A 56,395-nucleotide genomic window follows, 5' to 3' on the forward strand; every position below is an offset into this window, starting at 1 on the left:
CGAATCGACAATGGTGTCCCACAGTTCCAATGCTTCTTTATCCGATTTGAAGGCAGGGGGCGGTGGTTTACCGTTTTCATTGCTGCGTTCCAGTACCGCCAGTCCCGCAGTAAGATTGGGCTCGGTTAGCGATTCCTCCTTGCCTTGAACCTCCCACATGAAGGTATAGCCGCGCTGCCCCTTATCGCTTCCCGCAACCAGATACTCCTCTCCGGGAAGGCTCCCGACAGGATGCTTTCCTTTTCTTAATGTTTCCATACCTGCAAACGTGGAGAGCATGTTTTGCACGAAGCCGTCGACTCGCTCAAGAAGGCTGTTTAGCTCAGCTCCCGTGGAGGAGCGGAATTCAAAGCGCGCGCCGGGGTGCTCAGGGAAAGTGACTCCCACTCCAAACCTCTCCACTTGAAAACTATCCCCTGCAATATAAGCGTGGTCGATGCAAAAGCCCGGCTCGCTGGGGATTTCTTTTGGCGCGCGAGAACGTAGATTTCGAGCTAAAGCCCTAGATATCTCCACAGCATGTTGCTCTCTGTCTACCGAAACTTTCCCTTTCCAACGATAGACATGCCACGTAGGCTTAGATGTAACATAGGTATCCAATAAATAGGTTTTAGAGGCAACCTCTGAAGACCAAGACAATAAACCTACTGATTCATTGCCAAAGTCAATTTTACGAAGAAACATGTTACCTTTGGATTTATGTCTCTGAGTCCTCCACTCTTGTTCAAGACGATCAACCCTGGCTGCCAGTTCGGTAGGTTTATCATCTAAGTACTCAATTCTGTCTCCCCATAGGTAGTATCCGGCATTGATTACCGCGTCAGGTGGCAGATCAATCAGAAAGCGACCAAAGCAATGAGTAATCCATCCGGTCTTGTCCATGGAAGAGCTCCGAGAAGAAGAAAACGAAGTGCAACTGGTCATGCTGGTCAAGACCACCACTCCAAGTACAGCAAGCAACCGACGGGGATGCATCATGTCCCTCCTTTGTCATTAGGATGCCAATCCGCCAACTGGGTGATTTTGATCACCCCATATAGCGCTGCCCATTGAGCACGAGCATCGTTGTAACTCTCCTGGTGCTCATAGCCCCGTTTGGTATTGGCCTGTCCCTTGCCCTTGCTGCCATGCCGAAAGCTGGCCTTGACGCCCGCCAGGGCAGGCGCCTGGCCGGAGTCGGTCGGTACCGTTTCGTCACCTCCGCTACCGGAAGCGTCCAGAGGATTTCCCGTCTCCAGCGGACCCTGCACTATGGTGGGCAAGCCCCGGCGGAACCAACTGTTGTAAGTGCCGTTCTCATCGTCGTTGAGTGTGGCACCGGGGGTCTCCAGAGGGGTAGGGTCACCCTTCCAGATCAGGTCGCGCCAACTATGGCGGCTATCGTCAGCTCCGTAATGGGCATAGGTCTCTGAGTGATATCCTGCTGCTGATAATTCACCATGAAAATTAGCAATGCTATCTATCAAGTCTTCAAAGTTATCACGGGGGCCAACTCTTAAACCTTCTTTTTTGTCTGACATGTCCAGATATTGTGAATTTTGCTCAGGCACCAATCCATACCACGTAGTGTTCTTGTATATCTCTTCATAAGGGTCCTGATTCTGCGGATAAGCCCGAGGCTTTCCATCGATATCCTTGAGCACCTGCCCCTGCGCGTCGCATAGAAACAGCCAGGGACGCCCTTCCCGGTATTCCGCGCTAGGGGCCAATTCCAGCGCGCCGGCCGAATTGGCGACAATGGCTGTCACTTCACCGGCATTTCGCCCCAGCACGACCTGTGCGATACCTTCATAGCCACAGCGCATATGATGGTAGATGGTCGAGGAACCTGTCGCAGGTTGTACGCCATGCACCACCCCCAATACGCGCTCATAGCCGTGCAACTGCGTCAGGGCGCGAGCCACCAGCCCTCCCATCGAATGGGTGACCAGAATGACCTTCATACGTCTCATCTGCTCGGGATCGAGACCGCACTCCTTTTGGTAGAAAGGCAACACGGTATTCTCGATATAGTCGCGTACATCCAGCGCCGACTGCCGGTTGGACTGTAGCCAGTTATAGCCGGCGCACCAGACATCGAACTGGTATCGGCTGGCCCTGAGCAATTCCTCTTCATCGATCGGCCCAACCTTTCCCTGCTCCTCACCCTGATCTCCAGGAGGAGAGAGGGCTTCGTCATTCCACCATGCCTGGAGTTCCCGCCGGCTGACGATGTTATCCAGTCGCCTCTCCATTAATCCCATGACCGGGTTATACGCACTGCGCATGACCTTGCCCCAGCCGCGCAGGCGGGCAGCTTCTTCGGACAAACCAGATTGACCGACATCGATCGTACCCTGGTCATCGACTTCTACTTGCTCAGCCTTCAGGAGCTCCTGACGGGCCTTTGGACCCCTCCAGGCCCAAGTCCACAACGCACCGATGGAGGCAAACAGGTCATCCATGGGCCACAGACCATTCGGCGGCCTCCAGACCTCGCTTTTATCTGCCTTGTTGCGCAGGTTGGTTCCCATGATCCCCGGAATGAAGATCACCGGCAGGGGAGCGGTCTGCCGAATCAGTGCCACCTTTTCGCTCTGGTTGTCGGTACGGGTCAACTGCGCCTTGTAGACAGGCCGTCCCAGACTGTCGCGAGAGCGAGGGATGATCACATCCTGATTCGGCTCGAGCGGTTCGCTGCTCATGTGTTGGACTCCGTGTCGCTGTTGTGACTGCCCTTGCCCAGGATGCGTATCTGCACCGGGTCCATGGCCAGGTGTTGTTGCTTGGGTAAACGGCCCTGGCTGTCGGTCATCAGTTTCACCACACCACCATCGCCTCGTATCACTTCAACGGCGATATTGGGTAACGGCTCCAGCGTGGCTTCGTCGCGCAGGACATACCGGTCATCGAACGGTGTCGAATCCCAGGCGTTGAAGCTGGTCGATGCATGAGCGGGACCGACATGACTGTGCTTCGCCGCCTTGACCACGAAGTTGCCGGGCATGCCCAGCTCGATGTTGCCGCCCTTGAGGGTCAGGTAGGCGCCGCCGCACATCAGGGTGATGTGCTCCTTCGCGGTGACCAGCACGTGCTGCTGGCTGGCGCTGACCTCCACGCTCTGCTCGGCCTCCAGGCGGATGTCGTTCTTCTGCGCCTGCAGCAGCATCGGCCCCTGGTGGGTGATCTGGCGCAGCTCGCCGCCCTGGGCGAACAGGCCGATGTCGCTGCCGGCGTTGATCACCACCTTCTGCCCGGCGGTCACCTGCTGGTTCTGCCGGGCCACGCTGTCGACGTGCTCGCCGGCGGCCAGGGTCAGGCTCGCCGGCGTCGCCGCGGCGATCCCTGCCGGACCGCTCAAGGCGATCGCCGGCTTGCCCCCGTTGCTCTTGCCGGACTCGTCGTTGGCGCCGTGGCCGAGGTCGCGCACGGCTTCCTGGAGGGTTTGCTGCGGCGCCGCGTCGTGCCCCACGCCCTGGTGCTCCCCGGCGTAGTCGCCCAGCTCGCGGGCCAGCTTCAGCGCCGCCTCCAGCACCTGCACCACGACGCCTCGGTCGAGATGGCCGGCGCCGGCCCTGAGCTGCTCCTCGGTGCTCAGCAGCAGCCCCTTGGCCGCACGCACCGCGCCATGTTCGTCGGTGCGCAGTTCGAAGCCCTCGCCGCGCGGCTTGCCGCCTTCGGGCCGGGGATGGGTCAGGTAGCCCAGGTGCAGCGCGCTGGCACCGTGGTCGCTCATCAGCGCCGCACTGATCTGCGCCGTGGTGTCGTCGATGCGCAGCTCGTTGGCCCGACTGCCCTTGTACTCCTTGCTCTTGATGGTGCTGAGGATCTTGTGGTCGGGCAGCGCGTAGGGCGGTCGGTTGGTCGCCCGGTAGGTGCGCCCGGTGACGATCGGCTGGTCGCAGTCGCCGTCCAGGTAATCGACGATCACCTCCTGGCCAATCCGCGGGATCGCCATGTGCCCCCAATCGGCACCTGCCCAGTTCTGCGCGACCCGTATCCAGCAGGTACTGAATTCATCGTGACGTCCCTCGCGATCCCAGGGGAACTGGACTTTCACCCGTCCCCACTCGTCGCAATGGATCTCTTCCCCTGCCGGGCCGACTACCGTCGCGATCTGCGGACCATCGATACGTGGCCGAGGCAGCGGTGCGGGACGCCATTCGACGTCCTCGGGTACCAGTTCGGCGCGCAGGTCGTAGCTCACCCCCAGAGGGGCGTCGGCGGACTCTTCCTCCTGGCCGGCATACTGGGTGCCGCGATGGACCACCCGCACCGGCCGCCACCAGGCGTTGAAGTCGGCACGCGGATGACCTTCCAGGGCAAAGGCGTGGCCCGGGATCAGCCGCGGGTCGTCGCCGCTGACCGATGCCACCCGTGCATCGCGCCGATGTCCTCTGAGGCGGCTTTCGCTGAAAGGCCGGCCCGCGCCGCTCCGCTTGTAGCGACCGGGGTAGTCGTAGCGCTCGTAGGACGAGCCCTGATGCTCGAGCGCCTCGCCAGCGAGATGATGCTCCTGGTCGTAGGTCGGGCGCTTGAAGCTGTAGTCCCGCTGGGTCTGTCGAGCCGTACGAACATTTTCGCTGTAGCGGAAAGAATGAAGCACCGGCTGCGGGTTGTCGCCCTCCGGCTGGGCGCTGAACAGTACCGGGCCGCCGGCGATACGCTCCTGGACGTAGAGCCGGTCGCTGCAGACCAGGGTGTGGCGGTGTTCGTCGAAGCGGAAGTAGTAGACCAGGCCTTCCTCGAAAGCCAGCCGGTCGTGCAGGTAGTGATCGCTGTCGCCGGCCTGCACGCAGTATTCGCGCGGCAGGTGCTCATGGTAGATGCGCTGTTCGTAGTCGAGCACCCGGTGTTCCTTGAGCAGCGCCTGGAGAATCTCCGGAACACTCTTCTCCTGGAAGATCCGCCAGTTGCAGCACAGCTCCAGGCGCGCCAACTGCGGTTCCAGCAGCAGTTCGTAGCGGGTCCGGCGAAAACCCGAGCTGCCCTGGGTGAAGTGGCTGACGATGCCATGGACGTAGCGGGCCGGACGGCCGTCCTGCCAGAGGGTGAAGGTGCCCGGCTGGTCGAGTACCTGCCTGAAATCGATGGCGTTCTTGTCGCTGGCCAGCTTCAGGTTCAGGCGGAAAGGCTCGCAGAGCGCTTCTTCCAGTTCGAACTCGACGACATCGAACGCGAGTTTCCCTTCGCCGACGACGAAGGTGAATTTCAGGTCCCTTTGACGCATGGATCGTTCCTTGTTCCTGGCGGGCGGTTCCTCCCCCATCCGTTGGAGAAGCGAGCCCCACGTTACTCTTGCTCAGCCGCTGCCGAAAGTCTTGGCTCGGTGTCTATTTCGCGAAGTAGCGGACATTTTCGGCTCGACGGAGAACCGGCCGCACAGGTGTACGACCGGTGTGCCTGTCAACTCACCCTGCCACCGGCGAGCGCCAGTCGTCGGAGCCGGAGGTGCCGGAGACTTCGTGGGTCCAGGTGATCTTGCGGTAGGTGAAGTGCACGTCTTCCAGGTGGGTGAAGTGGGCGTTGCCCGGGTCCTGGCAGTTGTGCATGTAGTCCTTGATGTCGACGATGATCGCGTCTTCCAGGACGGTGGTGTAGTAGTGCTCCTGGGTGCCGGCGGCGGAGGTGCGGTACCACTGGATCTCGACCTTGGTCAGGCGCTCGCCGGAGGTCAGGGCGGCCAGCAGCAGGGGCGAGGCCTTGTCGAAGACCTTGGTGATGACCACCGGCTTGTGCACGCGCTGGCCGGTCGGCTGGCCGGACTGCGGGTCGCGCGGGATGATCACTTCGTGGTTGAAGCCCTGGACCATCACCTGGTCCTCGTGGCCTTCCTGGTAGGTGTTGCCGACCGAATCCTCGGTGAAGGCGCCGGCGGTGATCAGGCCCTGCTTGGTGCCGGTGATGGACATATAGGCGGGGGTTGCCATGGATACGTTCCTTGTCGTTGAAAGTGCCCAGGCGATATGCCGGGGGCATCGGTGCTAGACAAGAACCGTGCCACTAGTCTTGAAACTCTTTTCCATCAAGGCGTTATTGGGGGAAGCCAAAAATTCGCTGGCGATTCTCATGGGAAGAACACTGAAAATTGCGCAACTTTTTGCGCACCGCTTGCAAAAAGTTGCGCACTCTCTCGGAGCCCTTTGGGTATTTGTTCCCTAGCGTTCTATCCACAACGTTATCAACCAAAAAGTTGCACAGTTCTTCATTGGCAAGGTAGGCGAAGATAGCGCCGCACGGTTTCGTTCCATCGGCCCAGGGTGAAGGAAAGTGAGTTATCGGAGAGGTTGGGGGCTGAAAGATATGGCCAGTTATGGCCAAAAGCCCTCTATGGAGAGGGCTTTTGGGGTAGGGCCAGCAGGGTTGTTCTGCTGCGGGGAACCGGAGGTGCGGTTCTTAGCCTTTCGGCCAAGGCTCAGTTGATCTGTGCGCCCTTGGCGATCCAGCTGCCGATCAGGTTGCGTTCTTCCTGGGTCATCTGCGTGATGTTGCCCAGCGGCATGATCTGCGAGGCCACGGCCTGGGCCTGGATCTTCGGTGCCAGTTGCTGGATCTGCTGCGGGGTGTCGAGCATGATCCCGCCTGGCGCGGTGCTGAACAGCTGGCTGGTCGGTTTCGCCGAGTGGCAGACGGTGCAGCGCTCCTGAATCACGTGATGGACCTTGTCGAAGTCGGCTCCGCTCGCGGCCCCGGCATTGGAGGCCTGGGTCGCGGCGGGCGCGGCTGGTGCGTCGCCGCCGGTCGCCGGTTGTGCCGGTGCCGCCGCCGGGGTGCTGGCCAGCGGTGCGGAAGCCTGCTGGTAGTTCGGCGTGGTGACGAAGGCCAGGGCGATCATGCCCAGCGCGCCGGCGGGCAGTGCCCAGGCGAAGCGGTTGCTTTCGTGGCGGGTGTTGAAGTAGTGGCGTACCAGTACCGCGAGCACCGCGATGGCGGCCAGGATCAGCCAGTTGTACTGGCTGCCGTAGGTGCTCGGGAAGTGGTTGCTGATCATGATGAACAGCACCGGCAGGGTGAAGTAGTTGTTGTGCCGGGAGCGCAGCAGGCCCTTGGCCGGCAGCACCGGATCGGGCTCGCGGTTTTCTTCGATGGCTTTCACCAGCGCGCGCTGGGCCGGCATGATCACCCTGAACACGTTGCCGACCATGATGGTGCCGATGATCGCGCCGACGTGCAGGTAGGCGCCGCGGCCGCTGAACACCTGGGTCAGGCCGTAGGCGGCGGCGACCAGCAGGACGAACAGGACCAGGCCGAGCAGGGCAGGGGTCTTGCCCAGCGCCGAATCGCAGAGGATGGTGTAGACGAACCAGCCGCAGACCAGCGAACCGATACCGATGGCGATGGCCGCCGCCGGCGCCAGGTCGCTGCCGGGGGCGATCAGGTAGAGGGTCGGGTTCAGGTAGAACACGATGGTCAGCAACACCACCCCGGACATCCAGGTGGAGTAGGCCTCCCATTTGAACCAGTGCAGGTTCTCCGGCATTTTCGGCGGAGCCAGCTTGTACTTCTCCAGGTGGTAGATGCCGCCACCGTGGATTGCCCAGAGGTCTCCGGACAGGCCTTCACGCGGGTTGCTGCGGTTGAGGTTGTTCTCCAGCCAGACGAAATAGAACGAAGCGCCGATCCACGCGATCCCGACGATCATGTGAATCCAGCGCACCAGCAGGTTCAGCCATTCGATGAGATGTGCTTCCACAGTCTTGTACCTCTTGCCCTGGCCGGCGGACCGGCGGCAGGACCTCTCTTATTGGTTTGATTGGGGGTCGAGGAGGAGCTGTTCGTCCTCGGTGAAGAAATGCTCGTCGCAGTTGTTCCCGGAACCGCTGCGATCGACCACCAGGAAGTCATCCCGCTTTTCGATCGTCAGCACCGGATGGTGCCAGACGCCGCGGTGGTAATTGACGCCCTGCCTTCCGTTGGTCAGGAAGGCGCGGACGAGGCCCGGTACAGGTACATCGCCAAGTGGCGCGACCACGACCAGAAAGGGGTTGCCGAGCAGCGGGATGAAGGCCTGGCTGCCCAGCGGATGGCGTTCCAGCATGCGGATGCGCAACGGCATTTCCAGCTTCTCGGCGCTGAAGATGCTGATGATCGCGTTATCTTCCGGCTGCGCGGTCTCGACCGTGGCCAGCTTGTGATAACGGCGGGTGGAGCCGTTGTTGATCATGAAATAGTCGCTGCCGGCGGTTTCGATCACGTCACCGAACGGGGCGAAGGCTTCCTTGGTCAACGGCTCGATCTTGAGAGTGCGCATACTGATCCTGTCGATTCTGTTTGTTGTATTCCGGACGCACGCGGGGCCCGGGTCTCACGGTAATTGTGGCCTGCCGAACAGGCGCAGGCGGCTGACGCCGCCGTCGGGAAAGATGTTCAGGCGTACATGGGTGATCGGGCCGAGGGCGTTGAGGTGCCGCTCGAACCGATGTTCCTGGTGCATTTCCAGCTTCTGCGCTGGCAGCAGCTCGCGCCAGAAGAGGCTCTGCGCCTCGATCCGGGCCTCGTTCCCGCCTTCCACGAAGGCGGCCTGGATGCTGCAGCTTTCCGGATAGTTGCCCTTGAAGTGCAAGGTATCGACGACCGCCGCCTCGATGCTGCCGGGATGGCCGAGGGCGACGATCACCCAGTCGTGGCCCGGCGTGCGGCGGCGGCCGGTTTCCCAGCCGTCGCCCATGTTGATGGCACGTCCGGGGTTGAGCAGGTTGCCCATGCGTCCGAAATGCTGGTCGGAGCAGGCCAGCGCCCGGCCGCCGTTGACCGCTGCGGCCAGGTCGAGCGCCGTTCCCGGCGGCTGGTTGCTCCAGTCGCGGTAGGGCACGCCATAGAGGCGCAGGCGGGCGATACCTCCGTCCGGGTAGATGTTCAGGCGCAGGTGGGTCCAGGGACGTTCGTCGTCTATCGGGTGGTAGTGATGGCTATCGCCCTGCAGCCCCACCGCCGCCAGCACTTCGCTCCAGGACGTGCTGTCGTCCGGGTCGCCTTCGGCGCAGAAGCAGCCATCCAGGGAAGCCGCCGGCGGATGGTTGCCGGTGAAGAAGCGGGTGTCGATGTCGACGCCCTTCAGCACGCCCGGCACACCCAGGCGGATCACCGCCTGGTCATGGCCCTCGAAGCGCTTGCGGCGGGTTTCCCAGCCGTCCATCCACTTGCCGCTGTCGTCGAATACGCCTTCCTTCCACACCGGTTCGCCGGCCTGCAGCATGCGGCTGGCCGGGGCGAACCATTCGTCGCTGACGGCGACCACCTGGCTGCCCAGGCGTGCGTCGGCGAGGTCGAGGTAGTGGCGGAAGGGCGAGTGTTCGGCGTTCATGCTCGTATCCGCAGGCCTCAGAGCTGCTGCAGGCGGAACAGGGCGATCTTGTTGATCTCGGCCAGCGCGGTAGCGAACTCCTCGTCGGCGGAGTGCTGGATGCGTTCCTCGAAGGCCGCCAGGATCTGATGGCGGTTGCTGCCCTTCACCGCCTTGATGAAGGGGAAGCCGAACCTGGCCTTGTAGGCGTCGTTGAGTTCGGTGAAGCGGGCGAACTCCTCGGCGCTGCATTCGTGAATCCCGGCGCCGGCCTGCTCGGAGGTGCTGGAGGCGGTCAGTTCGCCACGGATCGCCGCCTTGCCGGCGAGGTCCGGGTGGGCGTTGATCAGCGCCAGCTGGGCCTCGCGGCTTGCCGACAGGAGAATGTCGGCCATGCGCTGGTGCAGGCCCTCGATATCGTTGAGGCTGTCGTCGATACCCAGGTCATAGGCCTTCTCGGCGACCCAGGGGGAGTGTTCGTAGATGTCGGCGAAGGCTTCGATGAAGGCCTCGCGGGACAGCGAGGCGGGGGTCAGGGTCTGGAAACGGCTCATGCCTCGGTCTCCTGGAAAGGATGCTCACGGTGCCAATGGCGGGCGATGTCTTCGCGGCGGGCGAACCAGACCTTGTCGTGGCTCTGCGCGTACTGGATGAAGCGCTCCAGGGCGGCCATCCGCGCCGGGCGACCGATCAACCGGCAATGCAGGCCGATGGAGAGCATCTTCGGCGCCGTTGCGCCTTCTTCGTAGAGCACGTCGAAGGCGTCCTTCAGGTACTGGAAGAACTGCTCGCCATTGTTGAAGCCCTGCACCTGGGTGAAGCGCATGTCGTTGGTGTCCAGGGTATAGGGAATCACCAGGTGCGGTTTCTCCGCGGTGCTGGCCGGGTCCCAGTAGGGCAGGTCGTCGTCGTAGGTGTCGGAGTCATAGAGGAAGCCGCCTTCCTCCATCACCAGGCGCCGGGTGTTCGGGCCGGTGCGTCCGGTGTACCAGCCCACCGGGCGCTGGCCGGTGAGTTCGGTGAGGATGCGGATGGCTTCGAGCATGTGCTCGCGCTCCTGGGCCTCGTCCATGTACTGGTAGTCGATCCAGCGGTAGCCGTGGCTGCAGATTTCGTGGCCGTCGGCGACCATCGCCCTGATCACCTCAGGGTTGCGCTGCGCCGCCATGGCCACGGCGAACACGGTGAGCGGCACGTTGCGTCGCTTGAACAGCTTGAGCAGGCGCCAGACCCCGGCGCGGCTGCCGTATTCGTAGAGCGATTCCATGCTCATGTGGCGCACGCCCTGCAAGGGCTGGGCAGCCACCATCTCGGAAAGGAACGCCTCGGACTCCTTGTCGCCATGCAGGACGCAGCGCTCGCCACCTTCTTCGTAATTGAGCACGAAGGACAGGGCGATGCGGGCATCGCCGGGCCAGTGAGGGTGGGGAGGGTTGTTGCCGTATCCGATCAGGTCGCGTGGGTAGTCAGCGCTCACAGCAGTGTTCCTTATTGTGGATGGGGCGGCGGGCCGGACGGGCCGGGGATGCCGTGATGGATTTATTGTATACAAGTTTGCCTGCGGTCTGTAAATACAATCCTGCTTGCCGATCCCTGCCATTCATCCAGCAAAAAACCTGCCCGACTGGTCAGTTAGCGAAGAATGAGGCCCTGCGGGGTGGGGCTTGTGGAAGGAATGCCCGATTTCGGGGCGGCTGCCGCATTTTCGGTTGTGGCGGTGTTTTTTGTATACAATTCATCGAAGGATAACTTATATTGCTTCGCAAGCGGCTCCCTGGCGGGCTGCAAGCGAGCGGCGCCGGGCAGGTCCCGGAGCGATCCCCATCGAACGAAGGCAAGAGGAGGAGTGGTGTCCGCCAGCGGGCGCCCGCAACCCATGGGACGTTTGACCACGCATGTACTGGATTCCGCACATGGCTGCCCCGGCCATGGCATCAAGATCGAGCTGTACCGGGTGGAAGGCCAGCAACTGGAACTGATCGCCACCACCCTGACCAACCACGACGGCCGCTGCGACCAGCCGGTGCTGCAAGGCGAGGACTTCCGTCCCGGGGTCTATCAACTGGTGTTCAACGCCGGCGACTACTATCGCGCCCGCGGCGTGCAATTGCCGGAGCCGGCCTTCCTCGACCAGGTGGTGCTGCGTTTCGGCATCGCCTCCGCCGACGATCACTACCACGTGCCGCTGCTGATCTCGCCCTACAGCTATTCGACCTATCGCGGCAGCTAGGTGCGTGCCACGAAACACTGACTCTCCGAGTCCTTTTCCCTGGCCCGCCATCGAGCGGGCTTTTTTTCGTTCGCGGGGAGTGCGCCGAGGGTTGCCGGTTATCCGCCACTCGTGGGCAGGAAGGGAAATGCGGCGCAGGGTACGAATGGGCGGGGGATGAAGCTGCGCGTCGCGAGCCCTGCGGGGCAACGACAGGTTCGAGGCGGATAGCCGCGTGCGGCCATCCGCCATCCGGGCGGGTCAGAGGAAGATGAACTTGGCGACGAAGATCACGAACAACGCATAGAGGCTGGCCGAGACTTCGCGGTGCTTGCCGGTGAGGACCTTCATCGCGACGTAGGTGATGAAGCCCAAGGCGATACCGTCGGCCACCGAGAAGGTCAGCGGCATCATGATCACCGTGACGATCGCCGGGATGGTCTCGGTGTGCTCGTCCCAGTCGATGTGCGCCATCCCGCCCATCATCAGCATGGCCACGTAGATCAGCGCGCCGGCGGTGGCGAAGGCGGGGATCATCCCGGCCAGCGGGGCGAAGAACATCGCGGCGACGAACAGCACGCCGACCACCACCGCGGTGAGCCCGGTACGTCCGCCGGCGGCCACGCCCGCGGCGCTCTCCACGTAACTGGTCACCGGCGGGACACCGAGCATGCCGCCGAACACGCTGGAGGCGCTGTCGGCCTTCATCGCCTTCGACAGGTTCTCGATACGTCCGTCCTCCTTCACCAGGTGCGCGCGCTGGGCGACGCCCATGAGAGTGCCGGCGGTATCGAACATGTGCACGAAGAGGAAGGCCAGGATCACGCTGATCATGGTGACGTTGAACGCGCCGGCGATGTCCATCGCCAGGAAGGTCGGCGCCAGGCTCGGCGGCGCCGAGAACACCCCGCCGTACTGCACCAGGCCGAGGGCCCAGCCGACCAGGGTGACGCTGAGGATGCTGATGAGGATGCCGCCGAACACCCGGCGGTACTCGAGCACGGCGATCATCAGGAAGCACAGTGCCGCCAGCAGCGGGCCGGGCGAGGTGAGGTGGCCGAGCTTGATCAGGGTCGCCGGGCTGGCCACCACGATGCCGGCGGTCTTCAGGCCGATCAGGCCGAGGAACAGGCCGACTCCCGCACCCATGGCGAACCTGAGGCTGCGGGGGATGCTGTTGAGCAGCCATTCGCGGACCCGGGAGAAGGTCAGCAGCATGAACATCACCCCGGAGATGAACACCGCGCCTAGGGCGATCTGCCAGCTGTAGCCCATGGTGCCGACCACGGTGTAGGTGAAGAAGGCGTTCAGTCCCATTCCCGGCGCCAGGCCCACCGGCCAGTTGGCGTACAGGCCCATCAGGAAGCAGCCGAGGGCGGCCGCCAGGCACGTGGCGACGAACGCCGCGCCGTGGTCGATGCCGGCGTCGGCCATGATGTTGGGATTGACGAAGATGATGTAGGCCATGGTGATGAAGGTGGTCAGCCCGGCCGCCAGCTCGGTCCTGACCGTCGTACCATGCTGGCGGAGCTTGAACAGGCGTTCGAGCAGGCCGGTGGCGGGCGGTGTCGCAGCGTAGATCCCTTGTTCTTCTTGTTTGGTGCTTTCCACAGCAGGTACTCCTCATCGCTCTTGTTGTTAGGTCCTGCGGGCCGGTTGGTTACCAGGTCCCTGACGCGGCTCGAAGGTGATGTGAGGGCACGATTTTCTGACCTCTGGGTCAAGAACTCGTGCGAGCGATTATGCCTTTGTATACAAAAAGGTCAAAGAATGTTTGAGGGTGTTTCGCCACATTTTTATCAGCTTTCCGTCACGCCCCCTTCCGGGCGGTGCCGCGCGCTCGGAACGAGGGGCGGAAAGGGGTGGTGCGTCGGATGCCGCTGCTTGTGTACACTATTTCGCTACCAGCCGCCGGCGTGCCTCACCCACGCCCGTGAGCGAGGATCAGCCCAGGCCACAAGCCGGACGCACAAGGTTCGAGACCGATGACCGATCAGTTGCAACACATCAGGAAGCCGCCGCGCACCGGCAAGGCTGCCCGCAGCGGTACCCAAGACGAGATCGTCTACGCCCACATCTTCGACGCCATCCTCGAACAACGCCTGGCCCCCGGCACCAAGCTGAGCGAGGAGGCGCTCGGCGAGATATTCGGTGTCAGCCGCACCATCATTCGCCGCGCCCTCTCGCGCCTGGCCCACGAGCAGGTGGTGCTGTTACGGCCGAACCGCGGCGCGGTGGTCGCCAGCCCGAGCATCGACGAGGCCCGGCAGATCCTTTTCGCCCGCCGCACAGTCGAGCGCGCCATCACCGAACTGGCCACCGACAACGCCACCGCCGAGCGTCTGGCCGAGTTGCGCGAGATGGTGGTGCAGGAACAATCCAGCTTCGCCCGTGGCGACCGGGGCGCCGGCATCCGCCTGTCCGGCGAGTTCCACCTGAAGCTCGCCGAGATGGCGCGCAACGCTCCTCTGGTGAGTTTCCAGCGCAGCCTGGTGTCGCAGACCTCGCTGATCATCGCCCAGTACGAAAGCGGCGGTCGCTCGCACTGCTCGTTCGACGAGCACAACGAGATCCTCGACGCCATCGAGAAGGGCGACAAGGAGCGCGCGGTGACCCTGATGATGCACCACATGGAGCATATCGACAGCAAGCTCAACCTGGAGAGCGACAACGCTTCCGGCGACCTGCACGCGGTGTTCTCGCACCTCCTCGGCGGCAAGAAGAAGCCACGCCGGGCCAAGGCCGACAGCGACTCGGCGGCCTGATCCGAAGCATGAAAAAGCCCCGCGATGCGGGGCTTTTTCGTTTCCGCCGGGAGTCAGTCGCGGCGATGCACCGAGCGACCGGCGGCGAAGGTTTCCTTCACCGTGCGGTCGTCGCCGAGGATGGTCAGCGCGAACAGCCGTTCGGCCAGGCTGCCGGCCTGGCTCAGGCGGTAGGAGAGCAGCGGGGTGGCGTGGTAGTCGAGGACCACGAAGTCCGCCTCGTTGCCGGTGGCGAAGCTGCCGATCCGGTCGTCCAGCTCCAGCGCACGGGCGCCGCCGAGGGTGGCGAGGTAGAGCGACTTGAACGGATCGAGGCGGGCGCCCTGCAACTGCATGACCTTGTACGCCTCGTTCAGGGACTGCAGCTGGGAGAAGCTGGTGCCGGCGCCGACATCGGTGCCGAGGCCGACCTTGACCTTGTAGCGCTCCAGCTTCGGCAGGTCGAACAGACCGCTGCCGAGGAACAGGTTGGAGGTCGGGCAGAACGCCACCGCCGAGCCAGTCTCCGCCAGGCGCTGGCATTCGCCGTCGCACAGGTGCACGCCATGGGCGAACACCGAGCGCGGCCCGAGCAGGCCGTGGTGGTCGTAGACGTCCAGGTAGCCGCTGCGCTCGGGGAACAGCTCCTTCACCCACTCGATTTCCTTGAGGTTCTCCGACAGATGGGTGTGCAGGTATACGCCGGGATGCTCGCGCAGCAGCCGCGCCGCCATGTCCAGCTGTTCCGCGGTGCTGGTCGGGGCGAAGCGCGGGGTCACCGCGTAGAGCAGACGGCCCTGGCCGTGCCAGCGCTCGATCAGCGCCTTGCTGTCGCGGTAGCTGCTCTCGGCGGTGTCGGTCAGGTAGTCCGGCGCGTTGCGGTCCATCATCACCTTGCCGGCGATCAGGCGCAGGTCCAGGCGCCGGGCGGCCTCGAACAGCGATTCCACCGATTGCCGGTGCACGCTGCCGAAGACCAGGGCGGTGGTGGTGCCGTTGCGCAGCAGTTCCTGCAGGAAGATCTCGGCGACCTGGTCGGCATGGGCCTGGTCGCCGAATTGGCGCTCGGTGGGGAAGGTATAGGTGTTCAGCCAGTCCAGCAGTTGTTCGCCGTAGGAGGCGATCATCCCGGTCTGCGGGAAATGGATGTGGGTATCGATGAAGCCGGGGGTGATCAGCGCGTCGCGGTACTCGAAGACCTCGACCTCGCCGATCTCGCCGAGCAGGGTTTCGGCGTCACCGAGGCGAGCGACCTTGCCGTCCTCCACCAGCAACAGGCCGTCCTCGAAGTATTCGTAGGAGCGTTCGACGCCGACCTCCGCGGGGTCGGCGATGCTGTGCAGGATGGCGGCGCGGTAGGCTTTGGCGTTGCGGGTCATGGCAGTCTCGAAAAAAGGTTCGTGGGAGGTCCGCCGCCTGGCGGCGGACGCGGGGGAGCGGGGGGCCGCTCAGGATTCGTGGGCGCGGCGCGACTCCGGGGTCAGCCGGGTGACGCTCGACGGCCCCTGCTTGCGTTCCAGGCCGAAGGCGGCGTTGTAGGTGGCGATCACCTCGCCGGCGATGGAGATGGCGATCTCCGCCGGCAGCTTGCCTTTCACCTGCTCCAGGCCCATCGGGCAGCGCATCCGTTGCAGGCGTTCGGCGTCGACGCCACGTTCGCGCAGGCGGTGCTCGAACTTGACGCGCTTGGTCTTCGAGCCGATCAGGCCGAAGTAGGCGAAGTCGTTGCGCGCCAGGATCGCCGCGGTAAGCTCCAGGTCCAGCGGGTGATTGTGGGTCATGACGATGAAGTGGCTGCCGGGCGGCATCCGCTCGACCTCGTCGAGCACTTCGTCGTTCACCACTTTCTCCACGCCGTCGGGCAGGAGCGCGGGAAATTCGTGTTCCCGCGAATCGATCCAGCGCACCCGGCAGGGCAGGCTGGCGAGCAAGGGTACCAGGGCGCGACCGACGTGGCCCGCGCCGAACACGGCGATGTGTGCCTGCGGCTGGCCCATCGGCTCGAACAGCAGCACCGTGGCGCCGCCGCAGCACTGGCCGAGACTGGCGCCCAGGCTGAAGCGCTCCAGGCGGGTGTCCTGGGTCCGCGCGGCGAGCATTTCCCGGGCAATGGCCTGGGCCCTGTATTCCAGGTGGCCGCCGCCGATGGTGTCGTAGAGCCGCTCGGCGCTGACCACCATCTTCGAGCCGGCGTTGCGCGGGGTCGAGCCGCGTTCCTCGATGATGGTCACCAGGACGCAAGGTTCGCCGCTACGCTGCAACTCGGCCAGGGCGCTGATCCAGTTCATCTCGTCATCCTCCCGATCGCGGCGGTTCAGGCCGGTTCGACCGCGGCGTCCGCCGCTTGCGCCTGGGCGGCCTTCAGCCGGCGCATCTGTTCCACGCCCCAGAGCACCCGCTCGGGCGTCGCCGGCGCGTCGATGGCGGGTTGCGCGCGGTAGTCGGCGAGGCTGGCCACGGCGTCCTTGATCGCGCACCAGACCGAGATGCCGAGCATGAACGGCGGCTCGCCCACGGCCTTGGAATGGAACACGGTCTGCTCCGGATTCTTGCGGTTCTCCAGCAGTTTCACCCGCAGGTCCAGCGGCATGTCGGCGACGGCGGGAATCTTGTAGCTGGCCGGGCCGCTGGTCATCAGCTTGCCCTTGGCGTTCCAGACCAGTTCCTCCATGGTCAGCCAGCCCATGCCCTGGACGAAGCCGCCTTCGACCTGGCCGATGTCGATGGCCGGGTTCAGCGAGTCGCCGACGTCATGCAGGATGTCGGTGCGCAGCATGCGGTATTCGCCGGTGAGGGTATCGACTATCACCTCCGAGCAGGCGGCGCCGTAGGCGAAATAATAGAAGGGCCGGCCACGGGCCTGCTCGCGGTCGTAGAAGATCTTCGGCGTGCGGTAGAAGCCGGTGCTGGACAACGAGACCTGGCCGAAGTAGGCCTGCTGGATCAGTTCCTCGAACGGCAGGATCAGCTCGCGGATACGCACCTGGTTGTTGCGGAACTCGATGTCTTCCTCGCTGACCTTCCAGTGCCGCGCGGCGAACTCCACCAGGCGCCGCTTGATGGTTTCGGCGGCATTCTGCGCGGCCTTGCCGTTCAGGTCGGTGCCCGAGGAGGCGGCGGTGGGCGAGGTATTGGGCACCTTGTCGGTATTGGTGGCGGTGATCTGGATGCGCTCCACGTCGACCTGGAAGACCTCGGCGACCACCTGGGCGACCTTGGTATTGAGGCCCTGGCCCATCTCGGTGCCGCCATGGTTCAGGTGGATGCTGCCGTCGGTATAGATGTGGATCAGCGCACCTGCCTGGTTGAGGAAGGTCGCGGTGAACGAAATGCCGAACTTCACCGGGGTCAGCGCCAGGCCTTTCTTCAGGACCGGGCTGGCGGCATTGAAGGCACGGATTTCCTCGCGGCGGCGGGCGTACTCGCTGCTCGCTTCCAGCTCGGCGGTCATCTCCGCCAACAGGTTGTGCTCGACGGTCTGGTGGTAATGGGTGACGTTGCGCTCGTCCTTGCCGTAGTAGTTGAGCTTGCGCACCTCCAGCGGATCCTTGCCCAGGCTGCGGGCCACGGCGTCCATGATCTCCTCGATGGCGACCATTCCCTGGGGCCCGCCGAAACCGCGGTAGGCGGTGTTCGAGGCGGTGTTGGTCTTGCAACGGTGGCCGTTGATGGTGGCGTTGCCGAGGAAGTAGGCGTTGTCCGAGTGGAACATGGCGCGGTCGACGATCGAGCCGGAGAGGTCCGGCGAATAGCCGCAGTTGCCGGCCAGGTCGATCTGGATGCCGTGCAGGCGGCCATCGTCGTCGAAGCCGACGTCGTATTCGACGTAGAACGGGTGACGCTTGCCGGTGATCTGCATGTCCTCCATGCGCGGCAGGCGCATCTTCGCCGGACGCCCGGTGTGGTAGGCGACCACCGCGCACAGGCAGGCCGGCGCCGCGGCCTGGGTTTCCTTGCCGCCGAAGCCGCCGCCCATGCGGCGCATGTCGATGACGATGCGGTTGAAGGAAACCCCGAGGACCTCGGCCACCAGCTTCTGCACTTCGGTGGGGTTCTGGGTCGAGCAATAGACGATCATGCCGCCGTCTTCGCTGGGCATTACCGAGGAAATCTGCGTCTCCAGGTAGAAATGCTCCTGGCCGCCGATGTGCAGCGTGCCTTGCAGGCGATGCGGCGCGCCGGCCAGCGCGGCGGCGGAGTCGCCGATGCGGTGCTGGTGGCTGTCGAGGACGAAATGGCGCTTGCGCAGGGCCTCGACCACGTCGAGCACCGGTTCCAGGTCTTCGTACTCGACGATCGCCGCCATGGCCGCCTTGCGCGCGGTTTCCAGGCTGTCGGCGGCGACCGCCAGGACCATCTGTCCGACATACTCCACCTTGCCATCGGCCAGCAGTGGGTCGCCGGCCACCACCGGGCCGATGTCGAGCTGGCCGGGAACGTCGGCGGCGGTGAGGGCGATGGCGACGCCGGGGAACTGGTAGCAGGGCGTCACGTCGAGGCGGGTGATGCGGGCGTGGGCGCGCTCGCTCAGGCGCGCATAGACGTGCAACTGGTTGGGAAACTCCAGGCGATCGTCGATGTAGATCGCCTCGCCGCTGACGTGCTTGGGGGCGCTTTCGTGCTTGACGCTGCGGCCGACTCCGGTGGTCAACTCGGCGCGGAACAGGTCGGCCAGCTCTTCCTGGCTCTTGTGCGGCTTGCGATGGTTAGACATAGGCGGTCACCCGGGTTTCGACGGCGGGAGCGTGCAGCTCCAGGAAGCATTTGCGCAGCAGGTTCTGCGCGGTCAGCAGGCGATATTCCTTGCTCGCGCGGAAGTCGCTGAGCGGGGTGAAGTCGTTCGCCAGGGCGGCCGCGGCGCGTTCGAAGCTGGCGGCTTCCAGGCGCGCGCCTTGCAGCGCCGCTTCGCAGGCGGCGGCGCGCTTGGGAATCGCCGCCATGCCGCCGAAGGCGACCCTGGCGCGGGCGATCCGGCCATCTTCCAGGTCGAGGCTGATGGCGGCGCAGACCGCGGAAATATCGTCGTCGATGCGCTTGGAGACCTTGTAGGCCTTGAACGCCTGGCTGGGCCGGGCACGCGGGACCAGGATCTTCTCGATGAACTCGCCTTCTTCGCGGGCGGTGACCTTGTAGTCGAGGAAGTACTCCTCCAGCGGCAGCTCGCGGCGCCGTTCGCCGCGGCGCAGGACGATCTTCGCGCCGAGGGCGATCAGCAGCGGCGGGGCGTCGCCGATCGGCGAGGCGTTGCCGATATTGCCGCCGAGAGTGCCCTGGTTGCGGATCTGCAGGGACGCGAAACGCTGCAGCAACTCGCCGAAGTCCGGGTAGTCCGCGGCCAGCGCCTGGTAGCAGTCGGTCAGCGGGGTGGCGGCGCCGATTTCCAGGCAGTTGGCGCCCACTTCGATGCGTTTCATTTCGCGGATGTGGCCGACATAGATCATCACCGGCAGTTCGCGATGGAACTGGGTGACCTCCAGCGCCAGGTCGGTGCCGCCGGCCAGCAGGCGTGCCTGCGGATTGGCGCCGTAGAGGTCGGCCAGGTCGGCGACGGTGAGCGGCAGCAGGCAGCGCCGGTCACCGCTGTTCAGCTCGGCGGTTTCGCGCGGAGCGATGGCGCGCAATTGCTCGATGGTGGCGGCTTCCCGGGCGTCGAACTGGTCTGCGCGCTTGTGGCAGCAGGCCTGCTCGGCGGCGTCGAGGATCGGCCGGTAGCCGGTGCAGCGGCAGAGGTTGCCGGCGAGCGCCTCGTGGGCCTTGGCCGGATCGGCGCCGGCGCTGTTCTTCTGCAGGGCGAACAGCGACATGACGAAACCCGGCGTGCAGAACCCGCACTGCGAGCCATGGCAGTCGACCATCGCCTGCTGCACGTCGTGCAGGCGGTCCTGGTGCTTGAGGTCCTCGACGGTGATCAATTGCTTGCCGTGAAGGGCGGAAACGAAGGTCAGGCAGGAGTTCAGGCTGCGATAGCGGATGCGTTCGGCACCATCCTCGCCGGTGACCAGTTCGCCGACCACCACGGTGCAGGCGCCGCAATCGCCGGAGGCGCAGCCTTCCTTGGTGCCGGTCTTGCCGAGGTGCCGGCGCAGGTAGTCGAGGACGGTGAGGTTGGGGTCCAGGCGTTCTTCGACGCGGATCTCCCGGTTGAGCAGGAACCTGATCAAGGCGTGCCTCCAGGCGGGTTCTTGTTATTGAATTCTAGGCCTTGCAGGAGAACCGGCCGGAGTGGGGCGGTTTCCGCACAGGGCTCCACGGTAGGAGCTATGGAGGCGAATCTAGAAAAAACTGACTTTTGAGTCAAATAATTTTTTGACCTGTAGGTCAGTCAGTTTGCCCATAAACGAAAACGGCACCCGAAGGTGCCGTTTCCCAGGGGCGGGACGCTCAGATGCGCTGGGTGTCGGTAAGCTGGTATTCCTCGCCGGCATAGTAGGCGCGCACCTTCGGGTCCATCACCGCGCGCCAGAGCGGTGGGAACAGGGCGAGGACGATCATCCCGGCATAGCCGTTGGGCAGTTGCGGGCTGCTGTCGTAGTGGCGCAGCACCTGGTAGCGGCGCTTGGCGTAGGCATGGTGGTCGGAATGGCGCTGCAGGTGGAAAAGGAACAGGTTGGTCAGGAGGAAATTGCTGTTCCACGAGTGTTCCGGCGTGGTGCGTTCGTAGCGGCCGTTGTCCAGGCGCCGCCGATGCAGGCCGTAGTGCTCGACGTAGTTGACGATCTCCAGCAGGGTGAAGGCCATCACCGACTGGCCGAGGAAGAAGATCGCTCCCAGCCAGCCGAAGGCCAGGCTGAAGCCGAGCAGGAAGAGGGCGCTGATGGCGTACCACCAGATCAGCTCGTTGCGCCAGTGCAGGGCCGGCAGGCCCTTGCGCTTCAGGCGCTCGGCCTCCAGGCGCCAGGCGTTGAGGAAGTTGTGCTTGTAGGCGTGCGGGAGGAACGAGTAGAGGCTCTGGCCGTAGCGCGAGGACGAGGCATCTTCCGGGGTCGAGACGTGTACATGGTGGCCGCGCACGTGTTCGACCTTGAAGCCGGCATAGCACACCGCCGCCAGCAGCAGGCCGCCGGCGTTCTGTTCCAGTTGCGGGTCCTTGTGGATCAGTTCGTGGGAGACGGTGATGCCGATGGCGCCCATCACGGTGCCCACCGACAGGATCCAGCCCAGTTGGCCGACCCAGTCCCAGCGGGTCTCGTGGGCGAGGATCCAGCCGGACCAGACGAGCATGCCCAGCAACAGCGGGACGGTGGCCAGGGACAGTACGCGGTAGTAGCCCTGTGCTTCCATCTCCGGCACTTCGCTGGCTTCCTCGGGGTTGGCCGGATCGCGGCCGACGATGGCATCGAGGATCGGGATCAGCCCGAACACCACGCTGATCACCAGCCAGGGCCAGGCGTTGGGGTAGTCGCTACCGAGCGACCACCAGTAGCTGAGCGGGATGCCGAGCACCGCGATCAGCCAGATCCAGTAGCCGTACTTTTTCAGACGCAGCATCCAGGCAGAGGAAAGCGAGGCAAACATGGGAAGTCCTCGTATTTATCTTGTTAGATTGTCTGACAATTGTCCTCCCTTGGCCGGCCTGCCCCATCCCAACCTTCGTTCTGTCCGCCGCTTCGCCGGGAAGCCGGCGGGGTAACGCCCTGTGTTACACTTCCCATCCATATACCCCCGGAAAACGCGCCCCTGGATAAAAGGATCACCATGACGTTCAAGGCCCCGGACAGCCTGGCAGAGCAGATCGCCCACCACCTCGCGGAACGCATCATCCGGGGAGAACTCAAGGAACGGGAACGTATCCAGGAGCAGAAGGTCACCCAGACCCTCAACGTCAGTCGCGGCTCGGTCCGCGAGGCGCTGCTGATTCTCGAACGCCGCCACCTGGTGAACATCCTGCCGCGCCGCGGCGCCCAGGTGTCCGAACTGTCCCCGCAACATGTGGAAAGCCTCTACGCGCTGATCGTTCAGCTCTACATCCTGCTGGCGGAAAGCGTCGCCCGGCGCTGGCGCAGCGAAGCCGAGCTGGCACCGTTCCTGGTCATCCAGCAGCGCCTGCTGAACAACCTGGCGCAAAGCGATATCGACGGCTTCGTCGAGGCCAGCTTCGACATCATGCGCGCGGCCTTTCCTTTCGCGAACAATCCCTACCTGCAGGAGACCGTCGAAAACCTGCTGCCGGCGGTGAGTCGCGCCTACCACCTGGCGCTGGAACGGCGCAAGGCGGAAATGAACCAGTTCCTCGGCAGTTTTGCTCAGCTCCTGCAAGCGGTGATCGCCCGTGACGAGGCGAGGATCCGCGAGGTCCTGCTGGAATACGGCCGCCACAACTGCCAGCTGGTGCTGGCCGCGCTCGCCGAACGCTGATGGCGACCCTGGCGGGAGCGCACGCATGCGCCTGAAGAGCATCAAGCTGGCGGGGTTCAAGTCCTTCGTCGATCCGACCACGGTGAACTTCCCCAGCAACATGGCGGCAGTGGTAGGGCCGAACGGCTGCGGCAAGTCGAACATCATCGACGCGGTGCGCTGGGTGATGGGCGAAAGCTCGGCGAAGAACCTGCGCGGCGAGTCGATGACCGATGTCATCTTCAACGGCTCGAATACCCGCAAGCCGGTGAGCCAGGCGAGCATCGAGCTGATCTTCGACAACGCCGAGACCACCCTGGTGGGCGAATACGCCCAGTACGCCGAGATATCCATTCGCCGGCGGGTCTCGCGGGATGGGCAGAACACCTATTTCCTCAACGGCACCAAGTGCCGGCGGCGCGACATCACCGACATCTTCCTCGGCACCGGCCTGGGGCCGCGCAGCTACTCGATCATCGAACAGGGCATGATCTCCAAGCTGATCGAGGCGCGTCCGGAAGACCTGCGCAACTTCATCGAGGAAGCCGCGGGCATTTCCAAGTACAAGGAGCGCCGCCGCGAAACCGAAAGCCGCATCCGTCGGACCCAGGAAAACCTGGCACGCCTCACCGACCTGCGCGAAGAGCTGGGGCGGCAACTGGAACGCCTGCACCGGCAGGCCCAGTCGGCGGAAAAATACCAGGAACACAAGGCCGAGGAGCGCCAGCTCAAGGCCCAGCTGGGTGCCGTGCGCTGGCGCGACCTGAACGAGCAGGTCGGTCAGCGCGAGCGGGTCATCGGCGACCAGGAGATCGCCTTCGAGGCCCTGGTGGCCGAGCAGCGTGGTGCCGATGCCGGCATCGAACGGCTGCGCGACGGCCATCACGAGTTGTCCGAACGCTTCAACCAGGTGCAGGCACGCTTCTATTCGGTCGGCGGCGACATCGCCCGGGTCGAGCAGAGCATCCAGCATGGCCAGCAGCGCCAGCGCCAGTTGCAGGACGACTTGCGCGAAGCCGAACGGACCCGCCAGGAAACCGAATCGCACCTCGGGCATGACCGTACCTTGCTCGCGACCCTGGCCGAGGAAATGGCCATGCTCGCACCGGAACAGGAACTCAGCGCGGCCGCCGCGGAAGAAGCGGGCATCGCCCTGGAACAGGCCGAGCAGGGCATGCAGGCCTGGCAGCAGCAGTGGGATGCCTTCAACCAGCAGAGCGCCGAACCCCGCCGCCAGGCCGAGGTGCAGCAGTCGCGCATCCAGCACCTGGAGCAGAGCCTGGAGCGCCTGCAGGATCGCGAGCGGCGCCTGCAGGAGGAGCGTGGCCAGTTGGCGGCCGACCCCGAGGACGCGGCGATCCTCGAACTCAACGAACAGGTGGCGATCGCCGAACTGGCCCTGGAAGAACTGCAATTGCAGGAGCAGGGCCAAGCCGAGCGACTCGAACAATTGCGCCAGGAATTGCAGCAGCTGGCCGCCGAACAGCACCAGGCGCAGGGCGAGTTGCAGCGCCTGAACGGGCGCATCGCTTCGCTGGAGGCCCTGCAGCAGGCCGCTCTCGATCCCGGACAGGGCGCCTTGGAGTGGTTGCGCGAGCAGGGCCTGGAACAACGTCCGCGCCTCGCCGAAGGCTTGCGTGTCGAGCCGGGTTGGGAGCTGGCGGTGGAGACCGTGCTCGGCGCGGATCTGCAGGCGGTCTTGCTGGACGGCTTCGACGGGCTCGCCCTGGCCGGCTTCGGCAAGGGCGAGCTGCGCCTGCTCAGCCCCGCTCGCGGAGCCGCGACGGCGGCCGGTTCGCTGCTGGACAAGGTCCGCGCCGACGCCGACCTGAGTCCCTGGTTGGCCCGGGTGAAACCGGTGGAGACCCTGGAACAGGCGCTCGCCCAGCGCGGCGCCCTGGACGACGGCGAGAGCCTGATCAGTCGCGATGGCTACTGGGTCGGCCGGCACTTCCTGCGGGTCCGGCGCAGCGACGAGGCCCAGGGCGGCATGCTCGCCCGCGCCCAGGAACTGGAGGCGTTGCAGGAGCGGCGGGAGGCCCTGGAAACCCGTGTCGCCGAAGGCGAGGAGCGTCTGGCTGCGGCCCGCGACGAGCAGCGCGAGCTGGAAGGCGCGCGGGAGCAGGTGCGGCGCCAGGTCCAGGAGGAGGGGCGCCGGCACGGCGAGCTGAAGGCGCAGTTGTCCGCGCAGCAGGCCAAGGTCGAGCAACTGGTACTGCGTCGCCGCCGTCTCGACGAAGAAGTGGCGGAACTGGCCGAGCAGCGCGCGCTGGAACAGGAGCAACTGAGCGAGGCGCGCCTGACCCTGCAGGAAGCGCTGGATAGCATGGCGCTGGACACCGAGCGCCGGGAATCCCTGCTGGCGGAGCGTGACGCCCTGCGCGAACGGCTCGACCGGATTCGCCAGGATGCCCGCACCCACAAGGACCATGCGCACCAGTTGGCGGTGCGGGTCGGCTCGCTGAAGGCGCAGCACAATTCCACCCAGCAGGCCCTGGAGCGCCTCGACCAGCAGTCGGCGCGCCTCAACGAGCGTTGCGAACAGCTCAACCTCAATCTGGAGGAGGGGGCGGCACCGCTGGAAGAGCTGCGCATGAAGCTCGAGGAGTTGCTGGAGCGGCGGATGGCCGTCGAGGACGAACTCAAGCAGGCGCGGCTGGCCCTGGAAGACGCCGATCGCGAACTGCGCGAGGTGGAGAAGCGCCGCGGCCAGGCCGAGCAGCAATCGCAACTGCTGCGTGGCCAGCTGGAGCAGCAGCGCCTGGAGTGGCAGGGGCTGGTGGTGCGGCGCAAAGCCTTGCAGGAGCAGCTCGCCGAAGACGGCTACGACCTGCATACGGTACTGGCCAACCTGCCCCTGGATGCCAGCGAACGCGATTGGGAGGAGCGTCTCGAGAGTCTCGCGGCGCGCATCCAGCGTCTGGGGCCGATCAACCTGGCGGCGATCGAGGAGTACCAGCAGCAGTCCGAGCGCAAGCGCTACCTGGACTCGCAGAACGACGACCTGGCCGAAGCGCTGGAGACGCTGGAAAACGTCATCCGCAAGATCGACCGGGAAACCCGCAATCGTTTCAAGGAAACCTTCGACCAGATCAATGCTGGCCTTCAGGCATTGTTCCCGAAGGTATTCGGCGGCGGTACGGCATATCTGGAACTTACCGGCGAAGATCTACTCGATACCGGTGTGGCGATCATGGCGCGCCCGCCGGGCAAGAAGAACAGCACCATCCACTTGTTGTCCGGCGGGGAAAAGGCGCTGACCGCGCTGGCGCTGGTATTCGCCATCTTCCAGTTGAACCCGGCGCCGTTCTGCATGCTCGACGAAGTCGATGCGCCATTGGACGATGCCAACGTCGGACGTTATGCGCGATTGGTGAAGGAGATGTCGGAAAAGGTGCAGTTCATCTATATCACCCACAACAAGATCGCCATGGAAATGGCCGATCAGTTGATGGGCGTGACCATGCATGAGCCGGGCTGTTCACGGCTTGTTGCAGTTGACGTGGAAGAGGCGGTCGCATTGGCTGAAGCCTGAGTGTCAGGCAGTGTAAACTTGTGCATGGGCATGTTAGTTTAATGGCCACTTTTTGTATCGCGTGGGAAAGTTCTGTCAGAACAAGGTTGGCTCCACGTTTCAAGGGACAGGACGTCCTTTTTTCATTTTTTATTCACCATTTTCACTAGGGGCTACGGAATTACATGGATATCGGTCTGCGCGAATGGCTTATCGTTATCGGGCTTATCGTGATCGCCGGCATTCTCTTCGACGGTTGGCGGCGGATGCGGGGCGGCAAGGGCAAGTTGAAGTTCAAGCTCGACCGCAGTTTCGCCAATCTGCCGGACGACGACGGCGACTCGGCTGAACTGCTGGGGCCGGCGCGCGTGGTCGAGCATCGCGAGCCATCCTTCGACGAACAGGACCTGCCCAGCGTCAGCGCCCGCGAAGCCAAGGAACGCAAGGGCGGCAAGCGCCAGGAAGAGCCGCGCCAGGGCGATCTGGACCTCGACGAGGGGCTGGCCCTGGAGGCGGACCCGAGCGATGCCGCCGAGACGGTGGAGCCGCGCAAGGGCAAGTCGAAGGGCCGCAAGGAGAAAGAGCGGGAGAAAGCCCCTGCGGTTGCTGCCGAACCTGCCCCGGTCGACGAGGTGCTGATCATCAACGTCATCGCCCGCGACGAGAGCGGCTTCAAGGGGCCGGCATTGTTGCAGAACATCCTCGAGAGCGGCCTGCGCTTCGGCGACATGGACATCTTCCATCGCCACGAAAGCATGGCCGGCAATGGCGAGATCCTGTTCTCCATGGCCAATGCGGTGAAACCGGGCACTTTCGACCTGGACGACATCGACAACTTCAGCACCCGCGCCGTGAGCTTCTTCCTCGGCCTGCCGGGGCCGCGCCATCCGAAGCAGGCCTTCGACGTGATGGTTGCCGCCGCGCGCAAGCTGGCCCACGAGCTGAACGGCGAGCTGAAGGACGAGCAGCGCAGCGTGTTGACCGCCCAGACCATCGAGCACTACCGCCAGCGCATCATCGACCATGAGCGTCGCAGCCTGATGCAGAAGCGCTGATCCGGCCACAGCCCCTTTCTTCGTACGGGAGGGGGCGAACTACTCTATAGAGCAGCCGAGGCTGCTCTTTTCGTTTCACGGACTCCCACCATGACCGACACCCAGGCTGCCGCCGAACGCATCGCGCAACTGCGAACCGAACTGGACACCCACAATTACCGTTACTACGTGCTCGACGAACCGAGCATTCCCGACGCCGAATACGATCGCCTGTTCCGCGAGTTGCAGGCGCTGGAGGCCGAGTACCCGCAACTGCTGACGCCCGACTCGCCGACCCAGCGGGTCAGCGGCACGCCGGCCTCGGCGTTCGGCGAAGTGCGCCATGAGATCCCCATGCTCAGCCTCGGCAACGCCTTCGAGGAGCAGGACCTGCTGGACTTCGACCGCCGCGTACGCGAAGGACTGGCCGACCTGTTGCCTGGCGGCGACCTGCTCGGCGGTGGCGCGGAGGTCGAGTACAGTTGCGAGCCGAAGCTGGACGGCCTGGCCGTCAGCCTGCTCTACGAACGCGGCCAACTGGTGCGCGGCGCCACCCGCGGCGATGGCAGCACCGGCGAGGACATCACCAGCAACGTACGCACCATTCGCAACGTACCGCTGAAGCTGCACGGCGAAGGCTGGCCGGAGACCCTCGAAGTGCGCGGCGAGGTGTTCATGTCCAAGGCCGGTTTCGAGGCGCTCAACGCCAAGGCCGTGGAAACCGGCGGCAAGACCTTCGCCAACCCGCGCAACGCGGCGGCCGGCAGCCTGCGCCAGCTGGATTCGAAGATCACCGCCAGTCGCCCGCTGGAGTTCTGTGCCTACGGCTTCGGCCAGGTCAGCGGGACGCTGCCGGACACCCAGGTGGGCATCCTCGAGGCGTTCCGCGGCTGGGGTATCCCCATCAGTCGCGAGCTGCGCCTGGTCAAGGGCGCCCAGGCCTGCCGCGACTACTACGACGACATCGGTCGCCGACGCGATGCGCTGGCCTACGAGATCGACGGCGTGGTGTTCAAGGTCAACCGCATCGCCTTCCAGCGCGAACTGGGCTTCCGCGCGCGCGAGCCGCGTTGGGCGATCGCCCACAAGTTCCCCGCGCGCGAGGAGTTGACCGAGCTGCTGGGTGTCGAGTTCCAGGTCGGCCGCACCGGCGCCGTGACCCCGGTGGCACGCCTCAAGCCGGTGCAGGTGGCCGGCGTCACGGTGTCCAATGCGACCCTGCACAACATGGATGAAGTCGCCCGCCTGGGCCTGCGCATCGGCGATACGGTGGTGATCCGCCGTGCTGGCGATGTGATTCCGCAGGTCATGCAGGTGGTGCTCGAGCGCCGCCCGGCGGATGCGCAGGCTATCGAGGTGCCCGAGCATTGCCCGGTCTGCGGCTCGGCCGTGGAGCGGACCCAGTTGGTCAAGCGCAGCAAGGGCAAGGAGTCGATCAGCGAGGGCGCCATCTATCGCTGCGTCGGCCGCCTCTCCTGTCAGGCGCAGTTGAAGCAGGCGATCATCCATTTCGTATCGCGCCGGGCAATGGACATCGACGGTCTTGGCGACAAGATCGTCGAGCAACTGGTGGATCGCGGGCTGGTCGCCTCGCCGGCGGATCTCTATACCCTGACCTATGAACAGGTGTTCGAGCTGGAAGGGTTCGCCGAGCTGTCCACCAACAACCTGCTGACGGCCATCGCCGATAGCCGCAAGCCTTCGCTGGCGCGCTTCATCTTCGCCCTGGGGATTCCCGACGTCGGCGAGGAAACCGCCAAGCTGCTGGCGCGTTCGCTGGGTTCGCTCGAGCGGATCGGCAAGGCGCTCCCGGAAGTGTTGACCTACCTGCCGGACGTCGGCGCCGAGGTAGCCTACGAGATCCACAACTTCTTCGCCGACGAGCACAACCGCCAGGTGATCGCCCAGTTGCGCGATGCCGAACATGGCGTGCAGTTGCAGGAAGAGGGCGAGGTCGCCGCGGAGTTCGCCGCCTGTGCCTCGCTGGCCGGTTTCATCGACAAGCTGAACATTCCCTTCATCGCCGCCACCGGCGCGGAAAAGCTGGCCAGCCGCTTCGGTTCGCTCGACGGCATCATCCGCGCCGACTGGCTCGATCTACGCCAGGTGGAGCGTCTGCCCGAGCGAGCGGCGAAAAGCCTGCGCGATTTCTTCGACGAGCCGGCCAACGTGCAGCGTGCCCTGGCCATCGAGGCGCAGTTGCGTGAGTTCGGCATGCATTGGCAGAGCGAGCGCAAGGCGGTCGAAGGCCTGCCTCTGGCCGGGCAGACCTGGGTGCTGACCGGCACCCTGGAGGCGATGAGCCGGGACGTGGCCAAGGACAAGCTGGAAGGGCTCGGCGCCAAGGTGGCCGGCTCGGTGTCGGCCAAGACCCACTGCGTGGTCGCCGGGCCCGGCGCCGGCTCGAAGCTGGCCAAGGCCAACGAGCTGGGCGTGAAGGTGCTCGACGAAGACGGCCTGCTGAAACTGTTCGACGAGCACGGCGTCGCCCGCTGAAGCGGCGGCGCTGCTGCGAAAGATTTCCGAAGACTGGAGTTAACGATGGACAAGGCAAGAAAGCAGCGGTTGCTGGGCGTGCTCGCATTGGTGGTGCTGTTCGGCGCCTACGTGGGTTGGAGCGAGCGGCCGCGCATCCTGCTGCATTACAGTGGCCAGGCTTCGGCGCCGATCGCCTACAGCTACAAGGAGCAGGGCGTGGAAACCTTCTCCGGGGAGATCCGGCCCGGCCAGGTCCGCGAGTTTCCGGTGAAGCTGTTCGGCGGCAGCGATTACCGGATCGCCTTCTCCTTCCATCGCGGTGAGGAGAAGTATGCGTCGTTCAGCACCAAGCCGGGCTGGGGCACCCTGGACCTGTATGTCGATACCGAGCTGAGCGTATCGACCCAGCCGCCGCCGGAGGGTCTGATCCAGCAGCAATGAACCGCTTTCGCGAAATGGATTGCAAACGTAAGTGCTTGAAGTGGTTGTAACTTACGCGCAAGCCGGTAGAATGGCGCGGCCTACCCGAGGGTAGGCTGCAATGGTGGCCCTGTCGGTCCCCCCGCAACGATTACCCGTCAACCTGGTCAGGTCCGGAAGGAAGCAGCCACAGCGGGAACATCGTGTGCCGGGGTGTGGCTGGCGGGGCCGCCTCCATTTCAGGCCCGCCATTTTCCGCACGCCGCCGCCGTTCTTATCGGTAGCGCTGCAGTATCTCCTCGATCTCTCCGCTGCGCTTCATTTCCTCGAACGTCTTCAGTATCGCTTCCACCGGAACCTCTGCGGAGTCCCGCACCATGCAGCTCACCGCCGTCTCTTCGAGCTGCGCGGCTTCCTGGAGTGGCGGCTGCCCCGGCGCCTGGCGGTTGCTCCAGTGCAGCGACAGTTGATGGCTGACCGCGTAGCGGTAGCGGCCGGCGCGCAGCTTTTCCAGCACCAGATCCTGGGTGCGCGCATCGTCGCGGCGCAGTCGGCCGATGTCGAACAGCGCTTGCAAGCGGGGATAGCTGTAGCCAAGGACGGTACCGATACGCTGGGCCGGCAGCGCCTCGGGAATCGGCGCGAAGCCTTCGCGGGCGACCAGGATGTCGCGTTGCACCAGCAGCGCGACGCTCCAGCGATAGCCGGGGAAGTCGTGGCTGAGCCAGGCGGGGCTGATGTAGCAGCGGACATCGATTTCGCCAGCGTTCATCGCCTGCTCGATGCGCCCGCGCGGGTAGGGGTGGTAGAGCGCCTTGCGGCCGACCTGCCGGGCAAGGGAGCGGGTGATGTCGTAGACGATGCCGTCGATCGGCTGGCCCCGTTGCAGGCGGACCAACGGCATGCTCCAGCTTTCCATCACCGAGAAGCGCAATGGCGTCGCGTCGGTCTCCGCGGCCGTCGCTGGCAGGGCCGCGAGCAACTGCAGCAGGAGCAGCGCAGGTGCGCCGAAATGAGGCATGAACGATGTCAGGGAAGGTAGAGTCATTGCCACCGACGAGGGCTGCTGAAGGGCCAGGGGAATTCTTAGCACGCAGTTTGCCAAGTCGGCGAGCGCAGAAGGGGTAAATTGCGCTAGCATTGGCCGACTTGTGCTTCCCTTCTGCGACGGTTTTCGATGAGTTATCAAGTTCTTGCGCGTAAATGGCGTCCCCGTTCCTTCCGTGAAATGGTCGGCCAGACCCATGTGCTCAAGGCTCTGATCAACGCCCTGGACAACCAGCGGCTGCACCATGCCTACCTGTTCACCGGTACCCGCGGGGTCGGCAAGACCACCATCGCGCGGATCCTGGCCAAGTGCCTGAACTGCGAGACCGGGGTCAGCTCCACGCCGTGCGGCGAATGCTCGGTCTGTCGCGAAATCGACGAAGGCCGCTTCGTCGACCTGATCGAAGTGGACGCCGCGAGCCGGACCAAGGTCGAGGATACCCGCGAGCTGCTCGACAACGTGCAGTACTCGCCGACCCGCGGACGCTACAAGGTCTACCTGATCGACGAAGTGCACATGCTCTCGTCGCACAGTTTCAATGCGCTGCTCAAGACCCTCGAGGAGCCGCCGCCGCACGTCAAGTTCCTGCTGGCCACCACCGACCCGCAGAAGTTGCCGGTGACCATCCTCTCGCGCTGTCTGCAGTTCTCCCTGAAGAACATGCCGCCGGAGCGGGTGGTCGAGCACCTGACCCACGTGCTCGGAGCCGAGAACGTGCCCTTCGAGGATGACGCCCTGTGGTTGCTCGGGCGCGCCGCCGACGGCTCGATGCGTGACGCCATGAGCCTGACCGACCAGGCCATCGCCTTCGGCGAGGGCAAGGTGCTGGCCGCAGACGTGCGGGCGATGCTCGGTACCCTCGATCACGGCCAGGTCTATGGCGTGCTCCAGGCCTTGCTGGAGGGCGATGCGCGCGCCCTGCTCGAAGCGGTGCGCCACCTGGCCGAGCAGGGGCCGGACTGGGGCGGCGTGCTTGCCGAAATACTCAACGTGCTGCACCGCGTCGCGATCGCCCAGGCCCTGCCGGAAGCGATCGACAATGGCCAGGGCGACCGCGAGCGGGTGCTGGCCCTGGCCCAGGCGTTGCCGGCGGAAGACGTACAGTTCTATTACCAGATGGGCCTGATCGGCCGCCGCGACCTGCCGCTGGCGCCCGATCCGCGTAGCGGCTTCGAGATGGTGTTGCTGCGGATGCTCGCGTTCCGCCCGGCGGACGCCGACGGCGTGCCGAGGACGCCGCTAAAGGACCTGGGGATCAGCAAGGCCACGACTGATCCCGCCAACTCCCCCGTGGCCGGCGCGGCCTCGCCTGCGCCGGTCGCTGCCGTTGCTCCCGCGCCTGTCGTGGCTGCGCCCGTCGAAGCCCCGGCTGCCCCGCCGGCAGCGCCATCCGCGCCGCCGGCGGCGGTCGAGGCGCGCGTCGCGGAAGCGGTTGTCGAAGAGCCCGCCGCCGCGGCAGAGGTCGTCGACTTGCCCTGGGAAGAGCCGGCGCCGAGCCTCGCTGCCGAGCCCGAGCCCGAGCCCGAGCCCGAGCCCGAGCCCGAGCCCGAGCCCGAGCCCGAGCCCGAGCCCGAGCCGCTAGCCGTGGAGGCTCCCTCGATCCCTCCGGCAGTGGAGGTCGAGGCGGTGGTGGAAACCGTTCTGGAAGCCCTGCCGGCTGCGTTGCCGGTAGCACCTGACGAGCAGGACGAGCAGGACGACGAGCCACCGCCCGCAGACGACTACTACGAAGTCGACATGGATACCCTGGCCTACCTGGATGCCGCGCCCGAGCCTGACGTGGTCGTGGTGGAGGAGCCGCTGCCGGCGGCGAAGCCGGCCACCGGCCTGGCCGCGGAGTGGCTGGAGCTGTTCCCGCGGCTCGGCCTCGGCGGCCTGACCGCCAGCATCGGTGCCAACTGTACGCTGGTAGCTGCCGACGGCGACCACTGGCATCTGCATCTCGATCCGGGCCAGAGCGCGCTGTTCAACGCCACCCAGCAGCGGCGGCTGAACGATGCGCTGAACCAGCACCTGGGGCGCACCCTCAAACTGGAGGTGACCCTGCAGAAGCCTGAGCAGGAGACCCCGGCCCAGGCAGCGGCACGCCGGCGTGCCGAGCGCCAGCGGGCGGCCGAGGCATCGATCGATGCCGACCCGTTGGTCCGGCAGTTGCGCGAGCAGTTCGCCGCGGTGGTCCGTGACGGTACCATCGAACCTTTGGAAGCCAAGGCCTGACCGGCGCTTGGCGCACGCAACAAGACGACATTCGAGGTGAAGAACATGATGAAAGGTGGCATGGCCGGCCTGATGAAGCAGGCGCAGCAGATGCAGGAAAAGATGCAGAAGATGCAGGAAGAACTGGCCAACGCCGAAGTGACCGGGCAATCCGGCGCCGGTCTGGTCAGCGTGGTGATGACCGGGCGCCACGACGTCAAGCGCGTAAGCCTGGACGACAGCCTGATGCAGGAAGACAAGGAAATCCTCGAAGACCTGATCGCGGCCGCGGTCAACGATGCGGTGCGCAAGATCGAGCAGAACAACCAGGAAAAGATGTCCGGCTTCACCTCGGGCATGCAACTGCCGCCCGGCTTCAAGATGCCCTTCTGATCCCGCGTTCGTGCCGGGTCCGCCTTCTTCGGACGGCGCCCGGCAGCCATTCCCCTCCCTCTATCCGACGAGTCCTGCATGAGTTTCAGCCCGCTGATCCGCCAACTGATCGAGTCCCTGCGCATTCTTCCCGGTGTCGGGCAGAAGTCGGCCCAGCGCATGGCGCTGATGCTGCTGGAGCGCGATCGCAGCGGCGGCCTGAAGCTGGCCCAGGCGTTGACCGCCGCGATGGAAGGGGTCGGTCATTGCCGGCAGTGCCGTACCCTCAGCGAGGAGGAGCTGTGCCCGCAGTGCGCCGACCCGCGACGCGACGACTCGCTGCTCTGCGTGGTGGAAGGCCCGCTGGACGTATTCGCGGTGGAGCAGACCGGCTACCGCGGCCGCTATTTCGTGCTCAAGGGACACCTGTCGCCGCTCGACGGCCTGGGGCCGGAGGCGATCGGCATTCCCGAACTGGAAGCGCGGATCAGGGACGGAGCCTTCAGCGAGGTGATCCTCGCCACCAACCCCACCGTCGAAGGCGAGGCCACCGCCCACTATATCGCCCAGCTACTGGCCGGCCGCGGCCTGACCTTGTCGCGTATCGCCCATGGCGTGCCGCTGGGCGGCGAGCTGGAGCTGGTCGATGGCGGCACCTTGGCCCACGCCCTGGCCGGACGGCGGCCGATCTCCTGAGCTCTGTGCCTCCCGTATCCGTAGGACGGGCGGCCTATACGCCCTCGCCGATGGCCAGTTTCCCGTATTGAAAACCAAGCAAGCGCTAGGTAAGTTCTGAGGCTCCCATCAGGAGCCCGGCCATGACTGACTTCCAGCAGTACTTCGACGAGTCCCATCAACTGATCCGGGATTCGGTGCGCCGTTTCGTCGAGCGCGAGGTGTTGCCGTACATCGATGAATGGGAGGAGGCCGAGGAATTTCCCCGCGAACTCTATCTCAAGGCCGGCGCGGCCGGGATCCTCGGCATCGGCTACCCGGAAGCCTACGGCGGCAGTTGCGAAGGCGATCTGTTCGCCAAGGTGGCGGCCAGCGAAGAGCTCATGCGCTGCGGTTCCGGCGGCTTGGTCGCCGGGTTGGGATCGCTGGATATCGGCTTGCCTCCGGTGGTCAAGTGGGCCCGTCCCGAGGTGCGCGAGCGGGTAGTGCCGGCGGTGCTGCGCGGCGAGAAGATCATGGCCCTGGCGGTCACCGAGCCCTCTGGCGGCTCCGACGTGGCCAACCTGAAGACCCGTGCGGTGCGCGATGGCGATCACTATCGCGTCAGCGGCAGCAAGACCTTCATCACCAGCGGCGTGCGCGCGGACTACTACACGGTGGCGGTGCGTACCGGCGGCGAGGGTTTCGCCGGCATCAGCCTGCTGCTGGTGGAGAAGGGCACTGCCGGGTTCAGTGTCGGCCGCAAGCTGAAGAAGATGGGCTGGTGGGCGTCGGATACCGCCGAACTGTTCTTCGACGACTGCCGGGTGCCTGCGGAAAACCTCATCGGCGTGGAGAATGCCGGCTTCGCCTGCATCATGGCCAATTTCCAGAGCGAGCGCCTGGCCCTGGCGGTGATGGCCAACATGACCGCGCAACTGGCTCTGGAGGAGTCGCTGCGCTGGGCGCGCGAGCGAGAAGCGTTCGGCAAGCCGATCGGCAAGTTCCAGGTGCTGCGCCATCGTCTCGCGGAAATGGCCACGCAACTGGAGGTTTCCCGGGAGTTCACCTATCGCCAGGCAGCGAAGATGGCCGCCGGCAAGAGCGTGATCAAGGAGATATCGATGGCCAAGAACTTCGCCACCGATGTCGCCGATCGCCTGACCTATGATGCCGTGCAGGTGCTCGGCGGCATGGGCTACATGCGCGAAAGCCTGGTGGAGCGGCTGTATCGCGACAACCGGATTCTCTCCATCGGCGGCGGTTCGCGGGAAATCATGAACGAGATCATCGGCAAGCAGATGGGGTTGTAGGGCCGCGTTCTATCAGGTGAAGTCCAGGTCGTAATGCGCCTGGCCACAGTGCAGGCAGTCGAAGCGGTAGATGGCCGGATTGCCGCCGGGCGTATAGGCGTCGACGAGGCGTTGCCAGGTGATAGCCGGCCAGGCGAAATCGGCGAAGCGCTGCGCCAGGCCCTCGGCTCCCAGTTGCCCGATTTCCTCACGCCCCGCGTCGCCGCGAAAGGCGCAGGCATCCTCGCAGCAAACCAGCCAGCGCTCCTGCTGCCAGGAGGTGTAGCCGGGCGTGCGCTCGCAGACTTCGGTGACGATATCCGCGGCGACGCCGGCGTCGAGCAGCGGATAGTCGTCGGAAAAGCTCGCTTCGTAGCGCGCGGCCGCGCTGCCGTCGGCTATGCACCAGGGGCAAAGGCTGCCGGGCGGCAACTCGTGGCGGGAATAGGGCGAACCGGTGTAGACGTAGCCACGAGCCTTGCCACAGCACTGGCAGGTGGTGGCGGAAGCCTCGATGCTGCCGCTGGCGAGCGGTTCGGGATGGTAGCGGAAGTGAGGAAGGGGAGGGTTCATGACGGCCGTACCCTGGAGACTGGCCGTCGAGTATGACGTGCCGGGCAGCCTAGCGGCTACCCGGCGGGCCTGTTCACTCGCTGGCTTCGCGGGCGCCCTGGGGGCTCTTCGGGCGCGGCGCGAAGCGCGCTGCCAGGCGCATGCTGGCGGTGACCAGGCGCTGGTAGAGCACTGGTGCCAGGCGCAGCATCACGTCGATCGCGTGGGCGTCGGCGCCGATCAGGATGCGCCGGCTGTCGCGCTGCACGCCGCGCAGGATGACCTGGGCGGCCTTCTCCGGGGTGGTCCGCAGCAACTGGTCGTTGAATTGCTCGCGAGCCTTGTCCGGAGCCTGGCCGGTGACCTTGGCCATGCTCTCGTTCATTCGCGCGGTCTTGGCGATGTTGGTCTTGATCCCGCCGGGATGCACGCAACTGGCGGAGACGCCGGAGTCCTCCATGTCCAGTTCCTGGCGCAACGACTCGGTGAAGCCGCGCACCGCGTACTTGGTGGCGTTGTAGGCGCTCATGCCGGGCTGGGCGAACAGCCCGAAGACGCTGGAGACATTGACCACGTGGCCGTTGCCGGAGGCCTTCAGGTGCGGAAGGAACGCCTTGGTACCGTTCACCACGCCCCAGAAGTTGATGTTCATGATCCACTCGTATTCCGAGTAGTCGCTGCCTTCCACGGTACCTGCGTGGGCGACGCCCGCGTTGTTGAAGATCAGGTTCACCCGGCCATGTTCGCTGGCCGCCTTGTCGGCCCAGGCCTGCACCTGCTCGCGGTCGGCCACGTCGACGACCGCGGTGGAGACGCGTACCCCGCTGCTGGCGAGCAATTGGCGGGTTTCCTCGAGAGCTGCGGCATTGACGTCGGCCAGGGCCAGGTGACAACCCTGCCTGCCCAGCTCCACGGCCAGGGCGCGACCGATGCCCGAGCCTGCGCCGGTGATGGCGGCGACTTTGTTTTCGAACGACTTCATGCGGGTACCCCTTCGGCCTGTTGGCGGGCTTCGTTGCTCAGGGCGGCGAGCGGTGTCGTGGTGAGGTGGTAGGCGGAGGCGTCGAACTGCCGGGTCAGGGCACGGAAGCGCCAGGTGAATCCCGGCCACAGGGTGCAGTTGCGGCCGCTGACCGGATGCAGGTACCAGCTCTTGCAACCGCCCACGCTCCAGACGCTGCGGTCCAGCTTGCGCTGGAGGTATTCGTTGTAGCGTTCCTGCACCGGGGCCTTGACCTCGAGACTGAGCAGTTCGCGGCGCTTCATCAGCTTCAGCGCATCGAGGACGTAGGCGATCTGCGACTCGATCATGTAGACCATCGAGTTGTGGCCGAGGCCGGTGTTCGGTCCCATCAGGAAGAACAGGTTGGGGAAGCCGGCGGTGGTAGTGCCCTTGTAGGCTTCCGGGCCCTTGGTCCAGCTGTCCAGTAGGTCGCGGCCGTCGCGACCGAAGACCACTCCGCGGGGGATAGGGTCGTTGGCGGTGAAGCCGGTACCGAAGATGATCGCGTCGACCTCGCGTTCCCGGCCGTTGCCGTCGACGATTCCATTGGCGGTGACGGCGCGGATGCCTTCGGTGATCACCGTGGAGTTGGCGGCAGCCAGGGCAGGGTAGTAGTTGTGCGACATGAGGATGCGCTTGCAGCCGATGGTGTAGTCCGGCGTGACCTTGCGGCGCAGTTCCGGATCCTTGATCTGCTTGTGGATGTGGCGGATCGCCAGGCGCTGCACCAGCTTCATTACCTGCGGGGCGAAGGTGAAGCCCAGCACCCGCCCTTCGAGCAGGCTGTAGAGGCCGCCGCGCCAGAGCTTCTGCACCAGCGGGAAGCGCCGGAAGCGCCGGCGCTCGGTTTCGCTGATTGCCCGGTCGGGTTTGGGCAGGATCCATGGCGGAGTGCGCTGGTAGAGATCGAGCGCGGCCACCAGCGGCTGGATCTCCGGGACGAACTGGATCGCCGAGGCGCCGGTGCCGATCACCGCCACGCGCTTGCCCTTGAGGTCGTAGTCATGGTCCCACTGCTGGGAATGGAAGACCTTGCCCTGGAAGTTCTCCAGGCCATCGAGGCGTGGATAGGCCGGGGTGGACAGGCCGCCCATGCCGGAAACCACGGCGTTCGCGGTGTAATGGTTGCCCTGGGCGTCATGCAGGTGCCAGAGGCTTTGCCGCTCGTCCCAGGCCAGTTTGCCGATCTCGGTGTTCAGCAGGGTCTTTTCCTGCAAGCGGTATTTTTCCCAGCACTTCTCCAGATAGGCGCGGATTTCCGGCTGGCGGGCGAACATCCGCGTCCACTCCGGGTTCGCTTCGAAGGAGAAGGAATAGACGTGGGATTGCACGTCGCAGGCGCAACCAGGGTAGTTGTTGACTCTCCAGGTGCCGCCGACGCCGGCGTCCTTTTCGAAGATCAGGAAGTCGTCCTCGCCTTCCTGGCGGAGACGGATCGCCATCCCCAGCCCGGAGAAACCGGTGCCGATGATGGCGACCTTGCAGTGCCGGGCGGCGGCAGGGGTGGGTTGGGTACTCATGGCCAAGCTCCTGTTATGATTGTTTGCTGGCGTATACACTCGTCTACCTGCGAATGTAGACATCTGTATACTTCAGGGTCAAGCCAACCTTAGGTAGGGTCGGCGCGGCGCAACGGCCGAACTTGTGGCGCATGGAAACAACCAGGTGGAACATGAGCGATATGAACGAAACGAAGGACAGGGTTGCCGACGCGCCCGGCAAACGCGCCTTGCTGGAGGCGGCCTTGCGCCTGGGCAGCAGCAGCCGCAGCCTGGGGGCCATCGGCTTGCGCGAGCTGGCGCGCGAGGCGGGCCTGAATCCGAACACCTTCTATCGGCATTTCCGCGATATCGACGATCTTGGCCTGACCATGATCCGCGACATCTCTACCCAGCTGCGCCAGCCGCTGCGCCAGCTTCGCCGCGAGGCCGCGACTCGTGCGGCGCCCGGCGCCCGAGCGCAGACGACGCCGTTCGGGCTGGACCTGGAAAGGGGGCGGCGGGTCTGCCGGGAGACGGTGCGGCTGTTCTTCGACTTCGTGGAGAGCAATCCCGCCGCGTTCATCGTCGGCGTGCGCGAACTGCATGGGGCTTCGCCGGTGCTGCGTGGTGCCCTGCGTCAGATCATGGATGAGTTCGCCGAGGACATGTCGGAGGACATCATCGAATTCAGGTTGTTGCCGGCGGTGAGCGAGGCGACCATCCGTCGCCTCTCCAGCCTGATCGGCCGCCAGCTGTTTCAGTTGTCGCTGGACTATATCGGCCAGCCGGAGCGGCGTCGGGAAATCTGCGCCCTGGGTGAGGAACAGATACTGCTGTTGTTCACCGGCGCCGCGGTCCTGCAGATGATGGGCGTTTCGTTGGACGCCGAGGCGTCAGGCCAGCTTGAGCAGGCTCATGCCGGCCAGCAGCAGCAACAGGCCGAGCCAGCCGCGCCAGGCCAGGCGCTGGCCGAACAGCGCCCAGCCCATGGCGACGGTGGCGAGGATGCCGAAGCCGCCCCAGATCGCATAGGCGAGTGACAGCTCGATGTCCTTCACCGCCTGCGCCAGCGCGGTGAAGGCGGCCATCACGCAGAGGATCGAGGCGATCCCGAGGCCGCGCCTGCGGAAACCGTCGGAGTATTTCAACAGCAGGTTGGCGACGACCTCGAGGGCGATTGCCAGGCCGAGCCAGGCGAAGGGAATCCAGTTCAGGGTCAGCATGTGACGGCCTCCCCACGGGGCTGTGCCGGCGTGCCGCTGGCGTTGCGGGTGCCGGACTTGATCAGCAGGATGCCGGCGATCATCACGCCGAGGCCGACGGCCTTGTACAGGCCGATGCTTTCGTCCAGCCAGGCGACGCTGACCGCCGTGATCAGGACGATGCCAATGCCTTCCCAAAGGGCGTAGGCGACTCCGACGGGGACACGCTTGACCGCCAGGGCGAGGAAGAAATAGGACAGGCCGATCATCCCGTACATCAGCAGCATGCCTGCGACAGGGGCGTGGGTGGCGGCCAGTTTCATCGAGGTGGTGCCGATCACTTCGGCGCCGATAGCCAGTAACAGATAGATCCAGGAACGCATGTTGCCCTCCCATGGGCACCGCGGAATGGAGGCCGCGGCCAAAGATGACGAAGAGCGGTGGCGAGGGGCGGGAAAGACCGCGAAGCGCAGGGGCGGTCGCCACCGACAGCAGGTGTCGAGGGAGGGAGCTAGAGGTCGCCGGTCCAGTGACGCTCGCGGGAGACCAGACGGGAAGTGGGGAGAGGTAATGCCTTAGTGTTCAACATAATGAACATGATATTACCTCAGGGCATCGTAAAAAGCCAATCGATAGGAATTGACTAATTATTTCCTCCGTAAAATGGCGGATTCAGGAACGGTAGTCGAAACGGAGGCTTTTCCGTGTGCAATATCCTGTTCTTCTCTCGAATAAGAAACGCCAGGCGGGGCCTGGCGTCGGGGGCGGAGCGGCACTGGCGGAGGCGGGCTTCAATCGGCGAAGGCCAGTTTGTCCTTCCAGTATTTCTCCAGTTTCGCGGTGTCGTGGTCGCTGGGGTGGAAGCCCGGCCGGTAGTAGTCCAGGTAGGGCAGCAGCAGGCGGGTGAAGAAGCCCTTGCGCAGGCCGAACAGGGTGCCCAGGCCATGCTTCCAGGAGCGCCAGTTGAACAATTGGCCGTCCTTGCGTAGCAGGTCGAGCTGGAACCAGCCGATGACGCCGAAGAACATCAGGGTGGTCAGCATCATCACCAGAACCCGGGTGAAGTAGCCGCCGTAGACTTTCTGGTACACATCGTAGGCGACATTCTTGTGTTCGTTCTCCTCGATGGCATGCCACATCCACAGCTTGTACATCTTCGGCGACTGCATCTGGATGGTCAGGTCTTCGCGCTTGAGCAGCTGCGCGGCCATGGTCGCGGTGAAATGCTCGAGGGCGCAGGTGATCGCCAACTGGTGTTTCCTGGTGGTGACCTTGCTGACGTTTTCCAGCAGGACCTTGATCCGCAGTTCGAGGCACTCCAGGTCGACCCCGTGCTCCTCGGCATATTCGTTGTAGGCGGCATGCTCCTTGGAGTGCATCGCCTCCTGGCCGATGAAGGCGCTGACGTCCTTCTTCAGTTGCGGATCCTCCAGGCGGTCGCGCACCGCGCGCACGCTATCGACGAAGAATTTTTCGCCGTAGGGGAAAAGCGAGGACAGGTTGTTCATGAACTGGGTCATGAAGGGTTGGCCGTCCCACCAGTACTTCGGGGTTTCGCTGAAGCTGAAATCCATCCGCCGCACGGGGAAATTGGCGCGAACCGGGGAGGCGGTGCCAGTGGCAGTCATGGCTAACTCCTTTTGTTGTTCTGGGGAGGGGAAACGCACAGGTTTCCTCGGGTTCCCTATGGCGAGTTCGCTATAACACCTCTGAATGTGTCATTAGCTGATGTAATTATTGCAGGATTGTCCAACAGCGGGAGGTCATTCCTGGCCATTTCGAAGTCATTAATGGCCAGGTCGGCTCGACCAGACGGAAGATGGGGTGCAAGGAGCGAGCGCGGGGCGCCAGGGCGCCCCCCGGCGTATCAACGCTCGTCGAGAGCGAACGCGGTGAGACTGAAGGTGGAGATGCCGGCGTCCTGCAGGCGAGTGGAGCCGCCGAGTTCCGGCAGGTCGATGATCGCCGCGGCCTCGAAGACCCTGGCCCCGAGGCGTCGTACCAGGCTCGCGGCCGCCAGCAGGGTCCCGCCGGTGGCGATGAGGTCGTCGAAGATCAGTACGCTGTCGCCTTCGCAGAGGCTGTCGGCATGTACTTCGAGGAAGGCCTCGCCGTATTCGGTCTGGTAGCCCTCGGCGAGTACGTCGGCGGGTAGCTTGCCCTGCTTGCGGAACAGGACCAGCGGCTTGTTCAGCGCATAGGCCACCGCCGAGCCGATGAGGAAGCCGCGGGCATCCATGGCGCCGATGTGGCTGAAATCGGCCTCGATGTAGCGCTGGACGAAGCTGTCCACGGTCATGCGCAGCGCGCGTGGCGACTGGAACAGCGGGGTGATGTCGCGGAACACCACGCCGGGCTTGGGAAAGTCCGGCACGGCGCGGATCTGCGACTTGAGGGTGAACTCGTCGAAAATCATGGAAGATCCTGGGCTGGGCGTTTTTCGGGGCCCATCATACAACGGGCCCGCGCTGAGGCGGGCCCGTTGGCGGTTCGCAGGCGCTTCAGCCTTCCAGCTGGCCGCCGGCGAGGGCGCACAGCTCGATGGAGTCGAGGATGTGCACTTCCTTGCCTTCCGCGCTGATCAGGCCGTTCTGCTGGAAGCGGGTGAAGACCCGCGACACGGTTTCCACGGCCAGGCCGAGATAGTTGCCGATCTCGTTACGCGACATGGCCAGGCGGAACTGCTGGGCGGAGAAGCCACGGGCACGGAAGCGCGCCGACAGGTTGACCAGGAAGGTGGCGATGCGCTCGTCGGCAGTCTTCTTCGACAGCAGCAGCATCATCTGCTGGTCATCGCGGATTTCCCGGCTCATCAGGCGCATCAGTTGACGGCGCAGCTGCGGCAGCTGCTCGGACAGTTCGTCCAGGCGCTCGAAGGGAATCTCGCAGACCGAGGTGGTTTCCAGGGCCTGGGCGGATACCGGATAGGTCTCGGTATCCATCCCGGACAGGCCGACCAGCTCGCTGGGCAGGTGGAAGCCGGTGATCTGCTCTTCGCCGGCATCGGTGATGCTGAAGGTTTTCAGGGCGCCGGAGCGCACGGCAAAGACCGAGCCGAAAGGATCGCCCTGGCGGAACAGGAATTCGCCTTTCTTCAGGGGACGACCGCGCTTGACGATCTCGTCCAGCGAATCCATGTCTTCCACGGTCAGCGACAGGGGGAGGCACAGCGGGGCCAGACTGCAATCCTTGCAGTGTGCTTGGGGCAGTGCGCGCACCTTGATGGTTTCGGCCATTGAGGGGTCCTTGCTAGGTTAAAGGCACAACAGGAGTAAGGGTAACGCAGCCGCGATGCGGGTGCCAGCCATAGGTCTGGCAACGACCATTTCTGACAGGCCGATGGCGTTTCCAATCAGTGACTTGCGTCAAACAACTGCGACTACCTGTCGCACCCTGTCAAGGGGCGACGAAAAGGGGGCTCAAGTTCGCGACGCGTGGGCCGATCCAATGGAAAAATTCCATTTTTCCCGGAGTGACTGGAATGTTGACCCTCAGTGGCTGGATCACCACCCAGGTGCCACCCTCGTCGCGCGCCGCCGCGGACGCCAAGGCCGCGCGGACCGGCACCGCCGAGCAGGCGGAAGACCCGGCCGCCGGCACCGACGCCGCCGATCAGCATGTACGGCTTTCCCAGGCAGGGCGCGAGCTGGCCGCCACCATGGGGGTGCCGGTGGAGGAGGAGGACGAGGATATCCCGCAGGAGTTGCGGCCGATGGTGAAGATGATCCGCCAGTTGAAGAAGAAGATCGAAGAGAAGCTCAGGGAGCTGCAGGAGGCCATGAGGTCGTCCGATCCGGGGGCGAAGGAGGCTCGCGTGCCTGAGTTGCAGAAGGAGCTGCAACAACTCAACTCCGTCCTGCAGACGGCGACGGCAGCGATGGCATCGGCCATCAAGGAGATGGGCATCAGCGACCCGGCGCTGATCATGAAGGTCATGGGCAGCCGGTAGAAGGGGCGGGGATTCACCGCCCTGTCGTGCGGGCAGGGCGGTGCGCTTTCAGATCACCCGGGAGAAGCGCTGCCGGTTGAGGCTGGGCAGGTAGCGGTCGAACAGCATGCAGATCGAACGCACCAGCAGACGTCCGGAAGACGTGATGTCGATGCCCTTGGCGTCCAGGCGGATCAGGCCGTCGGCGGCGAAGCGTTCGAGATCGGGCCACAGCTCGGCGAAGTAACTGCGGAAGTCGATGCCGAACTCTGTCTCGATATCCTCGAAGGCCAGTTCGAAGTGGCAGATCAGTTGCTGGATCACCGCGCGCCGCACCCGGTCGTCGCTGTTGCAGTGCAGGCCGCGACGGATCGCCAACTGGCCGTTGTCGAGGCTGGTCTGGTAGTCGTTGATGTCGCTGCTGTTCTGGCTGTAGAGGTCGCCGATCTGGCTGATCGCCGAGACCCCGAGACCTACCAGGTCACAGTGCCCGTGCGTGGTGTAGCCCTGGAAATTGCGTTGCAGGGTGCCGTCTTCCTGGGCGCTGGCCAGCTCGTCGTCGGGCAGGGCGAAGTGATCCATGCCGATATAGCGGTAGCCCGCCGCGGCGAGTTGCTCGGTGGTGCGCTGGAGCATTTCCAGCTTCTGGCCCGGGCTCGGCAGGTCGTCGGCGTTGATCCGCCGCTGCGGCATGAAACGCTCGGGCAGGTGGGCGTAGTTGAACACCGAGAGGCGATCCGGCTGTAGCGCGATCACTTCGTCGACCGTGCGGGCGAAGCTGTCCGGCGTCTGTTTCGGCAGTCCGTAGATCAGGTCGAGGTTGATCGAGCGGTATTGCAGGGTGCGCGCGGCCTCGACGATGGTACGGGTCTCCTCCGGGGTCTGCATGCGGTTGACCGCCTTCTGCACCTCCATGTCGAAGTCCTGTACGCCGAGGCTGACGCGGTTGAAACCGAGTTCGCGGAGCAGGCCCATGGTCGACCAGTCGGCCTCGCGCGGGTCGATCTCGATGCCGTAGTCGCCCGAATCGTCGTCCAGCAGGTTGAGGTGGGTGCGCAATTGCGACATGAGTTCGCGCAATTGGCCGGGACTGAGGAAGGTCGGGGTTCCGCCACCGAAGTGCAGTTGCTCGACCACCTGCTCGCGGGAGAGGTGGCGGCTGACGATCTCGATCTCGCGGACCAGGCGCGCAAGGTACGGCGCGCTGCGCCCGCGATCCTTGGTGATCACCTTGTTGCAGGCGCAGTAGTAGCAGATGTTGGCGCAGAACGGGATGTGCACGTAGAGCGACAGGGGGTGTCCGGCCTTCCGGCTGTCGCGCAGGGCGTGCAACTGGTCGAACGGGCCGATGCCTTCGTGGAACTGCACGGCGGTCGGATAGGAGGTGTAACGCGGGCCGGAAAGGTCGTAGCGCCGAATCAGGTCAGCGTCCCAGCGAATGGTGTCGAGCATGCCAGAGATCCCCAGTTGGCGAGCTTTAGTCGGGAAGTCTAGGGATTGCGCCGGGAAGGCCTGTTGATTTGTATCAAGCGGGTGAATGTATACAGGATGTGTCGCCCGATGTTGGGACGGGCGTCCGTCAATGCCCCATCAGCCAGGCCTGGTGCGGTCCTGGGAGGGTCCAGAGGCCGAAGAGGATGACCATCAGGCCGCCCACGATGCGTACGCCGCGACGGCGCAGCAGGGCGGTCACCCGTTCGGCGGCCATGCCGGTGGCCAGCAGAACCGGCCAGGTGCCGAGGCCGAACGCCAGCATCAGCAGCGCGCTGTCCAGTGCCGATCCCTGGCTGGTGGCCCAGAGTAGGGTGCTGTAGACCAGCCCGCAGGGCAGCCAGCCCCAGATCGCTCCGAGCAGCAGGGCCCGTGGCAGGCTGGAGACCGGCAGCAGGCGCCGGGCGAAGGGTTCCAGGTGGCGCCAGAGGCCGCGACCGAGCGCCTCGACGCGGGTCAGGCCGCTCCACCAGCCGGCCAGGTAGAGTCCCATGGCGATCAGCAGCAGCCCGGCGACCACCCGCAGCGCGCCGGCCAACGGGGTGCGCGCCACCGCCCAGCCGGCCAGGCCGAGCAGCAGGCCGGCGCAGGCGTAGCTGAGGATGCGGCCGAGGTTGTAGGCCAGCAGCAGGCGCAGACGACGGCCGCGCTGTTCGGCGGGAATGGCCAGGGTCAGGGCGCCCATCAGGCCGCCGCACATGCCCAGGCAGTGGCCTCCCCCGAGCAGGCCGAGGATCAGCGCGGAAACCAGCAGCGGCGCCAGTTCAGCCACGCGGTCGGTCCTCGGGTTTCGACGGCTTCTCCGCTTCGTCGACGCCGGCCTGGTGCTTCGGGTCTTCGTCGTCGAAGAGAATGCTGTGGGCGGGGCCGTCGAGATCGTCGTACTGGCCGCTGTCCACCGCCCAGAAGAACACGTAGATGGCGATGGCGACGATGACGATCGCGACGGGGATCAGGATGTAGAGCGCGGCCATACGGACCTCGGCGAAGGGATTCGGGTCAGCCGCAGGGCGTTGACCACCACCAGCAGCGAACTGACCGACATGCCGATCGCCGCCCAGCCCGGGGTGATCCAGCCGAGCGCGGCGAAGGGCAGGACCAGGCCATTGTACAGGCTGGCCCAGGCCAGGTTCTCGATGATGATATGGCGGGTGCGGCGCGCCAGCCGGAAAGCCTGCACCAGGCTGTCCAGGCGGTTGGACAGGAGCACCGCGTCGGCGCTGGTCTTGGCCAGGTCGGTGGCGCTGCCCATGGCGACGCTGATGTCGGCACCGGCGAGCACCGGTACGTCGTTGACTCCGTCGCCGAGCATCAGCACCCGGCGGCCCTCGCCGTGCAGGCGTTCGAGCATGGCCAGCTTGTCGTCCGGGGTCAGGCCGCCGCGGGCTTCGTCGATGCCCAGTTCGGCAGCGACGCTGGCGACCATCGGCGAGGCGTCACCGGATAGCAGGAGGGTGCGCCAGCCGCGCGCCTTGCAGGCGGCGAGCAGGGCGGGGGCGTCGCTGCGCAGGCGGTCGTCGAGACCGAACCAGGCCAGCGGTCCCTGCTCGTCGCCGAGCAGCAGCCACTGTCCGGAGTCGCCGGGCATCGCGGGCGTGGCGCTGCCGCCCAGGTTGCTGACGAAGGCGGCCTGGCCGATGCGCAGGCGGCGGCCTTCCACCAGGCCTTCGAGGCCCAGTCCCGGATGGCTTGCGACGCTGTCGGCGGCCTCCGGCGCACGGCCGAAGGCGCGGGCGATGGGGTGTTCGGAACGGTTCTCGAGGGCGGCGGCGAGGGCCAGGCAGCGATCCGCGTCGAGATCGCGCAGGGGTAGCACCTGCTTGAGCGTCAGGCGGCCTTCGGTGAGGGTGCCGGTCTTGTCGAAGATTACCGTGTCGATGTGGTTCAGCCCTTCCAGCACGTGCCCGCGCGTGATCAGCAGGCCGAGCTTGTGCAGGCTGCCGGTGGCCGCGGTGAGCGCGGTGGGCGTGGCCAGCGACAGGGCGCAGGGGCAGGTGGCGACCAGCAGCGACAGCACCACCCAGAAGGCGCGCTGGTGGTCGACCTGCCACCACAGCGCGCCGACCGCTGCGGCGACCAGCAGGACGATGAGCAGGAACCACTGCGCCACCTTGTCGGCCAGTTCCGCCAGGCGCGGCTTGTCCGCCTGGGCGCGTTCCAGCAGGCGGACGATGGCCGACAGGCGGCTGTCGTCGCCAAGGGCGCCGACCTCGACGGTCAGCGGCCCCTCGACGTTCAGGGTGCCGCCGGTGACGGCGTCGCCGGCCTGGCGTGGATGGGGCAGGTACTCGCCGGTGAGCAGCGACTCGTCGACGCTGGACTGGCCGTCGAGGATCACTCCGTCGGCCGGCAGCACGGCGCCTGGCGGTACCAGTACGCGGTCGCCGACGCGCAGTTCGCTGAGCAGGATGCGCTCGCCCTGGTTGGCGGCGTCCAGGCGCAGGCAGGACGCCGGCAGCAGGTTGACCAGTTGCGCGGTGGAGGCGGCGGTGCGCTCCCGCGCGCGGCGTTCGAGGTAGCGGCCGGCGAGGAGGAACAGGGCGAACATGCCGACCGCGTCGAAATACAGCTCGCCCTGGCCGGTGATCGTCGACCAGATGCCGGCGACGTAGGCGCCGCCGATCGCCAGCGACACCGAGACGTCCATGGTCAGGTGGCGGGTGCGCAGGTCGCGCAGGGCGCCACGGAAGAACTGGCCGCAGCAGTAGAAGACGATCGGCGTGGTGAGGATCAGGCTGACCCAGCGCAGGATGCGGTCCATGCCGGCGGAAAGGTCGAGGTTGAATTCCGGCCAGGTCGCCATTACCGCCATCATCACCTGGATCCACAGCAGCCCGGCGACACCGAGCTGGCGCAGGGCGTGACGGTTCTCCATGGCCAGGCGCTCGGTGGCGCGGTCGGGTTGGTAGGGATGGCCGGCATAGCCGATCTGGCGCAGTTCGCCAAGCAACTGGCTGAGCGGCAACTGGCTGTCCTGCCAGCGCACGTGCAGGCGATGGTTGGACAGGTTGAGCCGCGCCTCGGCCACGCCAGGCAACTGGCGCAGGTGCTTCTCGATCAGCCAGCCGCAGGCGGCGCAACTGATGCCTTCGATCATCAGGCTGGTTTCCGCCAGCTCGCCCTCATGGCGGACGAAGCCGCGCTGTACGTCCGGGCGGTCGTAGAGCTGCAACTCTTCGCTGAGCGCCTTGGGCAAGGCTTCGGGATTGGCGGCGTTTTCGCTGCGGTGCCGGTAGTAGCTTTCCAGGCCGCCGGCGACGATGGCCTCGGCCACCGCCTGGCAGCCCGGACAGCACATGGCCCGCGTCTCGCCGAGCACGCGGGCCTCGAAGCGGCTGCCGGCGGGGACCGGCAAGCCGCAGTGGTAGCAGGGCAGGGGGGCGCTCATGGGCGCTTCGCTTCTGCTCCCTGGAGCGGTTCGTCACCCAGCTCCATGACCACGGTCGGCGATACCACCTCTTCCTCGAAAAGACGCCACTGGCCGCTGCCTTCCTGGCCGAGCAGTTCGACGAAGCGACGGCCCTCGACGGCGTCGGTCAGTTGCCCGACGTAGCGCTCGCGGTCGGAGTTGCTGCGCAGCAGCTCCACGCGGCGGTCCTTCTCCGGCTGGGTCGGCGAGATCAGGTTGAGGGTGAGCCGATCCGGACGGCTGTTGCCGGTCAGGCGCACTTCGACTTCGCCGGTCAGGTCGTCGACCTTGACCTTGGCGTGCACCTGCAGGCGTACGGCCAGGTTCTCGCGTTCCAGGGAGCGGTTGATGCCCTTGCCGGCCTCGTAGTAGTTGTCGGTGACCAGGGTGTCCTGGTTGCGCACCGCGATGGTGACCAGGCTCAGCCCGAGCACCACCGAGGTCGCCAGGAGGGCCACGATGAACCAGGCCCAGAAGTGTTTGTACCAGGGTTGAGGGTGGGTCTCGGACTGCATGCTCAAGTTACTCAACGGGTGCGTGGGCCAATGAAGCGACTCTTCGCTTCTTTATGGATGCTCGGGTCGTCGGCCGACTCGATGGTGAAGACGATCTCGTTGGTGGTCGAAGGCAGCTTCTCCGGCTCGATGGACAGTTCCATCGGCAGGTTGAGGATGTCGCCCGCCGCCACCTTCAGCTCGCGCCGGCCTTCCAGGGTCAGGCCTTCGAGGCCCTTGGCGCCGAGGATGTAGGTGTGGTCCTGCTGATCCTTGTTCATGATCTTCAGGCTGTACACGTTCTCGATGCGGCCGAGTTCGTTCTCGCGGTAGAGCACGCGGTCCTTGCTGACGTCGAAGCCGACCAGCGGACGCAGGACCACCGCGGTGATCAGGGCGGAGATCATCAGCACCAGGGCGATGGCGTAGCCGATCAGGCGCGGCCGGGCCAGGTGGGTCTTCTGGCCGTTGAGGTTGTGCTCGGTGGTGTAGCTGATCAGCCCTTTCGGGTAGTTCATCTTCTCCATGATGCTGTCGCAGGCGTCGATGCACGCCGCGCAGCCGATGCACTCGATCTGCAGGCCGTCGCGGATGTCGATGCCGGTCGGGCAGACCTGCACGCACATCGTGCAGTCGATGCAGTCGCCCAGGCCCTGGGCCTTGTAGTCGAGGGACTTCTTGCGCGGGCCGCGCTTCTCGCCACGACGCGGATCGTAGGAGACGATCAGGGTGTCCTTGTCGAACATCACGCTCTGGAAGCGCGCGTAGGGGCACATGTAGATGCACACCTGCTCGCGCAGCCAGCCGGCGTTGCCGTAGGTGGCCAGGGTGAAGAAGCCGACCCAGAAGTAGGCCCAGCCGTCGGCCTGGCCGGTGAGCAGCTCGGGAATCAGCTCGCGGATCGGCGAGAAGTAGCCGACGAAGGTCAGGCCGGTGACCAGGCCGATCAGCAGCCACAGGCTGTGCTTGGCGGTCTTGCGCAGCAGCTTGTTGCCGCTCATCGGAGCCTTGTCCAGCTTGATGCGCTGGTTGCGGTCGCCTTCGGTGACCTTCTCGCACCACATGTAGATCCAGGTCCACACGCTCTGCGGGCAGGTATAGCCACACCAGACGCGACCGGCGAACACGGTGATGAAGAACAGGCCGAAGGCGCAGACGATCAGCAGCCAGGACAGCAGCATGAAGTCCTGCGGCCAGAAGGTGGCGCCGAAGATGTAGAACTTGCGCTCGGGTAGGTCCCACCAGACGGCCTGGCGGCCGCTCCAGTTGAGCCAGACGGTACCGAAGTAGAGGAGGAAGAGCGCCGCACCGCCCACCATGCGCAGTCGGCGGAAGATACCGGTGAAGGCCCGGGTGTAGATCTTCTCGCGCTTGGCGTAGAGATCGTTGTTATTGGTGTCGCCCTTGGCAGGCGGGGTGACGTCTTGAACGGGAATCTGTTTGCTCATCAGTGCGTACCACGGCAGTGGGGGGCGCCCGGCCGGTACATGCCGACAGGGTCAGAAAATAGTTGCACGCCTACTGATTATACGCCTGATCTATCAGGCTTTTTGCGGTAACTGTGCGACTTTTGGTCGCGTATTGTCCCATTCGCGCTTTTCTTTTGCACAAAATAAAACGGCGCCGGGGTTGCCGGCGCCGTCTGGGTCGTGGGGGAGGGAGCGCTTATTCGGCGCTCTTCTCGCCGTGCGACAGGCTGTATACGTAGGCGGCCAGCAGGTGCACCTTGTCGTTGCCCAGGTGTTCCTGTTGCGCCGGCATCACACCCTGGCGACCGTAGCGGATGGTCTGCTGCAGTTGCGCGAAGCTGGAGCCGTAGATGAACGCGCCGGGGTGGGTCAGATCGGGAGCGCCCATCGCCGGGGTGCCCTTGCCTTCCGGACCGTGGCAGGCGACGCAGGTGGTAGCGAAGACCTGCTTGCCGGCCTCGATGTCCGCCTTGGCGCCTTCCGGCAGCTTGCGGCCATCCATCTGGGTGAGGACGAAAGCGGCGACGTTCTTCACGCCTTCCTCGCCGATCACTTCACCCCAGGCCGGCATGGCGGCGTGGCGGCCAGCCATGATGGTGGTCTTGATGGTTTCCGGCTCGCCGCCCCAGCGCCAGTCGGCGTCGGTCAGGTTGGGGAAGCCGTAGGCGCCCTTGGCGTCGGAGCCGTGGCAGATCGAGCAGTTGGAGGCGAACAGGCGACCGCCCATTTTCACCGCCTGCGGATCCTTGGCGACTTCCTCGATGGGCATCGCGGCGAACTTGGCGAAGATCGGGCCGTATTTCTCGTCGGCCTTGGCCATTTCCTTTTCCCACTGGTGGACGCCGGTCCAGCCTTTTTCCTTGTCGGCGAATTCGTCGGCGGACTGGTAGCCCGGCATCAGGCCTTTCCAGGTGCCCAGGCCCGGGTACAGGGCCAGGTAGCCCACGGCGAACACCAGGGTGCCGACGAACAGCATGAACCACCACTTCGGCAGCGGGTTGTCGTACTCCTCGATGCCGTCGTAGGAGTGGCCCACGGTCTCGTCGGTGGTGCTGCTGCGCTGGCCCTTGCGGGTGGCGAAGATCAGCCAGGTCAGCGCCAGCAGGGTGCCGAGGGTGAGAGCTGTAATGTACAGACTCCAGAAGGTCGTCATTCTTTGTTACTCCTAGAAGCTTGCTCGACGTGCTTTTTGGCTTCGGGATCGTCTGCGAAGGGCAGCATCGTCGCTTCGTCGAAGCTCTTCTTGCGCTTGCCGCTGTAGGCCCAGATCACCAGGCCGATGAAGGCGACCATGATCACCACGGTGCCCAGTCCACGCAGAGTCCCGATATCCATCACACTCACCGTTTGCTCTTGATAGAGGTTCCCAGGCCTTGAAGGAACGCCACCAGGGCGTCCATCTCGGTCTTGCCCTTCACGGCTTCACGTGCACCGGCGATGTCCTCGTCGGTGTAAGGCACGCCCAGCTTGCGCAGGACTTCCATCTTGGTGGCGGTGTCCTTGCCATCAAGCTTGTTCTCTACCAGCCACGGGTAGGCGGGCATCTTCGACTCGGGCACCACGTTGCGCGGGTTGTACAGGTGCGCGCGGTGCCAGTCGTCGGAGTAACGGCCGCCGACGCGGGCCAGGTCCGGGCCGGTACGCTTGGAACCCCACAGGAACGGGTGGTCCCAGACGCTTTCACCGGCGACCGAGTAATGGCCGTAGCGTTCGGTCTCGGCACGGAACGGACGGACCATCTGCGAGTGGCAGCCGACGCAGCCTTCGCGGATGTAGATGTCGCGACCTTCCAGTTCCAGGGCGGTACGCGGCTTCATGCCTTCGACCGGGGTATTGGTCACGTCCTGGAAGAACAGCGGAACGATCTGGGTCAGGCCGCCGATGCTGACGGCGATCACCATGAAGATGGCCAGCAGGCCGACGTTCTTCTCGAGTATTTCGTGGTTCTTCATTTACGTCGGGCTCCTCAGGCGATCTGCGCGGCGGCTTCGTATTCGGCCGGCTTGGCAGCACGCACGGTGCGCCAGGTGTTGTAGGCCATCAGCAGCATGCCGGTGAGGAAGAAACCACCGCCGATCATGCGCACGATGAAGCCCGGGTGGCTTGCGACCAGTGCTTCAACGAAGGAGTAGGTCAGGGTGCCGTCCTCGTTGACCGCGCGCCACATCAGGCCCTGGGTGATGCCGTTGACCCACATCGAGGCGATGTACAGCACGGTGCCGATGGTGGCCAGCCAGAAGTGCGCGTTGATCAGGCCGATGCTGTGCATCTGCGGGCGACCGAAGACTTTCGGGATCAGGTGGTAGAGCGAGCCGATGGAGATCATCGCCACCCAGCCGAGGGCGCCGGCGTGCACGTGGCCGATGGTCCAGTCGGTGTAGTGGGAGAGGGCGTTGACGGTCTTGATCGCCATCATCGGGCCTTCGAAGGTGGACATGCCGTAGAACGCCAGGGACACCACCAGGAAGCGCAGGATCGGGTCGGTGCGCAGCTTATGCCAGGCGCCGGAGAGGGTCATCATGCCGTTGATCATGCCGCCCCAGCTCGGTGCCAGGAGGATCAGCGACATCACCATGCCCAGCGACTGCGCCCAGTCCGGCAGCGCGGTGTAGTGCAGGTGGTGCGGGCCGGCCCAGATGTACAGGGAGATCAGCGCCCAGAAGTGGACGATGGACAGGCGATAGGAATAGACCGGACGCTCGGCCTGCTTGGGCACGAAGTAGTACATCATGCCGAGGAAGCCGGTGGTCAGGAAGAAGCCCACGGCGTTGTGCCCGTACCACCACTGGACCATCGCATCGGTGGCGCCGGAGTAGGCGGAGTAGGACTTGAACCAGCTCACCGGCAGCGACATGTGGTTGACGATGTGCAGCATCGCCGTCACCAGGATGAAGGCACCGTAGAACCAGTTGCCCACATAGATGTGCTTGACCTTGCGCTTGACGATGGTGCCGAAGAACACGATCGCGTAGGTGATCCAGACGATCGCCAGGAGGATGGCCAGCGGCCATTCCAGTTCGGCGTATTCCTTGGAGGTGGTGAAACCCTGCGGCAGGGTCAGCACGGCGCCCACGATCACGGCCTGCCAACCCCAGAAGGTGAAGGCCGCCAGCGTGTCTGAAATCAGTCGGGCTTGCGAGGTACGTTGCACCACGTAGTACGAGGTGGCGAAGAGGGCGCACCCACCGAAGGCGAAGATCACCGCGTTGGTGTGCAGGGGGCGAAGGCGGCCGAAGCTCGTCCACGGCAGGTCGAAGTTCAATTCGGGCCATACCAGTTGGGCGGCGATCAGGACACCGAGACCCATTCCAATGACCCCCCAGACCACCGTCATAACGGCGAACTGGCGGACCACCTTATAGTTATAAGCAGTCTGACTGATTGCTGTGCTCATGCTAGGGGTTCCACGGTTAATGGACTTTTTTAGGGACAAAAAATCGGCGGCAAGTATGGAGAAAGCGGGTGGGCATTGCAACGCGCCAGGCCAGGGGCGACGCCAGTTTGATGCCTGCTTCAGAGCGCTTTCCAAGGCGGCCGTATGGCTTTCTGGCGCTATCCGGGCGAGTGGGTTCGGCCGGTGAAGTTAGGTGTCCCGTCGCTCTGCCGGAGAGGGACGAATGCAGAGCAGCTTAGACGCGATTGAAAAGGAAGGGTAGGAAAGGCGTCCGCTGGTGCGACACTTCGTCGCGCCGCCTGGGACTAAGGTCTGAGACCGGGGGAAGGACCCGCGCCCGGGAGGGCGCGGGTGGGGGGAGGGGTCAGTTGCTGCCCTGGTTGTGCGACAGGTTGTAGATGTAGGCGGCCAGGATGTGCACCTTTTCCTTGCCCAGGTAGGGCTCCTGGGCCGGCATCTGGCCCTGGCGGCCATGGCGGATGGTTTGTTGGAGCTGGGCGTAGCTGGAGCCGTAGATGAACGCGCCGGGGTTGGTCAGGTTCGGCGCGCCGACCAGGGCGGTACCCTTGCCTTCCGGGCCGTGGCAGGCGACGCAGTTGACCGAGAAGATCTGCTTGCCGGCCTCGACGTCGGCCTTGGTGCCTTCCGGCAGCTTCAGCCCGGCGAGTTCGGTGCGGACGTAGGCGGCGACGTTCTTCACCCCGTCTTCGCCGAGGATGTCGCCCCAGGCCGCCATGATCGCGTGGCGACCGCCGAGGATGGTGGTCTCGATGCTCTGCGGGTCACCGCCCCAGCGCCACTCGTTGTCGGCCAGGTTGGGGAAGCCGAGGGCGCCCTTGGCGTCGGAACCGTGGCAGATCGAGCAGTAGGTGGCGAACATGCGGCTGCCCATCTTCATGGCGTGCTCGTCCTTGGCCACTTCCTCGATGGGCATGGCGGCGTACTTGGCGAAGATCGGCCCGTACTTCTCCTGGGCGATGTTCATCTCGCGTTCCCACTGCTTGTCCTGGGTCCAGCCGCCCTCGTAGCCCGGCAGCACGCCTTTCCAGTTACCCAGGCCCGGGTACAGGACCAGGTAGCCGACGGAGAAGACGATGGTGCCGATGTACAGCATGAACCACCACTTCGGCAGCGGGTTGTCGTACTCCTCGATGCCGTCGTAGGAGTGGCCCATGGTCTTTTCGGTAGTACCCTTGGCCTCGCCCTTGCGGGTGGCGAAGACCAGCCAGAGCAGGGCGATCAAGGTACCGACGGTAAGAGCTGTGATGTACAGACTCCAGAAGGTGGTCATTCTTTGTTACTCCTAGAAGCTTGCTCGACGTGCTTTTTGGCTTCGGGATCGTCTGCGAAGGGCAGCATCGTCGCTTCGTCGAAGCTCTTCTTGCGTTTGCCGCTGTAGGCCCAGATCACCAGACCGATGAAGGCGACCATGATCAGCAGCGTGCCGAGTCCTCGCAGCGTCCCGATATCCATTGCCGTCACCGTTTGTTCTTGATCGAGGTGCCGAGCACCTGCAGGTAGGCGACCACGGCATCCATTTCGGTCTTGCCTTTCAGCGAGTCCTTGGCGCCCTTGATGTCTTCGTCGGTATAGGGCACGCCGAGGGTGCGCATCACTTCGAGCTTCTTCTCGATGTCCTTGCCGTCGAGCTTGTTCTCCACCAGCCACGGGTAGGCCGGCATCTTCGACTCGGGCACCACGTTGCGCGGGTTGAACAGGTGTGCGCGGTGCCAGTCGTCGGAGTAGCGGCTACCGACGCGGGCCAGGTCCGGACCGGTACGCTTGGAACCCCACAGGAAGGGGTGGTCCCAGACGCTCTCGCCGGCCACCGAGTAGTGGCCGTAGCGTTCGGTTTCGGCGCGGAACGGACGGATCATCTGGGAGTGGCAGCCGACGCAGCCTTCGCGGATATAGATGTCGCGGCCTTCCAGTTGCAGCGCGGTATAGGGCTTCATGCCTTCGACCGGGGTGTTGGTCACGTCCTGGAAGAACAGCGGCACGATCTGGGTCAGGCCGCCGATGCTCACGGCCACGGCCATGCATAGCGCCAGCAGGCCGACGTTCTTCTCGAGTATTTCGTGTTTCATGCTCGGCTCCTCAGGCGATCTGTGCGGCGGCTTCGTATTCGGCCGGCTTGGCGGCACTGACGGTGCGCCAGGTGTTGTAGGCCATCAGGAACATGCCGAGCAGGAAGATGAAACCGCCGAGCATGCGCACGATGAAGCCGGGGTGGCCGGCGGCCAGCGCTTCGACGAAGGAGTAGGTCAGGGTGCCGTCCTCGTTGACCGCGCGCCACATCAGGCCCTGGGTGATGCCGTTGACCCACATCGAGGCGATGTAAAGCACGGTACCGATGGTGGCCAGCCAGAAGTGCGCGTTGATCAGGCCCAGGCTGTACATCTTCTCGCGGCCGAA

The 56,395-nt window shown here is 64.8% G+C and carries 50 protein-coding genes, 1 other RNA gene and 1 pseudogene (2 of these 52 only partly in view); 14 read left to right on the forward strand and 38 right to left on the reverse strand.

Annotation, left to right across the window (positions count from 1 at the left end; genetic code table 11):
* From HMPREF1224_RS38250 to puuE, 9 genes are all read right to left on the reverse strand, one after another.
* On the reverse strand, positions 1-978 hold the 5' portion of the coding sequence (locus tag HMPREF1224_RS38250; RefSeq protein WP_010895573.1) for a T6SS immunity protein Tli4 family protein. The gene continues 165 nt to the left of window position 1, outside the view; only the first 978 of its 1,143 coding nucleotides appear in the window; it begins with the start codon at positions 976-978; its stop codon lies off the left edge, out of view.
* The gene (locus HMPREF1224_RS38255) at positions 975-2,684 is read right to left on the reverse strand and encodes an esterase/lipase family protein (protein ID WP_003114302.1); all 1,710 of its coding nucleotides are present in this window, start codon (positions 2,682-2,684) and stop codon (positions 975-977) included. The genes HMPREF1224_RS38250 and HMPREF1224_RS38255 overlap by 4 nt, the downstream gene beginning before the upstream one ends.
* Positions 2,681-5,209 carry a type VI secretion system spike protein VgrG2a gene (locus HMPREF1224_RS38260; protein ID WP_003147414.1) on the reverse strand — a complete coding sequence of 843 codons (2,529 nt, stop codon included), beginning with the start codon at positions 5,207-5,209 and terminating at the stop codon, positions 2,681-2,683. Before HMPREF1224_RS38260 ends, HMPREF1224_RS38255 begins: the two co-directional genes overlap by 4 nt.
* A 181-nt stretch (positions 5,210-5,390) precedes the next feature.
* Positions 5,391-5,909: an Hcp family type VI secretion system effector gene (locus HMPREF1224_RS38265; RefSeq protein ID WP_003083317.1), complete on the reverse strand. Its 519-nt coding sequence runs from the start codon at positions 5,907-5,909 to the stop codon at positions 5,391-5,393.
* Between the two features lie 485 nt (positions 5,910-6,394).
* Positions 6,395-7,672 carry a urate hydroxylase PuuD gene (locus HMPREF1224_RS38270; protein ID WP_003083321.1) on the reverse strand — a complete coding sequence of 426 codons (1,278 nt, stop codon included), beginning with the start codon at positions 7,670-7,672 and terminating at the stop codon, positions 6,395-6,397.
* Between the two features lie 48 nt (positions 7,673-7,720).
* On the reverse strand, positions 7,721-8,230 hold the full coding sequence (locus tag HMPREF1224_RS38275; RefSeq protein ID WP_003083329.1) for an ureidoglycolate lyase: 510 nt from the start codon (positions 8,228-8,230) through the stop codon (positions 7,721-7,723).
* 54 nt (positions 8,231-8,284) lie between these two features.
* Complete coding sequence (alc, locus tag HMPREF1224_RS38280; RefSeq protein ID WP_003114681.1) at positions 8,285-9,283, reverse strand: allantoicase; 999 nt, start codon at positions 9,281-9,283, stop codon at positions 8,285-8,287.
* 17 nt (positions 9,284-9,300) lie between these two features.
* Positions 9,301-9,816, reverse strand: coding sequence for a 2-oxo-4-hydroxy-4-carboxy-5-ureidoimidazoline decarboxylase (uraD, locus tag HMPREF1224_RS38285; RefSeq protein ID WP_003083333.1), 516 nt, complete (start codon positions 9,814-9,816; stop codon positions 9,301-9,303).
* Entirely contained in the window at positions 9,813-10,739 is a 927-nt protein-coding gene (gene puuE / locus HMPREF1224_RS38290) for an allantoinase PuuE (protein WP_003083336.1), read from the reverse strand. Before puuE ends, uraD begins: the two co-directional genes overlap by 4 nt.
* Before the next feature lie 372 nt (positions 10,740-11,111).
* On the opposite strand from puuE, the gene uraH reads away from it, so the two are divergent.
* The gene (uraH, locus tag HMPREF1224_RS38295) at positions 11,112-11,492 is read left to right on the forward strand and encodes a hydroxyisourate hydrolase (RefSeq protein ID WP_003087207.1); all 381 of its coding nucleotides are present in this window, start codon (positions 11,112-11,114) and stop codon (positions 11,490-11,492) included.
* A gap of 240 nt (positions 11,493-11,732) precedes the next feature.
* Here the strand turns inward: uraH and HMPREF1224_RS38300 are convergent, their stop codons facing one another.
* Complete coding sequence (locus HMPREF1224_RS38300; RefSeq protein WP_003087209.1) at positions 11,733-13,082, reverse strand: NCS2 family permease; 1,350 nt, start codon at positions 13,080-13,082, stop codon at positions 11,733-11,735.
* A gap of 374 nt (positions 13,083-13,456) precedes the next feature.
* On the opposite strand from HMPREF1224_RS38300, the gene HMPREF1224_RS38305 reads away from it, so the two are divergent.
* A complete protein-coding gene (locus HMPREF1224_RS38305) occupies positions 13,457-14,236 on the forward strand; it encodes a GntR family transcriptional regulator (RefSeq protein WP_003083340.1) in 780 nt (259 codons plus the stop codon).
* A gap of 53 nt (positions 14,237-14,289) precedes the next feature.
* Here the strand turns inward: HMPREF1224_RS38305 and guaD are convergent, their stop codons facing one another.
* From guaD to alkB2, 5 genes are all read right to left on the reverse strand, one after another.
* Entirely contained in the window at positions 14,290-15,594 is a 1,305-nt protein-coding gene (guaD, locus tag HMPREF1224_RS38310; RefSeq protein ID WP_003083342.1) for a guanine deaminase, read from the reverse strand.
* Positions 15,595-15,663: 69 nt separating this feature from the next.
* Positions 15,664-16,503 (reverse strand): xanthine dehydrogenase accessory protein XdhC, encoded by an 840-nt coding sequence (xdhC, locus tag HMPREF1224_RS38315; RefSeq protein WP_003083344.1) that lies wholly within the window; start codon positions 16,501-16,503, stop codon positions 15,664-15,666.
* 26 nt (positions 16,504-16,529) lie between these two features.
* The gene (xdhB, locus tag HMPREF1224_RS38320; RefSeq protein ID WP_003114679.1) at positions 16,530-18,929 is read right to left on the reverse strand and encodes a xanthine dehydrogenase molybdopterin binding subunit; all 2,400 of its coding nucleotides are present in this window, start codon (positions 18,927-18,929) and stop codon (positions 16,530-16,532) included.
* Positions 18,922-20,376 carry a xanthine dehydrogenase small subunit gene (gene xdhA / locus HMPREF1224_RS38325; protein ID WP_003083347.1) on the reverse strand — a complete coding sequence of 485 codons (1,455 nt, stop codon included), beginning with the start codon at positions 20,374-20,376 and terminating at the stop codon, positions 18,922-18,924. The genes xdhB and xdhA overlap by 8 nt, the downstream gene beginning before the upstream one ends.
* Before the next feature lie 220 nt (positions 20,377-20,596).
* Positions 20,597-21,730 carry an alkane 1-monooxygenase AlkB2 gene (gene alkB2, locus HMPREF1224_RS38330; RefSeq protein WP_003083349.1) on the reverse strand — a complete coding sequence of 378 codons (1,134 nt, stop codon included), beginning with the start codon at positions 21,728-21,730 and terminating at the stop codon, positions 20,597-20,599.
* Positions 21,731-21,910: 180 nt separating this feature from the next.
* On the opposite strand from alkB2, the gene HMPREF1224_RS38335 reads away from it, so the two are divergent.
* The 6 genes from HMPREF1224_RS38335 to ffs all read left to right on the forward strand — a co-directional run bounded on the left by HMPREF1224_RS38335 (position 21,911) and on the right by ffs (position 30,223).
* Positions 21,911-22,570: a GntR family transcriptional regulator gene (locus HMPREF1224_RS38335; RefSeq protein ID WP_003083350.1), complete on the forward strand. Its 660-nt coding sequence runs from the start codon at positions 21,911-21,913 to the stop codon at positions 22,568-22,570.
* 25 nt (positions 22,571-22,595) lie between these two features.
* Positions 22,596-26,084 (forward strand): chromosome segregation protein SMC, encoded by a 3,489-nt coding sequence (gene smc / locus HMPREF1224_RS38340; RefSeq protein ID WP_003114676.1) that lies wholly within the window; start codon positions 22,596-22,598, stop codon positions 26,082-26,084.
* Between the two features lie 164 nt (positions 26,085-26,248).
* A complete protein-coding gene (zipA, locus tag HMPREF1224_RS38345; protein ID WP_003083352.1) occupies positions 26,249-27,118 on the forward strand; it encodes a cell division protein ZipA in 870 nt (289 codons plus the stop codon).
* Between the two features lie 90 nt (positions 27,119-27,208).
* The gene (ligA, locus tag HMPREF1224_RS38350; RefSeq protein WP_010793998.1) at positions 27,209-29,593 is read left to right on the forward strand and encodes an NAD-dependent DNA ligase LigA; all 2,385 of its coding nucleotides are present in this window, start codon (positions 27,209-27,211) and stop codon (positions 29,591-29,593) included.
* A gap of 45 nt (positions 29,594-29,638) precedes the next feature.
* A complete protein-coding gene (locus tag HMPREF1224_RS38355) occupies positions 29,639-30,016 on the forward strand; it encodes a hypothetical protein (RefSeq protein WP_003083354.1) in 378 nt (125 codons plus the stop codon).
* 110 nt (positions 30,017-30,126) lie between these two features.
* Positions 30,127-30,223: signal recognition particle sRNA small type (gene ffs / locus HMPREF1224_RS44790), an RNA gene on the forward strand.
* A 46-nt stretch (positions 30,224-30,269) separates the two neighbouring features.
* On the opposite strand, the gene HMPREF1224_RS38360 is transcribed toward ffs, so the two are convergent.
* A complete protein-coding gene (locus HMPREF1224_RS38360) occupies positions 30,270-31,136 on the reverse strand; it encodes a substrate-binding periplasmic protein (RefSeq protein ID WP_003120462.1) in 867 nt (288 codons plus the stop codon).
* Between the two features lie 36 nt (positions 31,137-31,172).
* Here HMPREF1224_RS38360 and dnaX point away from each other — a divergent pair, with 36 nt between their 5' ends.
* The 4 genes from dnaX (at position 31,173) to HMPREF1224_RS38380 (ending at position 35,578) form a co-directional block, all read left to right on the forward strand.
* Positions 31,173-33,260 carry a DNA polymerase III subunit gamma/tau gene (gene dnaX / locus HMPREF1224_RS38365; protein WP_010793999.1) on the forward strand — a complete coding sequence of 696 codons (2,088 nt, stop codon included), beginning with the start codon at positions 31,173-31,175 and terminating at the stop codon, positions 33,258-33,260.
* Between the two features lie 45 nt (positions 33,261-33,305).
* Positions 33,306-33,632 carry a YbaB/EbfC family nucleoid-associated protein gene (locus HMPREF1224_RS38370; RefSeq protein WP_003087236.1) on the forward strand — a complete coding sequence of 109 codons (327 nt, stop codon included), beginning with the start codon at positions 33,306-33,308 and terminating at the stop codon, positions 33,630-33,632.
* Between the two features lie 78 nt (positions 33,633-33,710).
* Positions 33,711-34,307, forward strand: coding sequence for a recombination mediator RecR (recR, locus tag HMPREF1224_RS38375; protein ID WP_003087237.1), 597 nt, complete (start codon positions 33,711-33,713; stop codon positions 34,305-34,307).
* 122 nt (positions 34,308-34,429) lie between these two features.
* Positions 34,430-35,578: an acyl-CoA dehydrogenase family protein gene (locus HMPREF1224_RS38380; RefSeq protein ID WP_003103930.1), complete on the forward strand. Its 1,149-nt coding sequence runs from the start codon at positions 34,430-34,432 to the stop codon at positions 35,576-35,578.
* Between the two features lie 12 nt (positions 35,579-35,590).
* Here the strand turns inward: HMPREF1224_RS38380 and HMPREF1224_RS38385 are convergent, their stop codons facing one another.
* From HMPREF1224_RS38385 to HMPREF1224_RS38395, 3 genes are all read right to left on the reverse strand, one after another.
* Entirely contained in the window at positions 35,591-36,130 is a 540-nt protein-coding gene (locus HMPREF1224_RS38385; protein WP_003103931.1) for a CbrC family protein, read from the reverse strand.
* A 73-nt stretch (positions 36,131-36,203) separates the two neighbouring features.
* Positions 36,204-37,091: an SDR family NAD(P)-dependent oxidoreductase gene (locus HMPREF1224_RS38390; RefSeq protein WP_010794000.1), complete on the reverse strand. Its 888-nt coding sequence runs from the start codon at positions 37,089-37,091 to the stop codon at positions 36,204-36,206.
* Positions 37,088-38,671, reverse strand: coding sequence for a flavin-containing monooxygenase (locus tag HMPREF1224_RS38395; protein WP_003121915.1), 1,584 nt, complete (start codon positions 38,669-38,671; stop codon positions 37,088-37,090). Before HMPREF1224_RS38395 ends, HMPREF1224_RS38390 begins: the two co-directional genes overlap by 4 nt.
* 122 nt (positions 38,672-38,793) lie before the next feature.
* On the opposite strand from HMPREF1224_RS38395, the pseudogene HMPREF1224_RS46015 reads away from it, so the two are divergent.
* Positions 38,794-38,961, forward strand: a pseudogene (locus HMPREF1224_RS46015) (TetR family transcriptional regulator); the annotation flags it as partial.
* 525 nt (positions 38,962-39,486) lie between these two features.
* Here HMPREF1224_RS46015 and mdtI read toward each other — a convergent pair.
* The 5 genes from mdtI to anr form a co-directional block, all read right to left on the reverse strand.
* The gene (mdtI, locus tag HMPREF1224_RS44795; protein WP_003103934.1) at positions 39,487-39,816 is read right to left on the reverse strand and encodes a multidrug/spermidine efflux SMR transporter subunit MdtI; all 330 of its coding nucleotides are present in this window, start codon (positions 39,814-39,816) and stop codon (positions 39,487-39,489) included.
* Positions 39,810-40,178, reverse strand: coding sequence for a multidrug/spermidine efflux SMR transporter subunit MdtJ (locus HMPREF1224_RS38405; protein ID WP_003449833.1), 369 nt, complete (start codon positions 40,176-40,178; stop codon positions 39,810-39,812). Before HMPREF1224_RS38405 ends, mdtI begins: the two co-directional genes overlap by 7 nt.
* Before the next feature lie 408 nt (positions 40,179-40,586).
* Complete coding sequence (locus HMPREF1224_RS38410; protein ID WP_003087258.1) at positions 40,587-41,423, reverse strand: metal-dependent hydrolase; 837 nt, start codon at positions 41,421-41,423, stop codon at positions 40,587-40,589.
* Between the two features lie 239 nt (positions 41,424-41,662).
* Positions 41,663-42,211, reverse strand: coding sequence for an adenine phosphoribosyltransferase (locus HMPREF1224_RS38415; protein ID WP_003087259.1), 549 nt, complete (start codon positions 42,209-42,211; stop codon positions 41,663-41,665).
* An 85-nt stretch (positions 42,212-42,296) separates the two neighbouring features.
* Positions 42,297-43,031, reverse strand: a complete 735-nt coding sequence (anr, locus tag HMPREF1224_RS38420; RefSeq protein WP_003087262.1) for a transcriptional regulator Anr — start codon at positions 43,029-43,031, stop codon at positions 42,297-42,299.
* A gap of 245 nt (positions 43,032-43,276) precedes the next feature.
* On the opposite strand from anr, the gene HMPREF1224_RS38425 reads away from it, so the two are divergent.
* Positions 43,277-43,744, forward strand: a complete 468-nt coding sequence (locus tag HMPREF1224_RS38425) for a hypothetical protein (RefSeq protein ID WP_003119075.1) — start codon at positions 43,277-43,279, stop codon at positions 43,742-43,744.
* Positions 43,745-43,792: 48 nt separating this feature from the next.
* On the opposite strand, the gene hemN is transcribed toward HMPREF1224_RS38425, so the two are convergent.
* The 14 genes from hemN to ccoN (HMPREF1224_RS38495) all read right to left on the reverse strand — a co-directional run.
* A complete protein-coding gene (hemN, locus tag HMPREF1224_RS38430) occupies positions 43,793-45,175 on the reverse strand; it encodes an oxygen-independent coproporphyrinogen III oxidase (RefSeq protein ID WP_003087267.1) in 1,383 nt (460 codons plus the stop codon).
* A 127-nt stretch (positions 45,176-45,302) separates the two neighbouring features.
* On the reverse strand, positions 45,303-45,986 hold the full coding sequence (locus HMPREF1224_RS38435) for a sulfite exporter TauE/SafE family protein (RefSeq protein WP_003087270.1): 684 nt from the start codon (positions 45,984-45,986) through the stop codon (positions 45,303-45,305).
* On the reverse strand, positions 45,979-46,188 hold the full coding sequence (gene ccoS / locus HMPREF1224_RS38440) for a cbb3-type cytochrome oxidase assembly protein CcoS (protein ID WP_003087273.1): 210 nt from the start codon (positions 46,186-46,188) through the stop codon (positions 45,979-45,981). The genes HMPREF1224_RS38435 and ccoS overlap by 8 nt, the downstream gene beginning before the upstream one ends.
* On the reverse strand, positions 46,167-48,602 hold the full coding sequence (locus HMPREF1224_RS38445) for a heavy metal translocating P-type ATPase (RefSeq protein WP_003119076.1): 2,436 nt from the start codon (positions 48,600-48,602) through the stop codon (positions 46,167-46,169). Before HMPREF1224_RS38445 ends, ccoS begins: the two co-directional genes overlap by 22 nt.
* Complete coding sequence (locus HMPREF1224_RS38450; RefSeq protein ID WP_003114667.1) at positions 48,599-49,138, reverse strand: FixH family protein; 540 nt, start codon at positions 49,136-49,138, stop codon at positions 48,599-48,601. The genes HMPREF1224_RS38445 and HMPREF1224_RS38450 overlap by 4 nt, the downstream gene beginning before the upstream one ends.
* A gap of 11 nt (positions 49,139-49,149) precedes the next feature.
* The gene (gene ccoG / locus HMPREF1224_RS38455; protein ID WP_003087288.1) at positions 49,150-50,565 is read right to left on the reverse strand and encodes a cytochrome c oxidase accessory protein CcoG; all 1,416 of its coding nucleotides are present in this window, start codon (positions 50,563-50,565) and stop codon (positions 49,150-49,152) included.
* Between the two features lie 217 nt (positions 50,566-50,782).
* Complete coding sequence (ccoP, locus tag HMPREF1224_RS38460; protein WP_003087292.1) at positions 50,783-51,739, reverse strand: cytochrome-c oxidase, cbb3-type subunit III; 957 nt, start codon at positions 51,737-51,739, stop codon at positions 50,783-50,785.
* Positions 51,736-51,921 (reverse strand): CcoQ/FixQ family Cbb3-type cytochrome c oxidase assembly chaperone, encoded by a 186-nt coding sequence (locus HMPREF1224_RS38465; RefSeq protein WP_003087298.1) that lies wholly within the window; start codon positions 51,919-51,921, stop codon positions 51,736-51,738. Before HMPREF1224_RS38465 ends, ccoP (HMPREF1224_RS38460) begins: the two co-directional genes overlap by 4 nt.
* A 5-nt stretch (positions 51,922-51,926) precedes the next feature.
* On the reverse strand, positions 51,927-52,538 hold the full coding sequence (gene ccoO / locus HMPREF1224_RS38470; protein WP_003087303.1) for a cytochrome-c oxidase, cbb3-type subunit II: 612 nt from the start codon (positions 52,536-52,538) through the stop codon (positions 51,927-51,929).
* Between the two features lie 14 nt (positions 52,539-52,552).
* Positions 52,553-53,980, reverse strand: a complete 1,428-nt coding sequence (gene ccoN, locus HMPREF1224_RS38475; protein ID WP_003087306.1) for a cytochrome-c oxidase, cbb3-type subunit I — start codon at positions 53,978-53,980, stop codon at positions 52,553-52,555.
* 364 nt (positions 53,981-54,344) lie between these two features.
* A complete protein-coding gene (ccoP, locus tag HMPREF1224_RS38480; RefSeq protein ID WP_003087308.1) occupies positions 54,345-55,271 on the reverse strand; it encodes a cytochrome-c oxidase, cbb3-type subunit III in 927 nt (308 codons plus the stop codon).
* Positions 55,268-55,453: a CcoQ/FixQ family Cbb3-type cytochrome c oxidase assembly chaperone gene (locus tag HMPREF1224_RS38485; RefSeq protein WP_003087314.1), complete on the reverse strand. Its 186-nt coding sequence runs from the start codon at positions 55,451-55,453 to the stop codon at positions 55,268-55,270. The genes ccoP (HMPREF1224_RS38480) and HMPREF1224_RS38485 overlap by 4 nt, the downstream gene beginning before the upstream one ends.
* 5 nt (positions 55,454-55,458) lie before the next feature.
* A complete protein-coding gene (gene ccoO / locus HMPREF1224_RS38490) occupies positions 55,459-56,067 on the reverse strand; it encodes a cytochrome-c oxidase, cbb3-type subunit II (RefSeq protein ID WP_003087318.1) in 609 nt (202 codons plus the stop codon).
* A 10-nt stretch (positions 56,068-56,077) separates the two neighbouring features.
* Positions 56,078-56,395, reverse strand: partial view of a cytochrome-c oxidase, cbb3-type subunit I gene (ccoN, locus tag HMPREF1224_RS38495; protein ID WP_003087322.1) — the end only. The gene runs 1,110 nt beyond the window's last position; only the last 318 of its 1,428 coding nucleotides appear in the window; the start codon falls outside the window, past its right edge; its stop codon occupies positions 56,078-56,080.

Origin of the sequence: Pseudomonas sp. P179 (assembly GCF_000478485.2) — a bacterium.
In the GTDB taxonomy this organism is placed as follows: Bacteria; Pseudomonadota; Gammaproteobacteria; order Pseudomonadales; family Pseudomonadaceae; genus Pseudomonas; species Pseudomonas aeruginosa.

Bases quoted from the DNA above. Each gene is read 5' to 3' on its own strand.
- hemN (WP_003087267.1), bottom strand. From the start codon at position 45,175: ATGCTCGACACCATTCGCTGGGACGCTGACCTGATTCGGCGCTACGAC.
- HMPREF1224_RS38405 (WP_003449833.1), bottom strand. From the start codon at position 40,178: ATGCGTTCCTGGATCTATCTGTTACTGGCTATCGGCGCCGAAGTGATC.
- recR (WP_003087237.1), top strand. From the start codon at position 33,711: ATGAGTTTCAGCCCGCTGATCCGCCAACTGATCGAGTCCCTGCGCATT.
- uraD (WP_003083333.1), bottom strand. From the start codon at position 9,816: ATGAGCCGTTTCCAGACCCTGACCCCCGCCTCGCTGTCCCGCGAGGCC.
- smc (WP_003114676.1), top strand. From the start codon at position 22,596: ATGCGCCTGAAGAGCATCAAGCTGGCGGGGTTCAAGTCCTTCGTCGAT.
- ccoS (WP_003087273.1), bottom strand. From the start codon at position 46,188: ATGGCCGCGCTCTACATCCTGATCCCCGTCGCGATCGTCATCGTCGCC.
- ccoO (WP_003087303.1), bottom strand. From the start codon at position 52,538: ATGAAGAACCACGAAATACTCGAGAAGAACGTCGGCCTGCTGGCCATC.
- alc (WP_003114681.1), bottom strand. From the start codon at position 9,283: ATGAACGCCGAACACTCGCCCTTCCGCCACTACCTCGACCTCGCCGAC.
- HMPREF1224_RS38410 (WP_003087258.1), bottom strand. From the start codon at position 41,423: ATGACTGCCACTGGCACCGCCTCCCCGGTTCGCGCCAATTTCCCCGTG.
- dnaX (WP_010793999.1), top strand. From the start codon at position 31,173: ATGAGTTATCAAGTTCTTGCGCGTAAATGGCGTCCCCGTTCCTTCCGT.
- HMPREF1224_RS38485 (WP_003087314.1), bottom strand. From the start codon at position 55,453: ATGGATATCGGGACGCTGCGAGGACTCGGCACGCTGCTGATCATGGTC.
- HMPREF1224_RS38380 (WP_003103930.1), top strand. From the start codon at position 34,430: ATGACTGACTTCCAGCAGTACTTCGACGAGTCCCATCAACTGATCCGG.
- HMPREF1224_RS38445 (WP_003119076.1), bottom strand. From the start codon at position 48,602: ATGAGCGCCCCCCTGCCCTGCTACCACTGCGGCTTGCCGGTCCCCGCC.
- zipA (WP_003083352.1), top strand. From the start codon at position 26,249: ATGGATATCGGTCTGCGCGAATGGCTTATCGTTATCGGGCTTATCGTG.
- xdhB (WP_003114679.1), bottom strand. From the start codon at position 18,929: ATGTCTAACCATCGCAAGCCGCACAAGAGCCAGGAAGAGCTGGCCGAC.
- mdtI (WP_003103934.1), bottom strand. From the start codon at position 39,816: ATGCTGACCCTGAACTGGATTCCCTTCGCCTGGCTCGGCCTGGCAATC.
- ccoP (WP_003087308.1), bottom strand. From the start codon at position 55,271: ATGACCACCTTCTGGAGTCTGTACATCACAGCTCTTACCGTCGGTACC.
- HMPREF1224_RS38425 (WP_003119075.1), top strand. From the start codon at position 43,277: ATGTTGACCCTCAGTGGCTGGATCACCACCCAGGTGCCACCCTCGTCG.
- ccoN (WP_003087306.1), bottom strand. From the start codon at position 53,980: ATGAGCACAGCAATCAGTCAGACTGCTTATAACTATAAGGTGGTCCGC.
- HMPREF1224_RS38450 (WP_003114667.1), bottom strand. From the start codon at position 49,138: ATGCAGTCCGAGACCCACCCTCAACCCTGGTACAAACACTTCTGGGCC.
- HMPREF1224_RS38465 (WP_003087298.1), bottom strand. From the start codon at position 51,921: ATGGATATCGGGACTCTGCGTGGACTGGGCACCGTGGTGATCATGGTC.
- anr (WP_003087262.1), bottom strand. From the start codon at position 43,031: ATGGCCGAAACCATCAAGGTGCGCGCACTGCCCCAAGCACACTGCAAG.
- ccoG (WP_003087288.1), bottom strand. From the start codon at position 50,565: ATGAGCAAACAGATTCCCGTTCAAGACGTCACCCCGCCTGCCAAGGGC.
- HMPREF1224_RS38370 (WP_003087236.1), top strand. From the start codon at position 33,306: ATGATGAAAGGTGGCATGGCCGGCCTGATGAAGCAGGCGCAGCAGATG.
- ccoP (WP_003087292.1), bottom strand. From the start codon at position 51,739: ATGACGACCTTCTGGAGTCTGTACATTACAGCTCTCACCCTCGGCACC.
- HMPREF1224_RS38260 (WP_003147414.1), bottom strand. From the start codon at position 5,209: ATGCGTCAAAGGGACCTGAAATTCACCTTCGTCGTCGGCGAAGGGAAA.
- HMPREF1224_RS38385 (WP_003103931.1), bottom strand. From the start codon at position 36,130: ATGAACCCTCCCCTTCCTCACTTCCGCTACCATCCCGAACCGCTCGCC.
- HMPREF1224_RS38335 (WP_003083350.1), top strand. From the start codon at position 21,911: ATGACGTTCAAGGCCCCGGACAGCCTGGCAGAGCAGATCGCCCACCAC.
- HMPREF1224_RS38255 (WP_003114302.1), bottom strand. From the start codon at position 2,684: ATGAGCAGCGAACCGCTCGAGCCGAATCAGGATGTGATCATCCCTCGC.
- alkB2 (WP_003083349.1), bottom strand. From the start codon at position 21,730: ATGTTTGCCTCGCTTTCCTCTGCCTGGATGCTGCGTCTGAAAAAGTAC.
- HMPREF1224_RS38275 (WP_003083329.1), bottom strand. From the start codon at position 8,230: ATGCGCACTCTCAAGATCGAGCCGTTGACCAAGGAAGCCTTCGCCCCG.
- HMPREF1224_RS38265 (WP_003083317.1), bottom strand. From the start codon at position 5,909: ATGGCAACCCCCGCCTATATGTCCATCACCGGCACCAAGCAGGGCCTG.
- xdhC (WP_003083344.1), bottom strand. From the start codon at position 16,503: ATGAACTGGATCAGCGCCCTGGCCGAGTTGCAGCGTAGCGGCGAACCT.
- HMPREF1224_RS38360 (WP_003120462.1), bottom strand. From the start codon at position 31,136: ATGCTAGCGCAATTTACCCCTTCTGCGCTCGCCGACTTGGCAAACTGC.
- ligA (WP_010793998.1), top strand. From the start codon at position 27,209: ATGACCGACACCCAGGCTGCCGCCGAACGCATCGCGCAACTGCGAACC.
- HMPREF1224_RS38305 (WP_003083340.1), top strand. From the start codon at position 13,457: ATGACCGATCAGTTGCAACACATCAGGAAGCCGCCGCGCACCGGCAAG.
- HMPREF1224_RS38390 (WP_010794000.1), bottom strand. From the start codon at position 37,091: ATGAAGTCGTTCGAAAACAAAGTCGCCGCCATCACCGGCGCAGGCTCG.
- HMPREF1224_RS38355 (WP_003083354.1), top strand. From the start codon at position 29,639: ATGGACAAGGCAAGAAAGCAGCGGTTGCTGGGCGTGCTCGCATTGGTG.
- ccoO (WP_003087318.1), bottom strand. From the start codon at position 56,067: ATGAAACACGAAATACTCGAGAAGAACGTCGGCCTGCTGGCGCTATGC.
- HMPREF1224_RS38415 (WP_003087259.1), bottom strand. From the start codon at position 42,211: ATGATTTTCGACGAGTTCACCCTCAAGTCGCAGATCCGCGCCGTGCCG.
- guaD (WP_003083342.1), bottom strand. From the start codon at position 15,594: ATGACCCGCAACGCCAAAGCCTACCGCGCCGCCATCCTGCACAGCATC.